At 67.2% G+C, this 55,167-nt stretch carries 60 protein-coding genes and 1 pseudogene (1 of these 61 only partly in view); 21 read left to right on the top strand and 40 right to left on the bottom strand.

Annotated elements, in window-relative coordinates; translation table 11 throughout:
* Positions 1-221: 221 nt before the first annotated feature.
* From FGL98_RS17095 to FGL98_RS17120, 6 genes are all read right to left on the bottom strand, one after another.
* Positions 222-1,436: an FAD-dependent oxidoreductase gene (locus tag FGL98_RS17095; protein ID WP_146318686.1), complete on the bottom strand. Its 1,215-nt coding sequence runs from the start codon at positions 1,434-1,436 to the stop codon at positions 222-224.
* 29 nt (positions 1,437-1,465) lie between these two features.
* The gene (locus tag FGL98_RS17100) at positions 1,466-2,377 is read right to left on the bottom strand and encodes an ABC transporter substrate-binding protein (protein ID WP_246136611.1); all 912 of its coding nucleotides are present in this window, start codon (positions 2,375-2,377) and stop codon (positions 1,466-1,468) included.
* Between the two features lie 70 nt (positions 2,378-2,447).
* Entirely contained in the window at positions 2,448-2,867 is a 420-nt protein-coding gene (locus FGL98_RS17105) for an OsmC family protein (RefSeq protein WP_186526225.1), read from the bottom strand.
* Entirely contained in the window at positions 2,864-3,895 is a 1,032-nt protein-coding gene (locus tag FGL98_RS17110; RefSeq protein WP_146318692.1) for an isopenicillin N synthase family dioxygenase, read from the bottom strand. Before FGL98_RS17110 ends, FGL98_RS17105 begins: the two co-directional genes overlap by 4 nt.
* 63 nt (positions 3,896-3,958) lie before the next feature.
* Positions 3,959-4,552 (bottom strand): carboxymuconolactone decarboxylase family protein, encoded by a 594-nt coding sequence (locus FGL98_RS17115; RefSeq protein ID WP_146318694.1) that lies wholly within the window; start codon positions 4,550-4,552, stop codon positions 3,959-3,961.
* A gap of 31 nt (positions 4,553-4,583) precedes the next feature.
* Positions 4,584-5,246 (bottom strand): phosphohydrolase, encoded by a 663-nt coding sequence (locus FGL98_RS17120; RefSeq protein ID WP_146318696.1) that lies wholly within the window; start codon positions 5,244-5,246, stop codon positions 4,584-4,586.
* 282 nt (positions 5,247-5,528) lie between these two features.
* Between FGL98_RS17120 and FGL98_RS25520 the strand changes: the two genes are divergently transcribed.
* Positions 5,529-5,747 (top strand): hypothetical protein, encoded by a 219-nt coding sequence (locus FGL98_RS25520; RefSeq protein WP_186526233.1) that lies wholly within the window; start codon positions 5,529-5,531, stop codon positions 5,745-5,747.
* Here FGL98_RS25520 and FGL98_RS27165 read toward each other — a convergent pair.
* Positions 5,676-6,209 (bottom strand): hypothetical protein, encoded by a 534-nt coding sequence (locus FGL98_RS27165; protein WP_146318698.1) that lies wholly within the window; start codon positions 6,207-6,209, stop codon positions 5,676-5,678. The two genes, FGL98_RS25520 and FGL98_RS27165, sit on opposite strands and share 72 nt — an antisense overlap.
* Before the next feature lie 119 nt (positions 6,210-6,328).
* Between FGL98_RS27165 and FGL98_RS27170 the strand changes: the two are divergent.
* The 4 genes and pseudogenes from FGL98_RS27170 to FGL98_RS17140 form a co-directional block, all read left to right on the top strand.
* A pseudogene (locus FGL98_RS27170) lies at positions 6,329-6,466 on the top strand (hypothetical protein); the annotation flags it as partial.
* Positions 6,466-6,711, top strand: a complete 246-nt coding sequence (locus FGL98_RS26390) for a hypothetical protein (protein WP_246136609.1) — start codon at positions 6,466-6,468, stop codon at positions 6,709-6,711. The pseudogene FGL98_RS27170 and the gene FGL98_RS26390, both read left to right, overlap by 1 nt.
* A gap of 155 nt (positions 6,712-6,866) precedes the next feature.
* Positions 6,867-7,784 carry an amino acid ABC transporter permease gene (locus FGL98_RS17135; protein ID WP_146318702.1) on the top strand — a complete coding sequence of 306 codons (918 nt, stop codon included), beginning with the start codon at positions 6,867-6,869 and terminating at the stop codon, positions 7,782-7,784.
* A gap of 71 nt (positions 7,785-7,855) precedes the next feature.
* The gene (locus FGL98_RS17140) at positions 7,856-8,602 is read left to right on the top strand and encodes an amino acid ABC transporter ATP-binding protein (RefSeq protein ID WP_146318800.1); all 747 of its coding nucleotides are present in this window, start codon (positions 7,856-7,858) and stop codon (positions 8,600-8,602) included.
* A gap of 30 nt (positions 8,603-8,632) precedes the next feature.
* On the opposite strand, the gene FGL98_RS17145 is transcribed toward FGL98_RS17140, so the two are convergent.
* From FGL98_RS17145 to FGL98_RS17175, 9 genes are all read right to left on the bottom strand, one after another.
* Entirely contained in the window at positions 8,633-9,367 is a 735-nt protein-coding gene (locus FGL98_RS17145; protein WP_186526226.1) for a GntR family transcriptional regulator, read from the bottom strand.
* A gap of 511 nt (positions 9,368-9,878) precedes the next feature.
* Positions 9,879-10,367, bottom strand: a complete 489-nt coding sequence (locus FGL98_RS26770) for a pyridoxal-dependent decarboxylase (protein WP_222432230.1) — start codon at positions 10,365-10,367, stop codon at positions 9,879-9,881.
* A gap of 55 nt (positions 10,368-10,422) precedes the next feature.
* The gene (locus tag FGL98_RS26775; protein WP_342779986.1) at positions 10,423-10,755 is read right to left on the bottom strand and encodes a pyridoxal-dependent decarboxylase; all 333 of its coding nucleotides are present in this window, start codon (positions 10,753-10,755) and stop codon (positions 10,423-10,425) included.
* 39 nt (positions 10,756-10,794) lie between these two features.
* Positions 10,795-11,256 carry a hypothetical protein gene (locus tag FGL98_RS25870; protein ID WP_222432232.1) on the bottom strand — a complete coding sequence of 154 codons (462 nt, stop codon included), beginning with the start codon at positions 11,254-11,256 and terminating at the stop codon, positions 10,795-10,797.
* A 503-nt stretch (positions 11,257-11,759) separates the two neighbouring features.
* Positions 11,760-12,770, bottom strand: coding sequence for a D-cysteate sulfo-lyase (gene cuyA, locus FGL98_RS17155; RefSeq protein ID WP_146318706.1), 1,011 nt, complete (start codon positions 12,768-12,770; stop codon positions 11,760-11,762).
* 212 nt (positions 12,771-12,982) lie between these two features.
* On the bottom strand, positions 12,983-14,035 hold the full coding sequence (locus FGL98_RS17160) for an ABC transporter substrate-binding protein (RefSeq protein WP_146318708.1): 1,053 nt from the start codon (positions 14,033-14,035) through the stop codon (positions 12,983-12,985).
* Positions 14,036-14,065: 30 nt separating this feature from the next.
* Entirely contained in the window at positions 14,066-14,935 is an 870-nt protein-coding gene (locus FGL98_RS17165) for an ABC transporter permease (protein ID WP_146318710.1), read from the bottom strand.
* On the bottom strand, positions 14,935-15,795 hold the full coding sequence (locus FGL98_RS17170) for an ABC transporter ATP-binding protein (RefSeq protein WP_222432233.1): 861 nt from the start codon (positions 15,793-15,795) through the stop codon (positions 14,935-14,937). Before FGL98_RS17170 ends, FGL98_RS17165 begins: the two co-directional genes overlap by 1 nt.
* A gap of 12 nt (positions 15,796-15,807) precedes the next feature.
* Positions 15,808-16,683: a FadR/GntR family transcriptional regulator gene (locus FGL98_RS17175; RefSeq protein ID WP_186526227.1), complete on the bottom strand. Its 876-nt coding sequence runs from the start codon at positions 16,681-16,683 to the stop codon at positions 15,808-15,810.
* A gap of 168 nt (positions 16,684-16,851) precedes the next feature.
* On the opposite strand from FGL98_RS17175, the gene FGL98_RS17180 reads away from it, so the two are divergent.
* Together FGL98_RS17180 and FGL98_RS17185 are read left to right on the top strand one after the other, a co-directional pair.
* Entirely contained in the window at positions 16,852-18,372 is a 1,521-nt protein-coding gene (locus tag FGL98_RS17180) for an amidase (protein WP_146318714.1), read from the top strand.
* Positions 18,369-19,094 carry an aspartate/glutamate racemase family protein gene (locus tag FGL98_RS17185; RefSeq protein WP_146318715.1) on the top strand — a complete coding sequence of 242 codons (726 nt, stop codon included), beginning with the start codon at positions 18,369-18,371 and terminating at the stop codon, positions 19,092-19,094. The genes FGL98_RS17180 and FGL98_RS17185 overlap by 4 nt, the downstream gene beginning before the upstream one ends.
* Positions 19,095-19,448: 354 nt before the next feature.
* On the opposite strand, the gene FGL98_RS17190 is transcribed toward FGL98_RS17185, so the two are convergent.
* The 12 genes from FGL98_RS17190 to FGL98_RS17245 form a co-directional block, all read right to left on the bottom strand.
* Complete coding sequence (locus FGL98_RS17190; RefSeq protein ID WP_146318717.1) at positions 19,449-20,174, bottom strand: hypothetical protein; 726 nt, start codon at positions 20,172-20,174, stop codon at positions 19,449-19,451.
* 236 nt (positions 20,175-20,410) lie between these two features.
* Complete coding sequence (locus FGL98_RS17195) at positions 20,411-21,037, bottom strand: hypothetical protein (RefSeq protein ID WP_146318719.1); 627 nt, start codon at positions 21,035-21,037, stop codon at positions 20,411-20,413.
* Positions 21,038-21,052: 15 nt separating this feature from the next.
* Complete coding sequence (locus tag FGL98_RS17200; RefSeq protein WP_146318721.1) at positions 21,053-24,382, bottom strand: LysM peptidoglycan-binding domain-containing protein; 3,330 nt, start codon at positions 24,380-24,382, stop codon at positions 21,053-21,055.
* Positions 24,379-24,846 carry a hypothetical protein gene (locus tag FGL98_RS17205; RefSeq protein ID WP_146318723.1) on the bottom strand — a complete coding sequence of 156 codons (468 nt, stop codon included), beginning with the start codon at positions 24,844-24,846 and terminating at the stop codon, positions 24,379-24,381. The genes FGL98_RS17200 and FGL98_RS17205 overlap by 4 nt, the downstream gene beginning before the upstream one ends.
* Positions 24,843-25,274 (bottom strand): TadE/TadG family type IV pilus assembly protein, encoded by a 432-nt coding sequence (locus FGL98_RS17210; protein ID WP_146318725.1) that lies wholly within the window; start codon positions 25,272-25,274, stop codon positions 24,843-24,845. The genes FGL98_RS17205 and FGL98_RS17210 overlap by 4 nt, the downstream gene beginning before the upstream one ends.
* Positions 25,271-25,666: a TadE family protein gene (locus FGL98_RS17215; protein ID WP_146318727.1), complete on the bottom strand. Its 396-nt coding sequence runs from the start codon at positions 25,664-25,666 to the stop codon at positions 25,271-25,273. Before FGL98_RS17215 ends, FGL98_RS17210 begins: the two co-directional genes overlap by 4 nt.
* Before the next feature lie 40 nt (positions 25,667-25,706).
* Positions 25,707-25,967, bottom strand: a complete 261-nt coding sequence (locus FGL98_RS17220) for a hypothetical protein (protein ID WP_146318729.1) — start codon at positions 25,965-25,967, stop codon at positions 25,707-25,709.
* 59 nt (positions 25,968-26,026) lie between these two features.
* Entirely contained in the window at positions 26,027-26,914 is an 888-nt protein-coding gene (locus FGL98_RS17225; RefSeq protein ID WP_146318731.1) for a type II secretion system F family protein, read from the bottom strand.
* The gene (locus tag FGL98_RS17230) at positions 26,911-27,813 is read right to left on the bottom strand and encodes a type II secretion system F family protein (protein ID WP_146318733.1); all 903 of its coding nucleotides are present in this window, start codon (positions 27,811-27,813) and stop codon (positions 26,911-26,913) included. The genes FGL98_RS17225 and FGL98_RS17230 overlap by 4 nt, the downstream gene beginning before the upstream one ends.
* Positions 27,765-29,480 (bottom strand): TadA family conjugal transfer-associated ATPase, encoded by a 1,716-nt coding sequence (locus tag FGL98_RS17235; RefSeq protein ID WP_146318735.1) that lies wholly within the window; start codon positions 29,478-29,480, stop codon positions 27,765-27,767. Before FGL98_RS17235 ends, FGL98_RS17230 begins: the two co-directional genes overlap by 49 nt.
* Positions 29,477-30,247 carry a MinD/ParA family ATP-binding protein gene (locus tag FGL98_RS17240; RefSeq protein ID WP_146318737.1) on the bottom strand — a complete coding sequence of 257 codons (771 nt, stop codon included), beginning with the start codon at positions 30,245-30,247 and terminating at the stop codon, positions 29,477-29,479. Before FGL98_RS17240 ends, FGL98_RS17235 begins: the two co-directional genes overlap by 4 nt.
* Positions 30,244-30,969, bottom strand: a complete 726-nt coding sequence (locus FGL98_RS17245; RefSeq protein WP_186526229.1) for an SAF domain-containing protein — start codon at positions 30,967-30,969, stop codon at positions 30,244-30,246. Before FGL98_RS17245 ends, FGL98_RS17240 begins: the two co-directional genes overlap by 4 nt.
* 307 nt (positions 30,970-31,276) lie before the next feature.
* On the opposite strand from FGL98_RS17245, the gene FGL98_RS17250 reads away from it, so the two are divergent.
* The 4 genes from FGL98_RS17250 to FGL98_RS17265 all read left to right on the top strand — a co-directional run bounded on the left by FGL98_RS17250 (position 31,277) and on the right by FGL98_RS17265 (position 33,701).
* A complete protein-coding gene (locus tag FGL98_RS17250; protein ID WP_146318741.1) occupies positions 31,277-31,702 on the top strand; it encodes a helix-turn-helix domain-containing protein in 426 nt (141 codons plus the stop codon).
* A 62-nt stretch (positions 31,703-31,764) separates the two neighbouring features.
* Positions 31,765-32,220, top strand: coding sequence for an ImmA/IrrE family metallo-endopeptidase (locus tag FGL98_RS17255; RefSeq protein ID WP_146318743.1), 456 nt, complete (start codon positions 31,765-31,767; stop codon positions 32,218-32,220).
* 6 nt (positions 32,221-32,226) lie between these two features.
* Positions 32,227-33,201 carry a hypothetical protein gene (locus FGL98_RS17260; protein WP_146318745.1) on the top strand — a complete coding sequence of 325 codons (975 nt, stop codon included), beginning with the start codon at positions 32,227-32,229 and terminating at the stop codon, positions 33,199-33,201.
* On the top strand, positions 33,198-33,701 hold the full coding sequence (locus tag FGL98_RS17265) for an SRPBCC family protein (RefSeq protein ID WP_146318747.1): 504 nt from the start codon (positions 33,198-33,200) through the stop codon (positions 33,699-33,701). Before FGL98_RS17260 ends, FGL98_RS17265 begins: the two co-directional genes overlap by 4 nt.
* Before the next feature lie 382 nt (positions 33,702-34,083).
* Here the strand turns inward: FGL98_RS17265 and FGL98_RS17270 are convergent, their stop codons facing one another.
* The 6 genes from FGL98_RS17270 to FGL98_RS17295 are packed head-to-tail and all read right to left on the bottom strand — an operon-like array spanning position 34,084 to position 40,935.
* Complete coding sequence (locus tag FGL98_RS17270; RefSeq protein WP_146318748.1) at positions 34,084-34,296, bottom strand: hypothetical protein; 213 nt, start codon at positions 34,294-34,296, stop codon at positions 34,084-34,086.
* Positions 34,297-34,345: 49 nt separating this feature from the next.
* Positions 34,346-36,094, bottom strand: coding sequence for an acetyl/propionyl/methylcrotonyl-CoA carboxylase subunit alpha (locus FGL98_RS17275; protein WP_146318750.1), 1,749 nt, complete (start codon positions 36,092-36,094; stop codon positions 34,346-34,348).
* Positions 36,095-36,131: 37 nt separating this feature from the next.
* Complete coding sequence (locus tag FGL98_RS17280) at positions 36,132-36,950, bottom strand: HpcH/HpaI aldolase/citrate lyase family protein (protein ID WP_222432234.1); 819 nt, start codon at positions 36,948-36,950, stop codon at positions 36,132-36,134.
* 31 nt (positions 36,951-36,981) lie between these two features.
* Positions 36,982-38,502: an acyl-CoA carboxylase subunit beta gene (locus tag FGL98_RS17285; RefSeq protein ID WP_146318752.1), complete on the bottom strand. Its 1,521-nt coding sequence runs from the start codon at positions 38,500-38,502 to the stop codon at positions 36,982-36,984.
* Positions 38,499-39,710 carry a CaiB/BaiF CoA transferase family protein gene (locus FGL98_RS17290; RefSeq protein ID WP_146318754.1) on the bottom strand — a complete coding sequence of 404 codons (1,212 nt, stop codon included), beginning with the start codon at positions 39,708-39,710 and terminating at the stop codon, positions 38,499-38,501. The genes FGL98_RS17285 and FGL98_RS17290 overlap by 4 nt, the downstream gene beginning before the upstream one ends.
* Positions 39,711-39,714: 4 nt before the next feature.
* The gene (locus FGL98_RS17295) at positions 39,715-40,935 is read right to left on the bottom strand and encodes an acyl-CoA dehydrogenase family protein (RefSeq protein ID WP_222432235.1); all 1,221 of its coding nucleotides are present in this window, start codon (positions 40,933-40,935) and stop codon (positions 39,715-39,717) included.
* A 111-nt stretch (positions 40,936-41,046) separates the two neighbouring features.
* On the opposite strand from FGL98_RS17295, the gene FGL98_RS17300 reads away from it, so the two are divergent.
* Complete coding sequence (locus tag FGL98_RS17300) at positions 41,047-41,523, top strand: MaoC family dehydratase (protein ID WP_146318756.1); 477 nt, start codon at positions 41,047-41,049, stop codon at positions 41,521-41,523.
* An 18-nt stretch (positions 41,524-41,541) separates the two neighbouring features.
* Here FGL98_RS17300 and FGL98_RS17305 read toward each other — a convergent pair whose 3' ends face one another.
* From FGL98_RS17305 to FGL98_RS17315, 3 genes are all read right to left on the bottom strand, one after another.
* Positions 41,542-42,069 (bottom strand): TetR/AcrR family transcriptional regulator, encoded by a 528-nt coding sequence (locus FGL98_RS17305; RefSeq protein ID WP_186526232.1) that lies wholly within the window; start codon positions 42,067-42,069, stop codon positions 41,542-41,544.
* Between the two features lie 221 nt (positions 42,070-42,290).
* Positions 42,291-43,904, bottom strand: coding sequence for a class I adenylate-forming enzyme family protein (locus FGL98_RS17310; RefSeq protein ID WP_146318760.1), 1,614 nt, complete (start codon positions 43,902-43,904; stop codon positions 42,291-42,293).
* Between the two features lie 2 nt (positions 43,905-43,906).
* Positions 43,907-44,779 (bottom strand): phenylacetate--CoA ligase family protein, encoded by an 873-nt coding sequence (locus FGL98_RS17315; protein ID WP_146318762.1) that lies wholly within the window; start codon positions 44,777-44,779, stop codon positions 43,907-43,909.
* A 975-nt stretch (positions 44,780-45,754) separates the two neighbouring features.
* Here FGL98_RS17315 and FGL98_RS25875 point away from each other — a divergent pair.
* Complete coding sequence (locus FGL98_RS25875; RefSeq protein ID WP_222432236.1) at positions 45,755-45,985, top strand: HAD family hydrolase; 231 nt, start codon at positions 45,755-45,757, stop codon at positions 45,983-45,985.
* 529 nt (positions 45,986-46,514) lie between these two features.
* Here FGL98_RS25875 and FGL98_RS17325 read toward each other — a convergent pair.
* Entirely contained in the window at positions 46,515-47,198 is a 684-nt protein-coding gene (locus FGL98_RS17325; protein ID WP_146318765.1) for a hypothetical protein, read from the bottom strand.
* Positions 47,199-47,319: 121 nt separating this feature from the next.
* Positions 47,320-48,435 carry a DUF4192 domain-containing protein gene (locus tag FGL98_RS17330; RefSeq protein ID WP_246136613.1) on the bottom strand — a complete coding sequence of 372 codons (1,116 nt, stop codon included), beginning with the start codon at positions 48,433-48,435 and terminating at the stop codon, positions 47,320-47,322.
* 264 nt (positions 48,436-48,699) lie between these two features.
* Between FGL98_RS17330 and FGL98_RS17335 the strand changes: the two genes are divergently transcribed.
* From FGL98_RS17335 to FGL98_RS17350, 4 genes are all read left to right on the top strand, one after another.
* On the top strand, positions 48,700-49,497 hold the full coding sequence (locus FGL98_RS17335; protein ID WP_146318769.1) for a hypothetical protein: 798 nt from the start codon (positions 48,700-48,702) through the stop codon (positions 49,495-49,497).
* A 184-nt stretch (positions 49,498-49,681) separates the two neighbouring features.
* Positions 49,682-50,263 carry a hypothetical protein gene (locus FGL98_RS17340; protein WP_146318771.1) on the top strand — a complete coding sequence of 194 codons (582 nt, stop codon included), beginning with the start codon at positions 49,682-49,684 and terminating at the stop codon, positions 50,261-50,263.
* A 93-nt stretch (positions 50,264-50,356) separates the two neighbouring features.
* Positions 50,357-50,587, top strand: coding sequence for a hypothetical protein (locus FGL98_RS17345; RefSeq protein ID WP_146318773.1), 231 nt, complete (start codon positions 50,357-50,359; stop codon positions 50,585-50,587).
* Between the two features lie 324 nt (positions 50,588-50,911).
* On the top strand, positions 50,912-51,280 hold the full coding sequence (locus tag FGL98_RS17350) for an OsmC family protein (RefSeq protein ID WP_246136610.1): 369 nt from the start codon (positions 50,912-50,914) through the stop codon (positions 51,278-51,280).
* 304 nt (positions 51,281-51,584) lie between these two features.
* Here FGL98_RS17350 and FGL98_RS17355 read toward each other — a convergent pair whose 3' ends face one another.
* On the bottom strand, positions 51,585-51,848 hold the full coding sequence (locus tag FGL98_RS17355) for a hypothetical protein (RefSeq protein ID WP_146318777.1): 264 nt from the start codon (positions 51,846-51,848) through the stop codon (positions 51,585-51,587).
* Here FGL98_RS17355 and FGL98_RS26780 point away from each other — a divergent pair.
* The 4 genes from FGL98_RS26780 to FGL98_RS17375 form a co-directional block, all read left to right on the top strand.
* Positions 51,847-52,452, top strand: a complete 606-nt coding sequence (locus FGL98_RS26780; protein ID WP_425461006.1) for an acyl-CoA dehydrogenase family protein — start codon at positions 51,847-51,849, stop codon at positions 52,450-52,452. The genes FGL98_RS17355 and FGL98_RS26780 overlap by 2 nt on opposite strands.
* A gap of 248 nt (positions 52,453-52,700) precedes the next feature.
* Entirely contained in the window at positions 52,701-53,549 is an 849-nt protein-coding gene (locus FGL98_RS17365; protein WP_146318779.1) for a polysaccharide deacetylase family protein, read from the top strand.
* A 73-nt stretch (positions 53,550-53,622) separates the two neighbouring features.
* Positions 53,623-54,705 (top strand): sugar ABC transporter substrate-binding protein, encoded by a 1,083-nt coding sequence (locus tag FGL98_RS17370; RefSeq protein ID WP_146318781.1) that lies wholly within the window; start codon positions 53,623-53,625, stop codon positions 54,703-54,705.
* 71 nt (positions 54,706-54,776) lie between these two features.
* Positions 54,777-55,167: the beginning of a sugar ABC transporter ATP-binding protein gene (locus FGL98_RS17375; protein ID WP_146318783.1), read on the top strand. It continues 1,118 nt past the right edge of the window; the window shows 391 of its 1,509 coding nt (coding positions 1-391); its start codon is at positions 54,777-54,779; the stop codon falls past the right edge of the window.

Here is a 55,167-nt window from a genome sequence, read left to right on the forward strand (position 1 = left end):
ACCTGGAAGGTGCTCCTCGAACTGGATCAGATAGGGACTTCGCAATCACTATCTTCCCAGGTCAGGGGCACTTTTCAGCTCACGCCACGCACTCCGCGACCCTCACCCGATGAAATCCCCGGGTTAGAACCTGGGTCGAGGCAACTCGTCGGGATGGGCGACCCGACACACAACAGCAGAGATTCGGTTCGGGTAATGCCTGGTCGCTGGATTGCCACCCGCTAAAAGGCCGCACTGCTCAGCCAGACACAGATCGAGCCGAAGCCGTGGCCGGGGGTGCGCAGTGACTCGCGTGCCAGCCCGAACCCGCTGATGTCGACTTGGGGGGTTTCGTCGTGGGCGAGGTTGGTTAGCAGGCGTCCCACCAATGAGGAGTATTTGAAGCCGACGCCGCCACCGATAGCCATGAGCGCGCCGGGGGCTCCGGGGACGTGGTCGATGATCAGATCGCGGTCCACTGGCCCGGCGTAGAGGCAGGTGCGCCCTGAGATCATGGGGCCGTCTACCCCTGGCAGGCGCTGGGATAAGAAGGCTTTGCAGGTCTGTACGACGCCCAAATCGAGCTGGTGCGATCGGGTCTCCGGGGCCACTGTGTGTTTCATGATTTCTTGGGTGATCTTGACGCCGAAACCGGCGTAGTCCGGACCGCCATAGAGCATCGGCTCGTCGCTGCGGAAGGTGAATGTGGGCATCCGGTCCAGAGCGAAGTCGCTGAGTGTTCGTGCACCGAAGTAGGTCACCTGTTCTTCGGTGACGGTGATGGCGAGCGGGTATCCGAGCTGGTCCAAGAGCCGCTGGGTCCATGCGCCCGCGGTGAGGATGATTCTGGGAGACCGGAACTCGCCCGCTGGTGTGGTGATCACCCACCGTCCGGAGTCGTGTTCGATCTTGGTGACGGGTGTTTCAGCGAGTATCGTCGCCCCGCGGTCGCGGGCTATCTCGGCGTGCGCGCGGATCGCGTGTCGGGGGTCGACAAATCCGGCGTCGCCCTGGTAGATGCACTGCTCGTCGCCGTACATCCGAAACTGTGGCCAGCGGGCGTGGACCTGCGCCGGCGACGGCGACTCGAACGGGATCGAGTCTCGCTCGAGTGCTGCGGCCAGGTCAGTGATCATCTGTTGCCCGGCGGCGCTGCCGTCGCCGATTTCCAGGCCGCCAATCGTGAACAGAATCGGTGCGGTCTGCCAGGTGCTTTGCACCGATCGCCACGCGTCGTACGCGGCGGGTAGTAGCTGGCTGTAGCGGCGGTCGCGGTGGTAGGGGCGGATGTAGCGCGAACTGTCGCCGGAGGAGCCGCGGCGGTGTCCGAGCTCGTACTGCTCGAGGCCGAGCACCCGCGACCCGGGGCGTGCGCTAAGCCAGTAGCAGGCCGCGCTACCGAATGCGCCGCCACCGATGACGATGTGGTCGTATTCCCGATAGGCCGGTGATGTCATGCGACGGGGCTCCTTGCCAGCAGATGGCTTCACTGCTTTGTTGCCAGGTTGATGCCGGGCGCGGGCAGGAGCATCTGCGGTACGCCCCACTTGGTGTAGATCTTTTTCATGGTGTCGTTGCTGTAGAGCGTCTTGAGGGCGTTGAGCAGCGCGTTCTGGAGTGCCGGGTTCTGCTTGGATGCGACGAACCCCAGTGGCGATGAAGGAGTTTTGGCGTCGACGAAGACGAACTGGTTGCTCAGCTGTTTGGCTTGATAGGCAACTGTGGCAAGGTCCGCGGAGGTCGCGTCCGCGCGTCCAGACTGAACTGCGAGCACTGCCGTCGGGTGGTCGGGATAGAGAAGAATATTGAGCTTGGCCTTGCCTTCCCGCGTACATTTTGCCGCTTGCGCTTGGATTATCGGCTCCGGCTGGCTGCCCTTCACCACGGCTACCGAGCGTCCGCACAGGTCAGCCAGTCCGTGGATGCTGGCCACGGACTTCTTTGCCACCAGCAGCGCCGGGTGGCTTTGTTCGTAGTCGATGAAGGCGTCTTGCTTCTCGCGCACGGCGGTATCGCCGATACCGGTGGTGGCGACGTCGAAGCGCTTCGATTCAACGCCGGGTATCAGGCTGGAGAACGCCACATTCGCGTAGCTTGGTTTGAGGCCGAGTTTGGCGGCGATGGCGTTGGTGACATCGATCTCGAATCCGGTCGGAGTCTTCGTCCCCGGCTTGAGGAACGTGTACGGCGGGTAGATTGCCGCGATTCCCACCGTCAACGTGCCGGGCGTGACCAGTTGCAGGGCGGCGGCGTTGCCTGAACCGGTGGAGTGGCCGGAACTCGCGGAGCCGCCAGAGCTGCCCGAGCTCGCCGCCGAGGTGCCGCATCCGCCGAGGGCCAGCGCGCCAACACTGATCGCCGCTGCTGTCATCAACCCGGCGCGCCGGCGGCGCGCCATCGTGGTCACGGCGACGGGGGAAGAGGATCGTTTCATTACTACCTCGGTCGTTAGTAGGGGGTCGGGTGATTCAGCTGTGGGCGATGCGGGCGGTGTTAGCCGTCGAGGTGTGCATGGTGATGGTTGGCGGCTGGTGCAGCGTGTTGTGGATCTTGCATCGGGACGGGCTACGCGTGTACCGGTCCTGCTGTTGTGGGGGTAGGCCGGCGGGCAGTTCCAGGTGGACATCGATCGATCCGATGCGCTGGGGCTTGGCTGCGGCCTCGGCCACCAGCTCGACCGCGACGCCTTCGAGCTGGGTGCCCTGGAGGGCCTCGGCTTCCACGAGTGTGCCGAGCATGCACGCCCCCAGCGCACCCAGCAGCAGCTCGCCAGAGCTGAAGCCTCCCGGTTGCCCTCCCTGCGCGGTCGGCACATCAACAGTGAGCGTGGCCCCGTCGGTGTGGACCTCGAATCGTTGTCCCGCGATCTGGGTCACCTGCACCTTCATAGGCGCCCTCCCTCGCATCCCAACGCGGCGGGAGCCGAGCCCGCGTGCGCTGCGCTCGTTGCGCCGTCACGGTATTTGAACGATTCGTTGAAGCGGTCCAGCACGTGGTGGCCGGCCAGGACCGGCTCGTAGCGGGGCTGCTCGTCAGCGGGCAGGTTGGCGTTCCTCGGATCGATCACGGTGTCGAAGTTGGGGTCGAAGAACAGCGGGATCGAGTACCGCTCTTTTCCGGTGCGATTGACGACGCGGTGCTGTGTGGAGGTGAACCGGTCGTTCGACCAGCGGGCGAGCAGGTCTCCCACGTTGACCACGAACGTGCCGGGAATGGGCGGGGCGGCGACCCAGTCGCCTTCACGGTTGAGCACCTCGAGACCGCCGACGGAGTCCTGCCACAGCAGGGTCAGGAAACCGTAGTCGGTGTGTGGGCCGACGCCGAACTGCTCGGCACCCAGGTCGGCCGGCTGCGGTGGGTAGTGGATGATGCTGCCGCGAGCCAGCGGCTTGGTGAAGTAGTCGTGGAAGAAGTCGGCCGGAAGGTCGAGGCCGACGGCCAGCGCGGCCAGCACGCTGCGTGCACATTTAGCCATCTGTTCGAACAGGCCGTACACCGACGCGGAAAAGGTCGGCATGTCACTCGGCCACTGGTTGGGGCCAGTCAGCCGGCCACCGGCGCGAACGTCGGGATCGTCTTCGGGGACCTCCAGCCCGTAGACGAAGCTTTCCTTCAGATCGCTGCGGGTCGCCGACTCCATCTTCGCGCCGCCGACACCGATGTAGCCGCGATGGCGGGCATTGACGGCCACATCACTCTTACGTTCGGGTGGCAGTGCGAAGAACTCCCGGGCGGCGCGAAGTGTGGCGTCGATGGATTCCTGCGGGATTCCATGCCCGGTGATGTAGAAGAACCCGGCGTCCGCGCTTGCCTCACACATTGCTTGGGCGACCTGCTGGACCCCGTTGGTCCGAAGTGGGCCGATGTCGATCACCGGGATCGTCGTGAATGAGCTCTTGGTCGGCGCGTATGCCATTGCTTCTGCCTCTTTCGTTTCGCGGTTTTGCCGAGTAGTTGGCGCAGCTCGCCCCGGGTTGGGTCAGCGCGCGGGGGTGGTCACATCGCTGGAGTAGTAGCCGATGGCGTCGCCGTCGGTGGTCACGCCGAGCCCGTTGAGCAGCCGGTTGGAGTAGTTGAAGTAGGCGCAGACCTGGTTGACTTCCAGAATGTCGCCGTCGCTTGCTCCAGCGTTGCGGCACGCCGTGACGTCGTCGACGGTCATCGTGCCGGGATGCCTGGTCAGTTTGCCGGTGTAGCGCAGCAGCGCGAGTTCCTTGCCGGCGAAGGCATCCTCGGGGTCCCTGTGTAGTGCCGCCAGGACGGCGTCGGCGCGGCGTGTCTCGCCGATCAGGTCGGCGGCGTTGGACCAGTGGTGGGCCAGACTGTACGGGCAGTCATTCAGGATGCTGGTGTAGCTGGCGACGCATTCGAGGAACCATTCCGGCAGCTGGTTCGCCTCGTGGTGCAGCACCGACCGGTACAGGGCGAGATGGCCCGCCATGGTGTGCGGGCGCAGGCTGTGCACGCGCATGACGTTGTCGACCGTGCCGTGCGGTGTGCGCACCCTGTCGAGCATCTCGCGCAGCTCACCGGTGGCCTCCTCGTCGGAGATCATCTTGATCCATGGGCTCATGGCGCAGCCAGTCTCTCGTTGCTGGGTTGGTCTAGTCGAGGGTCAGCGGTTGCGCCGGTCGGGCGAAGATCCGTTGCACCATCGGCCGGAAGAATTCCAGCGGCGCGTTCTCGTAGCGGGGATTGATGGCGCCCTGGTCGTATCGATACACGAACTCTTTGGTCCACTCGTAGTGTTCGTGGCCCCGCCAACGGTCGCTGGCCTGGCGGTCGACGGCCCCGTCGGAGTGGCTTCCCCCGTGGGTGTCCAGGAAACTCTGGTGGTGGCGCAGCATCCAGTAGTTCCGCTCGGAGACATAGCCACCCATCAGTTCGGCCGCGAACACGCCATGCCGCTCCGGACAGACCACGAACCCGACATCGTGGAGCAGCGCGACGACCACATCTTCCTCGTCCAGCCCGTCCAGGTAGGTCATCGTGGCCGCCTGCAGGCAGTGCTGGTAGTTGTTGATCTGGTACCCGAACGAGGGCTCGCTCTCGGACGCCGCGAGCATCGTCAGCACCGATTCCACCTGGACGTCCCGATTGAACTCGACCCGCTGGCTCGCCAGCCGATCCCAGTCCGCTTGGTCGAAGTCCACCATCGCCGGCTTGGCGACCACCTCAAAGGTGTCACGCGCCTGACGCGCCAGCGGCGTGGGATTCCGCGGCAACTCGACCGCCCGCCTCGACCGCTCCTTCTCACGATCCGACATCTGTCCACCTTCCGATCAACTCGACCAATCTCTGCGTGCAGTGTATCCACCACATTCAAAGGGGGTCAAGAGGTTCCGCAGGATTGTCTGCAACGAATGTACTGGATACAGTGAACATGTTGAATGTATTGGATGCGTTGTGGTTTCCCTGTTCTTTGGTGGGTCGATGTGGATGCGCGATCTCTGCGGATGGATCGCCTGACGTCTCGAGCCGGTCGAAAGGCCCGGAGGCGGACCGGGAACCTGGGCGATGATCTGCAGCGCAGGACGATGGTCACGCTGATGGCCAGTGCAGGGCTCGGCGGGGTCGGTGTCTCACTGGCCGTGACTGTCCTGCCGCTGCTCGGGGAACGGATCACCGGATCGGCCAACGCCGCGGGGTTGCCGCAGACCGGACAAGTGCTGGGAACGGCGTTCGCGTCGTTTGGGCTAGCCCTGCTCATGTTCCGCAGTGGCCGGCGGCCGGGTCTGGCTCTCGGCTACGGCGTTGGCAGCTGCTGAGCCGTGCTCGGTGTTGCGACTGGCTGTCTGCAGGGCGGCTTCGGCCTGCTGCTCCTGGGCGCGGCGTTGATGGGGTTTGCAGCGGCCTCGACGGCTCAGTCCAGGTATGCGGCTACTGACCTCGCGCGGCCCCAGGCCCGGGCCGCCGCGCTGTCCGCGACCGTGTGGGCGGGCGCGGTCGGCGCAGTTGCCGGGCCGAACCTGGTCGGTCCGGCAGGCGGGTTCGCCCGCGGCATCGCCCTGCCGAGCCTGACCGGCTCGCTCGTGCTCAGTGCCGCAACCATGGCCGGGGCGGCCGCGATAGTCCAGACCGGGTTGCGGCCCGATCCGTTGGTGGCCACGAAGCTCGTGGCCCACCGGCTCCACGCTGCGCTGCGCCGCGGTCGCTGGTGCGAGGTCGTAGCCGTGCTGCGAGGTTTCACCGGCGTCCGGACCGGTGTCCTCGCGCTCTGTCTCGGGCACGCCGTGATGATCGGCGTCATGGTGATGGCTCCGATCCTGCTGCGCCAAGATGGTGCCACCTTGAACGTCATCAGTGGCCACGTGGCGGCATGTACCTGCTCGCGCCGGTGGTTGGTTGGATGTGCGATCGGGTGGGCCGCCGGGCACTGCTTGCGGCAAGCTGCCCGGTGCTGCTGGTGGCCCTCGGGCTGGCCGGTGGCGCGGCACCGGGGGCATCCACCCGTCTTGCGGTCGGCCTGGTCCTACTCGGCCTCGGATGGTCGATGTGCACCATCGCGGCATCGACCTTGCTGACGGAGTCAGCGCCCCCGGCGCACGAGTCGCGGTCCAGGGTGTCGCCGATCTCGCGATGGGACTCGCCGCCGCCGGCTCGGGCGCCCTGTCCGGAGTGATCGTCGGACAAGCCGGCTACGGTGCCCTCGCCGCGGCCGCCGCCGTGCCCTCGTGCGGGATCTCCCTGGTCGCGGTCCTCGGCAAGGCGGCCCCGCCGGGCCAGACATAGTGACTAGCCGGACGCGACCGCGGGCTCTGGTTTCCGGAGGAATTGGGTATTGCACTCCAGGAACCCGTTGGATACATTGTGTGCAGTAGGTCACAGTGTTGCACCGTTGCGATCAATATGGTGCGGCACGCGGCCCTCCTTCCGGGAAGGTACGTATGACAATTCTCGCCCAGACTCCGGCCGTCGAAGAGCCGCTGCCGGTCGCCCGAAAAGCTCATCCGGGGCGCTGGCTCGCGGCGGTGGTACTCGCCCTCGCGGTCGCGCTGCTGGCCCGTTCCCTGGTGACGAACCCCAACATGCAGTGGGGGGTGGTCGCCCACTACACGTTCAACTCCATCATCCTTCAGGGCCTGCTGGTCACCATCGAGCTGTCGGTGATCTGCCAGGCCTTCGCGATGATCATCGGTGTGCTAGTCGCAGCGCTGGTCCAGTCGGCCAACCCGATCCTGCGCGGGATCAGCGCCGTCTACGTCTGGTTCTTTCGAGCAACCCCGCTGCTGGTTCAGCTCATCTTCTGGTACAACCTGGCCCTCCTGTTTCCCCACCTCTCACTGGGCATCCCCTTCACCGGCATGAGTGAGTCGTGGCCGATGAACGCGCTGATCAGCGGGTACACCGCCGCGGTCTTGGGACTGAGTCTGAATGACGGCGCCTACATGGCCGAGATCGTGCGCGGCGGGTTGCTGGCGGTACCGCCCGGACAGGTGGAGGCCGCCCAGAGCATCGGGATGCGGCGCCTGAAGATACTGACCCGGGTGACACTCCCCCAGGCCGTCAAGACGATGATCCCCCCGACGGGCAACCAGTTCATCAACCTGGTCAAGTCCACCTCACTGGTATCGGTCATCGGCGGAGGCGAACTGCTGACGAACGCTCAGAACATCTACTCGCAAAACTTCAAGGTCATCCCGCTACTCATGGTCGCCGCGATCTGGTACCTCGTCCTGATGGCCATCCTCAGCACCGCCCAGTACTACCTCGAACGGTGGGTCGCGAAAGATCAGCCAGCCGCCCACCGCCCATCCCTACGCACACGGCTCGCCACCATGATCCGACAGAAGGAGCGCGCATGAACACCGCCGAGCATCCAGCCGCCAGCGCGCAGACCGCGCAGACTCCAGCACCGCCCGATCGCCTCGAGCCGATGGTCCGGATCCGGGGCGTGCACAAGCGGTTCGACAAGGTCGAGGTGCTGCGCGGCGTCGACCTGGACGTCCAACCCAACACGACAACCTGCCTGCTCGGGCCGTCCGGGTCGGGAAAGACCACGCTGCTTCGCTGCATCAACCATCTCGAGCGAGTCGATGCCGGCCAGATCTTCGTCGACGGGCACCAAGTCGGCTACACCGCCCGCGGCGGCAAGCTGCACGAGCAGTCGGACAAGGAAATCGCGGCGGCGCGGCGGCGGACGGGCATGGTCTTCCAGCAGTTCAACCTCTTCCCGCACCGAACCGCGCTGGAAAATGTCATGGAGGGCCCCGTCAGAGTGCTCCGCCAGGACAAGCACGAGGCGCGGACGCGGGCAACCCAGCTACTCGAACAAGTAGGACTGGGCGAACGGATGCACCACTATCCGACGAACCTGTCCGGTGGACAACAACAGCGCGTGGGCATCGCACGCGCGCTGGCCATGGACCCGAAGGTGCTGCTGTTCGATGAACCCACCAGTGCGCTGGACCCAGAGCTGGTCGGCGAAGTCCTCGACGTCATCAGATGCCTGGACGGGCGAACCATGATCATCGTCACTCACGAGATCGGTTTCGCCCGTGAGTGCGCGGACACCATCGTGTTCATGGACGGCGGATCGGTGCTCGAGCAGGGCTCGCCGCAGGACGTTCTGAACAACCCCAAGTCGCCGCGCACGGAGAACTTCCTTCGCCGGGTTCTGTGACGCCAACGACCACCGCGTCGCTTATCACCGTCAACCGGTGATGCTCCCGCTGGATGCTCGCGCGGGCTGAGAGGTGATGGCCGCGGCGGCATACGTGTAGGAGCCATCGATGTGCTCGCCCAGGAGCCTGACCAGGCTGGCGCCATCATGCTGCTCAGCGGCGTCGATAAGCCTCGCATGCTCGGCGAACGACCTCCTCGTCCGCTCGGCACTGTCGATGTACCGGTTCGCGATGGTGCGCGCCGCGGGCAGCCGCCACAACTGATCCAGAAGACGAACCAGTAGCTGATTGTTGGCCGGCTGGATGAGCGCCAGATGGAAGTCACAATTCATCGCGAAATAGTCAGCGTGAGCCGGGTCCGCCGACGCCTCCTCCCGATACAGACTGCGCAGCAGGTGGATGTCGCGAGGCGAGTAGTTCGGGGCAGCTTCTTGCACCCCAAGACATTCCAACGCCCGACGCACGTGATGCACCTCCCGCACACCATCCGGCGTGACGTCCGGGACGACATAACCACCCCGCCCCGGCGTCCACATCACGGTGCCATCATTCGCAAGACGTGTCAGCGCGTCCCGCACGGGCGTACGCGAGACACTCAACTGTTCGGCGATCTGCTCCTGAGTGAGTCGCGTAAACGGCGCATACCCCCCGGTCTGTACAGCGTCGCGAAGCCGCCGATACACAAGTTCGGACGTCGGCTGCGATGCGAGCTCCTCGGGAAGCAGAGGGGCAAGGACAACTTCCTCAAACTCATCCGCTTCCATCATGACCTCCAGCGCAGCAAAATAGCGAATCCTACGTATGCAGTGTACACACCATTACGGAGCCTTCCCATGACCGACTAGCAAAACTGTCTGGCGGGGATAGCCTCAGCTGCGAAACGGTCTCGACTTCGGTCTAGGAGTTTCCCTACCCGGGTCGGTCTCGCTGACTATCGACGGATCCTCCTTAGTGCACGCGAACCACTGACCGGTGCGCCGCACGATGGTCCGGCGCACCTCCGCCCTCCGTGGTCCTCCCCGGCCGATGGGGCCACTGGGCGATGCCACGGCTGCGAGGGCAGAGGGGCTGCGGCGGGCCTACAGTCGATGCGTGGGTTCGCCCGCTCCATTCGCCGCGTCGTGCATACCGCTGATCGGCGGGTGGGGCAAGAAGCCCGCACCGCCGTGTCTGCATCGCTGCACCCACCCGAGGGGAGTGGGCAGTACGCCTGGACCCAGCCCTGGTTGCGGCATCGAAACGCTGGTCACGGCTGCTGGTGGCAGCACCCTTTGGTCATGCGACGAATCCGGCTAGGGCACGGACCACGCGGTCTACGTCGGCCTCGGTCGTCCGCCAGTTGCTGAAGGCGGCCCGTAGTGCGGGCGTCCCCGCGTAGACGGTGGGGCTCAAGAATGCTTCACCCGAGACGATCAGCTCGTTGACTAGCTCACCGACCCGCTCGGGATGGTCGGTCAGGGTGAAGCAGACCACGTTGAGCCGGACCCGGGCGAGCAGCCGGTAGCCGGGCAGCTGGGCGATCCTGGAGCCGAACCGTTCGGCGAGATCCAGGTCTCGTCGCACAATGTCCGCATGTCCCTCGTACCCGTATGCGGCAAGGGTGAACCAGGCAGGCAGAGCACGCAGTCGCCGGGAGTTCTCGGGGGTCAGATCCGCGAAGTCCACGTCCTCGCGGCGCGGTTGAAGGTATTCGGCAGCGTTTTGGAACACCCTGACCTGCAGGTCGACTCGCCGAGTGAACTGGACGGCGCTGTCATACGGCACGTCAACCACTTGTGCAGATCGACACAGATCGAGTCCGCCTGACCCATCGCGTCAGTCAGGTGCGCGTGCGCCGGTGACAAGGCGGCGAATCCTCCAAGGCCGCGTCGACGTGGAGCCAGAACGGGAACCGGTCCCGCAGGGCCACGATGCCACCAAGGTCGTCGAAGTCTCCGGTGTTGACGGTGCCCGCGTTGGCCACCACGATCGCCGGGCGGCCCTCAAGCGCGTGCAGCAGGTCCGCGAGTGCGGCAACGTCGACCGCTTCTCGGGACGCAAGGGTCGGAACGAGTCGCAATGCTCGGCGGCCTATGCCGAGCATGGACAGCGCCTTGCTCACGCTGGAGTGCGGGCACCCCGACAGGACGTGGATCGGGCCTATTGCCGACAGCCCGGAGTCGGCGACAGAGACCCCGTGCTGTTCGCCGAGTCACTCTCGGGCAATTGCCAGACCCACGTCGTTCGACATCGTGGCGCCGGAGACGAATGCGCCGGACTGACTGGCCGGCAGCGACAGGAGTTGACGAATCCAGTCAAGGGTCTCGCGTTCGAAGGCTGCTGCACCGGATCCGATTTCGGACATGGCGTTCTGGTCGAACACTGAGGTCAACCAGTCACCGGCGATGGCTGCCGGTGTAGCCCCGCCGACGACGAATCCGAGATAGCGCGGCCCCGGGCTCGTCGAGAAGGTGTGCTTCCAACGGTTCTGGAACTGCCGCAGGGCACCCTCTAGCCCGGCGCCATCCGCGGTCAGCACAGATCGTGCGGAGCCTGGTCGCTTGGTGGCTACTGCCTGCTCGCCCAGCTCGGCTAGGCTCCGCACGGCCAGGTCCCGTACCTCCTGCAGCAGCAGCGGGGTCCTCGTCGCATCTGCCTCGAGCCTCGAATACATGCGATCACTGTATGGCGACGGCTCGCGGCCTGGAGGTGAGCGTGGCTAGTCGCGCCCTAGCCGTCGACGCCCACGGGCCGTAGGCGCGGCCAGGTTGACCAGCCCGGCAGGACTGGCCAGCGCTGAGTGCCAAGTGCGGGCCTGACAATCACCAAGGGTGACGCCAGGCCCACCGGGATTTGCTGGCCACCCCTGAGCGAAGCGGGCTACCGCCTGCGGGAACTTGATGTCGCTCGTCTCCAGGGTCGCCGGGGAGTTGCTGATAGTGCCGGTGACCCGTCATGTGCGGGGTGGCTAACAGGCGAAAGCGGGCCGCGGTAGAACGGGTCGCGGGGGTCTTTGCTCGCGAAACACGGTCCAGCGACCGGCGCGCCGGCAGGCGCATGATCGAGGTGAGGTCTTCGTGGAGTCCTGGAATCTCGGGTGCTGGCTTGCCGGTCGCTGCTACTGGTGAGCTCTCCTCGTCGAGAGGTCGCCGGTTCGTCGGAGGGACGTTCTGGTCCTCAGCCCTGTGCTTCTGCGAGCACCGCGTCGGGGTAGGCGTAGAGCGCTGGCGAGCCGCCGGTGTGGATGAACAGCACGTTGGAGTCGGCCGGGAAGTATCCCTGCTGGGCCAGTCCGATCAGTCCTGCGGCGGTCTTACCGGTGTAGACCGGATCGAGCAGGATCCCCTCGAGTCGGGCGAAGGTCTGGATGGCCGCGGTCATCTCGGTGGTCGGCAGAGAGTACCCGGGCCCGACGTAGTCATCGATGACTGTGAACGCCCCGGTGGGGACCTCGCGCTCGGCTCCGGCGAGCCGAGAGGTCGCGTTGGCGAGCTCGTGCAGCTTGGCCTCCTGGGGGGCTTTCTTCGCGCGCACGCTGATGCCGGTCACGGGGATACCGCTCTGGTTGCCGTAGAAGCCTGCAACGAGCCCTGCGTGCGTGCCACCCGAGCCGCTGGCACAGACCACGTGGTCGACTCGCAGAGACATCTCGAACGACTGCGCCAGAATCTCCTGCGCGCACGACACGTAACCCAGCGCACCGAGCGGATTCGAGGCACCGCCGGGCACAATGTACGGTTTGCCACCGTCGGAGGTGACCTGGTTGGCCATCTTCTGCATCCCGGCCATCAGGTCGGTGCCGCCAGGAACAACCTGGAGCTGCTCAACACCGAGCAGCCGGAAGAGAAGGTTGTTCCCGCTGGCCTCCCGGTCGTACGAATCTTCTACCCGCTCCTCGATCAACAGGCGGCACTTCAAGCCCTCCCGCACCGCGGCGGACAGGGTCAGGCGGCAGTGGTTGGACTGCACCGCCCCGGTCGTGATGATCGTGTCGGCGCCCTGGGCCAGCGCGTCAGCCATCACGAACTCCAGCTTGCGGGTCTTATTACCCCCGGCGCTGAGGCCGAGCAGGTCGTCGCGCTTGATGTAGATGTTTGGGCCGGCCAGGTGCTCGGTCAGGTGCGGCAGGAACTCGATGGGAGTCGAGCCGGCGGTGTAGCGGCGGCGGGGAATTCGCGCCAAGTGCATGGTTCCTTCTTTCGATGGTAAGGACTAAGGGCCTGCGAAATGGTGCCGTGGGGAGCACCGGGGACTCGGTCTGAGGAGGTCGTCTCACGTGAGATGCGTGGTCGGTGCCCAGGCAGGTGCCGGACCGGAGCCGGGGCGGTGTGGTGTTAGGTGACTGGGCGGGGCGTCACGGCGCCTCCGTTCTGATCGAGGCTGGTGGGTGGGGTGGGAAGCTACTTGGAGCAGGCCCCGTTGGCGACCTTCTGGGCGAAGGAGGTGTCGACGTGAGCGGTGATGTCCGCAACGGTGGGGACCTTGTTGATGATGCCCTGTGACTTCAAGAACGTGCCGGTCTTGACCAGAGACTGCACCACGGCACCGTTTTTCACGTTCCCAGGTGCGCCGAGTCCCTTACTGGTCAGCTCGTCCTTGGGCGCGATCAGTGGGTAGGACAGGCCGGTGGGAACGCCGAGGGCTCGAGTCTGGCCGAGGAAGTCCGATGCCTTAGTGATGGCCTGCTTCTTGTTCGGCCCGGTCATCAGCTGGTACGCGCCGGCGTCAGCGCACAGGTAGCCCAGCACGAGTTTCGGGTTCGCTTTGGCGAAACTCTGGTCGACGGTGACCATGTTCAGGGCGGGGAATCCCATCTTGGCAATCTGTGTGGAGTCCACGACCTGGCGGCCACCGGAGGCGATCATGCTGCTGGTGAACGGGGCGTCGTTGTAACCGCCGGCGATCTTGCCGGTCTTGAATGCCGCGACCATCGCCTGGCGATCCAGGTTGACCAGGGTGACCTTGCCCGCCAGGTGGTTGAGCTTCAGCCAGCTCTGGAAACTGAAGTCTTCCGAGGAGCCTTCCAGGTAGCCCAGACTTTTGCCGACCAGGTCCGCCGGTGACTTGATGCTCTTCTGGACGACGAGGGCGGCGTTGTCGTAGGCCTCCACCCAGATGACCGACAGATTGGTGTTGAGGGCGATAGCCCCGAGGACCGGCGGGTTTCCGGTCTGAGTGGTCAGGTTGTAGCTGCCCGACTTCATCCCGGCCAGGGTGGCCGGGCCGCTTTGGACCTCCAAAAACTTCACCTTTCCCGGGATCTTCGCCTGCAGCGATGGTTGGGTCGCCACAACACCGGAGTAGTACCCATTGGAGAAGTAGCTGACAAGCAGGTTGCCTTGCTTTCCGCCACTGGAACTCGTCGCGCCGGTGCCGCTGCTACAGGCGCTGACTAGCAGGGCGCAGCAGGCGGTGGCGGCCGCCAACCGAGCGCTCTTCTGTGCTCTGAACATACTGAACTCCTTGAGGGTTGAGCAGCGGCTCTACTGGGCGGAACGCCCAGCAGGGTCAATACGGGACTTGAGAAGCCGGAGCAGCGCGTCGAGGGTAATCCCGAGGACGGCGATGATGAGCACTCCGGCGAAGATCAGGTCGGTGCGCAGGAACTGCCCGGCCTGCAGGATGACGTAGCCCAGCCCGGCGGTGGCGGCCACGAACTCGGCGGCCACGATGCTGGTCCAGGAAATGCCCATCGCCAGGCGCATGCCGGTGATGATCTGCGGAAGGGCCGCGCGGATCTGCACGTACACCGCGGTCTGGAACTCGGAAGCCCCCAAGCAGCGGGCGGCGTGCAACAGTTCGGCCGGCACGTCGGTGATGGCTGCGGCGGTGGACACCGTCACGATCGGGATGACCCCGATCGTGATCAGCACGATCTTGGGGGTCTCACCCAGACCGAACCACACCAGCAGCAACGGAATGAATGCCAGCGGCGGGAGCGGTCGGGTCAGCTCGATGAACGGGTCGATGATGGAGCGGATGGGGCGTACCGCGGCCATCAACCCGCCGATGATGATGCCGATGATGGTACCGATCGCGAAGCCAACGAGGATGCGGATCAGGCTGATGTAGGTGTCGTACCAGAGCGGCTTGCCCTGCGACGGGTACGGCCGGTCCCAGTAGTGGATGAGCGCACCGACTGTCGCGATCGGGGTGGGCAAGAAGACCGGGTCCCGCACGATCAGCACGGCGATCAGTTCCCAGATCACCAGGGCACCAACGATGCTCACCACCGACAGGTACCTCCGGCGCATCAGCTCGCTCAGGCGGCCGCCGAGGCTCGGTTTCGCATCTCCGGTGGCCAGCCTGGGGTCGAGAATGGCGGTGGGGGGGTTACTAAGCGTCCCACTCATCACTGCACCACTGCTTCCTGCTGCCCTAAGGTTTCTTCGAGGGTCGTGCGCAACGCCCGACGGTTTTCGATGAACACCTGGGACTCCACTGTTGCCTGGGTCCGTGGTCGGGGAATGTCCACGGTCGAGATGGCGTGGACCCGTCCCGGGCGGGCCGACATCACACAGACACGGTCGGCCAGCAGACAGGCCTCTTCGACGTCGTGGGTGACGAACAAGATGGTGGTCCTCTCCTGCTGCCACAGCTCGAGCAGGAAGTTTTGCATCGAGACTCGGGTGATCGCGTCCAACGCGGCGAATGGCTCGTCGAGCAGCAGGATGTTCGGCTTGTTGATCAGGGCCCGGGCATACGCGACACGGTGCCTCATCCCGCCGGACAGCTGATGCGGGTAGTGGTTCTGGAAGGCCCCCAGTCCAACAATGTCCAGCAGCTCGGCGGCTCGCTCAGATGCGGCCGTCTTGTCCATTCCGGTCATCTTGGGGCCGAACATGACGTTCTGTTTGGTGGTCATCCACGAATAGAGCGTCGGCTGCTGGAACAGCACGCACCGGTCGGCGCCAGGCTTCGTCACGGGTGTGCCCTGCGACAAGATGGTGCCCGAGTCAGCCTTCATGAATCCGGCGACAATATTCAGCAGCGTGGACTTCCCGCAGCCCGAGGGGCCAAGCAGACAAATGAACTCCCCCGGTTGCACGTGCAGGTCGACGTTGTCCAGTGCCAGGGTGTTCTTCCCCTTGTGGCGGAAGTGCTTGCTGACACCCCGGATGTCCAGGGCCAAGACCTGCCCCGAGGGTGAGGTGTCCGAGGCTGCCGGAACGGGATGCTCGGCGGGCTGGGTTTGGCGAGGTCGGTGACGCACGACGGGTGCCTTTCAGGAGGAGGGATGGGCAGGCGGGCCCGGGAGCGCATCTGGCTCCGCGACCGGTCGAGGAACGATGGGGAGGGCCGGGGTACCGGTGCCCGTCCCGGCCGGCTCCGCCGGCCCCACGGGATGGAGATTGACCCGTGCGCGGATGGGCAAATCCACAGTGGAGAACTGCGCATGGATCGCCGTCATCCGCGCGCGGTCGGTGGTTGACAGGCTCTCGTCAGTCGCGAAGCGGTGCACCACCGACAGAAGATGCTCACGGCTTGATCGCATCGCGCCGACCGCGTCGCCGGACGCGACGGCCTCCCACGTGCGGCGATGCTCACTAGCCCAGCTGTCGAGCAGGTCGACGTCCTGCCAGGCCTGGGTCCGCGCGTTGCGGTAGTAGTCGCCCGACGCGGCCTCCAACAGCCCTCGGCACTGACCCACCAGGTAGGAGTTACGGCACGTCTCCACCAGCGCGGTATGTACCTGCAGATCGGTGTTGACGTCGATATCGGGCGCGGACACCACCAGCGCCATCGCGTCGACGAGTTTGCGCGCGGCGCGCAACGCGACCGGGTCCGGATCGCACGCCCCCAAGGCGATGGTCTGCGGTTCCAGGACGAGTCTGGCCTCCAGCAGTTGCAAATGATCGGCCGGCAGCCGCCGCGCGAACCGGGCCGTGCTCTGATACCGCGGGGTAGCTGAGAGGACCGTCGTGCCACTTCCCCGGCGCGACTCAACGTAGCCAGCGAACTGCAGCGCACTCAGCGCCTCCCGGACCGACACCCTGCTCGCGCCGAACCGGCGGGCCAACTCCGTCTCGACGGGCAGCCGACTACGGACGGGGTACCTCCCCGCCTCGATCGCCTCGATCAACCGCCGCGCGATCGACATCGACACCGCCTCGGGCCGAGCCGACTCTTCGCCTGGTTGATTCACTGCCATACCCATCATGATGGGACCAGGCTTATTTGCCTGTCAATAGGGTCTGACATACTTGACAGACAACTTTGGGAAGAGGACGCTTCACGTGTTGACTCTCGACGGAAGAGGTTCGGGCGAATGGCATTGGACACGAACCTGCGCGAGGCGTTGACCGACTCGCTGGAGTCCTTCCGCGCGGACCTCTCTCCCGACGGCCCACGGACCCCACAGGCACCGCCGGACCGCGGGCTTCGTGCCGCGTCCCGTCTGAGCAGCGCGCACCTTAGAACCCCAGAAAACTCCACTCTGATGCGGCTTTGCAATGCGCTGACGCGGGGTGAGCTGACCGCTGAGGAGCTTGTCCGGGACCTGCTCACGAGAGCGGATGCGCTCGACCCGCAGTTGCACGCCTACGCCACCCGGTTCGACGCTCTGGCGCTGAGGGCTGCCCGGCGGTCCGACCAGCAGCGCCGCACCGGCCAGGTGACGAGAACCCTGCATGGCATCCCGGTGGCAGTCAAGGACGTCCTGTCCACCCAGGAGGGGCCAACGACCGCGAATTCGGGGGTGTCAGCCGTGCACCTGCCAGCGGGCGAGGCGACCGCGGTGCGGAGCCTACGAGCCGCCGGGGCAATCGTGCTCGGCAAGACCACCACAATGGAGCTGGCCAGCGGCATGCCCGACCTGCACCGCCCGGACCAGGTCCCCCGCAACCCGTGGGACACCAGCCGCTGGACCGGCGGCTCGAGCTCGGGCTCGGCGGGTGGAGTGGCCGCCCAGTTGTTCCCCGCCGCCCTGGGCTCCGACACGGCCGGCAGCATCCGCACCCCAGCTGCCCTCTGTGGAGTCACCGGCTTCAAACCCACCCACACCCCCCGGCTACTGACCGGCTGCCTGCCCCTGTCCTCAAGCATGGACAGTGTTGGGCCCATCGCCGGCTCCGCGATCGACTGTGACGTCCTGCTCGATGCCCTGATCCCCGCACGACCACCTGGCCACGAATCGGTCAGCCTTGACCTCAAAGGTACCCGCGTCGCGGTCGAGCGCAGCCGCTTCCACGCCCCGGGTATCGACGACGACATCCAGACGGCGTTCCAAAGCGCCCTACAGACCCTAACCGACCAAGGAGTCCAGGTCGACGAGATCGTCCTGCCTCACTACGAGTCGCTACAGGTCGCGGCCCGGGTCATCTGGACGGCCGATGCCGTCGCCCGCTACGGTCGCTACCGCGCCGGGCTCACCGAACCCACCCGCGACCTGCTGAGCGTCGGTGAGATGACCAGCGGCGCCGACTACGCGCTCGCGCAACAGTCCCGGCGCTGGGCCGAGCGAGTCTTCACCGACCTGCTCACGCCCTATGTCGCCCTGTTGAGCCCGACCAGGACCTGCCTGGCTCCGGAAGTGACCGACGCGACGATCGACTGGCAGATGAGCGCGCACAATCACACGGCCATCTGGAACCTGGTCGGCTTCCCCGCCGTCTCAGTACCGATGGGCCTGTCCGCTACCGGTCTGCCGATTGGACTACAGATCGTCGGCGTGCGCGGCGCCGACCGGCAGACGCTAGCAGTCGCCGCACACTTCCAGTCAATGACCAGCTGGCACCGGGCCCGGCCCCCGGTCAGCTACCATCCCAGCCCGGCCCGGGAACACGCATGACCGGCGCGCGCCTGGGCATCGTGGGCGGTCTCGGGCCGCTCGCCGGAGCCCACTTCTACCGCCGACTCATCGAGCTCACCCCGGCCGAAGTGGACGAAGACCACCTTGCCGTGGTCCTCATCTCCCAGCCGTCGATCCCCAGCCGCCGAAAATTTCTGGCCGACCAAGGGCCCTCCCCCGCCCCTGCGCTACAGCAGGTCGTGCGCGAACTGGAATCCCTGGGCTGTGACCTGATCGCGATACCCTCCTCCACCACCCATGCGTTCTACGACGATATGGCGGCGGCCGTGCACACACCCATCCTCCATCTGCTCGCCGAGGTCGCCGCAGCGCTACGCAGCGCCGGTGCGCACCGGCCGGCGATGCTCGCGACGCAAGCAACCATTGACACCGGCATCTACCAGCCCCACTTCAGGCCGGACCTACGACCCCTTTACCCCCCGCCCACGGTCCAGAACAAGATCGAGGCACTGATCAACGCCGTGAAACGCGGAGACGACGTGAAACCACTCAGCGCCGAGATCTCCAACGTGGTCTCGGGCCCATGGACCACCCCCGCAGACAGTGTCCTGCTGGCCTGCACCGAAACCCCCCTCATCACCCCAACAACCTGCTCCCTACCAATCTTCAGCGCCACCGACATTCTCGCGCGCGCGGTCCTGAAACGCCTCCGGCCCGAACACTCCCCGGCCACGCAATGCTCCTATGGTTGGTGGACGTAACTGCTGCGTGAAGACTGACGCCTGGTGTCGCGATGGCGACCGGGTCCGCCGCCGACCAAAGTGGCCGACTCAGACACTGCCTTTGGGGTCGCCCGCACGCTGAATCCGTAAGCGTGATGTTCTCGCAGCGGGCACGGCGTGAATGACATCGAAACCAACCACCAGCCCGCCACTCCGACCTTCCTGAAGGTTCCGAACTGGCAAACCACAAAACTCGCCACGTCCACCCCCAAACCAACTTGTTTGATGTCGGCCGGAGTTCTGGTCTGCAGCCATGATCGCCGTCCAGAAGCTCACGAAGCAGAAGGGACAGACACCGCTGCTGTGCGAGCGAGCGCCTCGTCGTGGCGTCGGTCATCCCGAGGACTGCAGGAGAGCCTCCCCTTGGACGATCTCGAAGGTCCACGGCGAGGACGTGGTGACGGTGCCCAGGTCGCCGTGAGTTCCGCCCGAACCGACCCAAGTCGCGTGCCACACGATTCCCATCGTTGCGGTGTTCGTCTGAGCGGCCTGGGTATACCTCACGTCGCAGCCTCCCGGGGCGTGTTGGTAGGACCCGACTGAGGACGTCCACGGGGTCCCCGGCCCGGCACACAAAGAGGCCCGCAATCCGTCACCGGGATCCAGTCGCAGGTTCTGTGGTTTGACGGTGACCTGTGCCCACACTGCCCCGGCCTGCGCCTTGACGCTGAGGTTGTGCCATATCGAGGGATCCGTCCAGTACCACGTGGTGCCCTGCACCGTGGTGTACGGGACACCGTCCAGATAGACACCCGCCGGTGACGTCGGCACCTTCGGTCCCGGGATGCTCATCGACGCGAAGGCCTGCTTCGCCAGCTGCCCGGGGGTGATTGTCGGGCCTTTGGGTGGCCCCGCCCGCCAGACCGGCTTCGGTGGAGACCAGGTCACGCCCTTGCCCGTCCGCTGTGGCGCGGTCCCGCACACGGCGAGGTAGATCGATCCTTGGCCCTTCGGGTGCCCTTGCCAGAGCGTCGGATTGTACGGCGGTTGCGGGCTCTCGATCCGCATGTAGCAGCCGGTCGCCTGGTCGAACGTCCCGTTGGGGCCTGAGCAGGGCACGGTCGCCGTTCCCACGCTGCACTGGCCCACCGCCGGCGAACCGCCTTTTGGAGGCTTGCCGCGCTTGGGGGGCGGGCCTCCCTTGGGAGGTTGAGTGACGGGTGGTCCGCCTGGATCATGCACACCGCATCGCGCGACACCTCTGATGATGATGCACCCGCTCGGTGTGCCCTGAGCTGCCGCACTCGTGGTGAAGCCGATGGCCATAGCCAGCGCCGCCGCCGACGCCCCAGCAGTCAGTGCTGCCCGGGTACGCATGTCTTGCTCGAGTCGGTGACCTGCGATACGCCCCAACGGTCGTTGACCTTAATGACTGTCACGCTCACCAAATAGGGCGGCTTCGGGAAGCTCGCGGGCGGGGGTGACCCATACGGCTTGCCCGTCTTGGCATACACCGGTTGCCATCCGGATCCGACGGTCGGGCAGTCCCACAGTCGCACACGGGTTGGGCTGACCTGGTTGACGGTGACGCGTGGGTGTCCGGGCGTTCCAACGAACTTCACCCCATTGCTGTGGTACTGGAGCAATGTGTACATCTCCTTGGACCGCCAGGGGTCAAAGGTATAGGGGAGGAAGTTAGCGGCGCCCGCGTAGACGCCCGCGACGCCAAGCGGGTGCTTCGCCGCTTCTGCGTCAGCGGCGTAGTACTTCGTGTATGCGGTGATCGCGGGTTCCGCGGCCGGGTCCACCGACGTCGTGGTCGGCGCCGGCGGCGCGGTCCTGGTGCTGGTCGTGGGGGTGCTGCTGACCGGTGTCGACGTGGGGCTGGTGCCGGTCTTGTCGCCGCCGCTGCTGCACGCGGTGACGACGGCCAGCAGCATGACGGCCGCCGCCCCGGTGGTGAGGGCTCGTCGAGTGTTCACGGGTGCCTCCATCGGTCAGCTGGCCTCACGTGTGTCGGTGAGCCACTTGTGGTTCGTCATGATCGTCTCGCTTCGGTCCGACAGGGGGGCTGGAACGGCGTCGATTTCTTCGGTGCGGTTGCACAGCTCGGTCAGCAGCTTCATTGCCTGTTCCCGGTTTCCGCCGGCTTCCAGGGCGCTGGCGATGTCCAGGTAGGGGATATCGGTGTGGGGTGCGGCCAGCGCGGCGATCTCGCCGGCTGCTCGGGCGCGGTGCGGGTCCCCGGCCTGCAGGGCGTCGGTGGCGACGACGTGCGCCACGTCGATGATCGCGCAGACCAGGTGCTGGTCGATCCGGTCGCCGGCGCCGATCCACGCGCCGCCGCCCTTGCGGATGCCGGTGAACGGCTCGCCGGTGACCAGCCGCAGGGCGGTGGCCAGGTCGCCGATGCCGTCGGCTCCGCGTGCCTGTCCGCGTAGCCGCAGCCGGCGGAGCAGGTCCGCGTCGTAGAGCACCCCGACGACCTGGTAGACCCCGGTCCCGCGCTGTTGCGCGGCGGGAGACCGACGCGCATCGGGCAGGTACGGTTCGCCGGTGCGCGGGTCGTCTGCGAGCCAGGTGCGCAGCACGTTGATGATCTTGCGGACCCGGTCCGGTCGGATGCGGAACGCGTCGGCGACCTCCTCGACCGTGGCTCCCCTGGCTCCTCGACTGGCGAGGTAGGCGAGCAGCTCGGTGAAGTAGGGCTTGCGCCCGGTGGCCTCGCAGCGGGGCCCGAAGGTGGTGGCGTGCACGGGGCCGAGGACGGCGACCCGGGCGATGGTGGAGTCGGGGTCGAACCAGGCGGTCACCTCGGCGTCCAGCTGCGGGTCGCTGTCCTGAATGGCCCGACTGACGGGTTCGGTGACGCGGGGAGCCAACACGGCCAGGTCCTCGGTGGTGGTGGCCGCTTCCTGGACGTAGGCCTGGTCGTCGGCCTCGAGCAGGCTGGTGGTCTCCCCCGCGTCATTCGCGGCGTCGGGGTGGGGGTCGTGGCGGGGTAGGACGTGCTCGGCGCGGATCGCGCCGGCATCGTCGGCGAAGGCCCGCCACCCGCCGGAGGCGTTCTGGTCGGCGGTCATGGGCCGGTCGTCCGGGTTGTCGCTGCAGGCCAGCAGGGCGGCGCAGCCACGCGCCTCGTCGCCGCTCAGTCCGACCGCGGTGACGGTCAGTCCGACGCTGGGCACGCTGAGCTGCCGGCGGCCATCGATGGTGAGCGTGGTGCCCTCGGCCCGGTCGGCGTCGCCGGACTGGTCGGTGCCGACGGCCAGCAGGCCGGCCCCGGTCCGCGACCGGTGCTCGTGCAGGTACGCGGCGAGCCGACCGATGGCCTCGGCGTCGGTGGGGTCGGCGATGACCGCTCGGGCCGGCCAGGCCTCGTCGCCGAGCTGCTGGGCGCGGCCGGTGGCCGCGTCGGTGTCCTCCTGCTCCGCCCGGGCGGCGATGACGTGGGCGGCGCGCAGCGCGGACGCCGCTGCCCGCGGGCCGTCCGCGGCGGTGTGCGACTGGATCCGGGGGCTGATCGCGGCGAGCTCCTCGCCGACCCCGACGCAGTCCACCTGCACCTGGTCCGACCAGGGATGGCAGGCCAGTCCGGCCGTGACGTGGCGCAGGAAGTCCCGGCCGAACTCGCGGTGGCCGGTCAGGTTCAGTACGCCGAAGTGTTCCAGGTTCAGCAGCCAGGCCGACTCGTCCTCGGCGGTCCCGATCACCACCAGTAGTGGCCAGGGCGCCGGCTGCCCCACCGGCACGTCCTGTTCATCCGGGCTTGAGAGGGTCCGGGCCCAGACCCGCCGGTGGTCGGCCCGGGTTGCCCACGGCTCCGGCAGATCAGCTGACTGGGCCAGGTGCAGGAGCAGGTCGGTGCCGTCGATCTGGGCGGCGGCGACCTGCGGAAGCGTGGCACCGGTGGTGCCGTAGTGGGCGGCCAGGTCCCGCAGCGTGTGGTCGATCGCGTCGACGTCCACGGGTGCCAGGGCCGCGGCATGGGTGATCGCGGACTCCACCGGGGTCAGGTCCGGTGGTGGTAGCGCGATCGCCCGACCGGGGCGCCGGTGGCGCAGCTGCTGACGGCGCCGGGTGCGCAGCAGCCGCAGCAGGCCGCCGACCAGCAGCACGCCCGCGCCGCCGAGGGCGACCTGTCCCCACGGGACGGCCTGCTGCGCGTGGGCGACGGCGGTCTGCTCGTCCCCCAGGGCTCGAGGGCGGCGCGCCATCGGGTCGGCATTCGTAACCGAGGGCGTGGGTGCCGGTGATGGGACCACGTGGCCGTGGCCGGTGTTTGGAAGGTCCGGGCGGTCACCGGGTGTCGCCCCGGGTGCGCGTCGCGTCGACCCCGGAGCGGGAGCAGTGCCGACCGTGGATCCCTCGGGCGTCGGGGGCTGCTGCGCGTGCGCGGCAACGTGCGTCGAGGCATGCGTCCTGGGGTGGGTGACGGTGTGTCCGCTGGGGACGGTCAGGGTCCACCCGGGGCGGATCAGGTTCGGGTTCGCCAGCCTCTGCCCGCCGGGTTCGTCCCGGTCGGCGTTGGCTGCCCAGAGGGCCTGCCAGGTGGCGCCTTGGGCGGCGGCGAGGGTAGACAGGCAGTCCCCCTCCCGCACGGTGACGACGGTGTCCGCCGGGCCGGACGTGCTGGTGGAGGTGGTGGCGGGCAGGGTGAGCCGCTGCCCCGGGCTGATCTCCAGCGAGGGGCCGATCTGCGGGTTGAGGGCGACGATCTGGGGGTAGCGCATCGGGTCGCCGAGCTGGGTCTGCGCGATGCGCCACAGCGTGTCGTGCCGGCGCACCACATACACCCGATCAGATGCGGTGGTGGGCTGCGGTGCCGGGGAGGAGGATTCAGCCCCACGGGCCGTTGCAGGTCTCGGGGCGGCGCCGGGCGTGGCGGGTGCGCCCGTCGCCACGGTGGGTTGGCCGGCTGCTGCGGGTAACGGTGCGGCGGACACCGTCGTGGTGGGCCCGACCGTGGTCAGGACCATCAGCATCACCGCGCCGACCAGGGCGGCTGCGGGGCGCGCCGACCATTCCAGGCCCCGCATCGGGTCGGCGGCGCGGGCGCCCCGGGTGCGCATCGCCGCGGCCAGCTCCCGGATCACCGCCACGGTGAAGCCCGCCCACGCCAGCGCGCCGACGAGCAGCAGGACACCGACCAGGACCCCGCCGGACTGGTCTCGGGTGGCCAGGTCCGCCCACATGCCCGCGGGACCGGGCACATGCCGCGGCAGCAGGCCGGCCCGGGTCACGGCCAGCGGTGCGCCGGCGATGATCCCGACCAGCACGGCCAGGGACAGCAGGCCGCGCACCAGGATGCCGATACGTCGCATCATTGTCCTTTCGTGACGCCGATCTCCAGGCGGGCGGTGGCGGTGCGGGTCACGCTGAACCGGCGAGCAAGGACCGGCGCGGTCCCCGACTCGGTGACGGTGACCTCGATGAGGCCGGGCCCAATCACGGCCACGGTGCCTGGTGTCCCGGCCTGGGCCAGGAACGCCTGGGCGGCGGCCATCGCGACCTGGTCCCCTGCGCCGGTGTCGCGTTGCCGGGGGTCGATGGATCCCGCTGCGGCCCGGGCCGCCTCGGCCGCGACCGTGTCGGCGTGGGTGGCCAGCCGGATCTGGGCGCCGACGTCGGCGACCAGGCCGACCGCGATCATCATGGCCGCGACGATCACCGCCATCCAGACGGCGGAGAACCCGGACTCGCCGTGGCCAGGAGTGCCGCCGTGCACGAGCCGGTGGAGGGCGCGTCGAACGAGTCTCGTCGCCGTGCCATGGGTGAGTGGCGTGGTCATGGCTGTGTTCTCCACGGGTCGACCGGGCTGATCGCGGTGGAGGTGATGGTCCGGGTCCCGGGGAGGCCGGGCGCACCCACGTCGGACAGCCGCACCTGGCACGTGATCGTCACGCGGACGACCCCGGGGTGCCCGGTCCACGCCGAGGTGTCCACGGATACCTGCGGCCCGCCCACGCAGATCAGGTGCTGGGCGGCCAGGGTCCTGGCCGCCCGGGCGGCGGCTGCGCCCTGCGCTGCCCCCGGGGTCAGGGCCAGGCTCGCGGACCGGGCCGCCGGGCCGCTGACGGCGCCGGCCGCGTTGGCGGCGACCATCACTCGCCCGGCCACGACGACCAGGGCGAACATCAGCAGCAGCGCCGGCGTCAGGATCGCCACCTCGATGGCGGCGAACCCGTCCTCATCGCGGCTCAGACGGTGAACGGTCATGGCACCCATCTCTCCACCGCCCCGGTCGAGCTCTGCGTGACGCTGGCCGGGACCCCGGGCAGTGGAAGGATCCGGGTGACCTCCGTGGTGCATGAGATCGTCACCGTCGCAGCGCCTCCCGATCCGGTCACTCGGGTGCCGGCCTGGGTGACCGAGCCGAGGAACGAGTACGCCTGGGCGACCCCGTCCGCGACGGTGGCATGCTGCACGGTCGCGGCGCGGACACCGGCCGCGGCCGCGCCCTGGCAGGTCTCGCGGGCGTTGTACCAGAACGCCGCCTGGAAGCAGCCGAACGTCAGCGCCAGCACGATCGGCATCATGACCGCCCACTCCACCGCGACCAGGCCGGACTCGCACGCCAAGCGGCGAACCAGGCCTGGCTGGATGGTCATGGCGATCACGGCATACCCCTTCGCGAGGTGGGTCGAGGTGCTACTTGATGCCCGCGGCGTGGGTGTTGTACGCCTTGGTGGCGACGACGACCAGCAGGGTGGCGATGACCAGTCCGCCGGCGACGATCAGTGCCGTCTCGATCGCGGTGAAGCCTCGTTCACGGGTCTTGCGAACCGCGACGGTGGCCGCGCGCCCGTGCAGGGCCGTGAGCAGCGTGACCGCGACGGCGGTCGTCCACAGCAGCCGAGTCGTGACAGCGCTGGCAGCGCCGGTCACCCTCGTGGTGATCTGGTTCTTCATGATCGTCGTGTCTCCTTGGGTGGGTGTGCTGCCGCCAGGCACGGCAGTGGTTCGGGTCGTCATACCAGGCCCGCCAAAGCGGGCAGGGCAAAGAGCAGCGCGAACGCGAAGACGCACAGGGTCACCGGGATGACCATGCGTTCGGAGGCGGCGCCGGCCTCCCGCTGGGCCTCGGCCAGGGCGTGGGCGCGCATCGCGGCCGACTCGGCGAGCAGGGTGTCGAAGATCGCGGCGCCGTTGGTGGCGGCCGAGTCGACTACCCTCGCCATGCTGCTCAGCGGGTCCGAGCCGATCCGGGCACCTAACCGGCCCAGGGCGTCCCAGGGTTGCTGCCCGGTCAGCTCGGCGCGGGCGATCTCCTGGTGCAGCAGGACGAACGGCCAGCAGGAGGAGACGCGTGCGGCCTCCTCCAGGGCTTCCACGGGTGACCCCCGGGAGACGCGCTCCAACGCGACCAGCCCGGTGTAGGTGGTCAGGGCCTGGTTGAACTGGTCGCGGGCCGTGCTGGCCCGGGCGGTGACCTTGTCGGCGGGCATCCGCCACCCGACCCAGGCCGCGAAAACGGTGACCGCGGCGGGCAGCTCGACCGGCACGCCGATCCCGGCCAGGGAGGCGGTCGCCGCGGCCAGCGGGACCGCCACGGCCCCCAGGACCAGTCCGGTCACCCGGCGGGCCGCGAGCTGGTCCCGGTCGATCGACAGGATCGCCAGGTCCTGCGCGGCGGCTCCCAAGTGCTGGCCCGCCCAAGCCATCACCGGGCCGGGGATCCACGCCGGCGCCGCAGACCCGGACCCGGCGGCGTCGCCGGTGGCTGTTCTCGTGCCGTCCAGCTGGGCCAGGGTGGCCTGCAGGTCCGGCGGAGCAGGACGGACCAGGTGGACCAGGGCCGCACCGGTGGCGGCGACCGCGATCATGGTGCCGGCCGCGAGCAGATACATCGGGTTCATGGCCGCACCTTCATCTGATCGCCCAGCAGGCGGGCCCCGCCGACGAAACGCACCTTCGCCCGGATCCACATCATCGACACCAGGAACAGCCCCAGCACCGCCGCGAGCTCGAGCTGCCCGGTGACCGTGTCGTAGTGAGCCATCAGGGTGCCCATGAAGAACTTCGCGCCGACCCACATCACCACGGTGAGCACGACCAGCACCCGCACGTTGACGACCAGCCGGTAGCGTTCGGCGTCGGTCTGCCGCTGCCCCTGGATGTCGACGTCGATCTCGGCGGCGAGCTGGGTCAGCACGTCCGGCAGTCCGCTGCCGCCCTGCCGGTGCCGGATCAGCAGGGCCATCACGATGCGGTCCCCGATGGGGTCGGCGACCTCGTCGGCGAACGCCAGCAGGGCCGTCTCGGGGCCCTGCGGGCCGATCCGGGCAGCAAGCCTGCGCACCGGCCCGGCGACGAGCTCGGGCGCGGTGTCGGCGCTGCGGACTAGGGCGTCCTGCAACGAGGTGACCGCCCCGGAGCGCATCAGGTCCGCCAGGCGGCGCACCCACCCGGCCAGCGCGCCCAGCAGCTCGTTGTGCACCTGGGTGCCGGACTTGCGGGCCAGCAGGTCCGGCATCAGCAGCACCAGCACCCCGGTCGCCAGGCCCATCACCGGCCAGGCACTGACCAGCCACATCACCACACCCACCCCGAGCGCGATCGCGTGCGTGCGGGTGGGGCGCCACCGGTCGGGCCGGCCCGCGGGCGTGCCACCGCCGAGCACATCCACCCCGCACAGCGTGGCGGCCAGCAGACCTGCCGCACCCAGCAGCAGGACCGTCCCGATGCCCACGATCAGCACGGCGCCGCTCATGATCGGTCCGCCCAGGGCGGCCAGTCCGCGGCCTGCGGGCGGCACCACCCCTCGTCCCATCCGACGTCCCGCAGCCGGTCCAGGGTCCGCAAGGCCGGCGGGCGGACCGGGCGGGCCCGCCCATCGGTGCCGGGCGCGTAGATCGTCTCGAACCTGGGGTACCCGTTGTCGCCCAGGGACCGGTTGACCCCGTCCATCGCGATCACCTCGGACACGAACCGGTGATGGTCCCGGTCCCGGGCCACCTGCACGACCAGGTCGACGTAGGCCGCTCCGCGCAGGGCGAAGTCGGTCGGCAGCGGCGGGTAGACCGACCGGATCATCTGCACGATCCGGTCGAAGACCCCGCGGGCCGACTCGGCGTGAATGGTGGCCATCACCCCGCGCGACCCGGAAGAGATCGCGCTCAGGATGTCGACCATGTCCGCCCCGCGGGACTCCCCGATCACGACCCGGTCCGGGCTGTCCCGCAGCGCCTGCCGCAGCAGGTCGGCCATCTCGATGGCCCCGACCCCCTCGGCGTTCGCCGGCCGGCCCTCATACGCCTTCAACAGGGCGGCCGGCCGCAACGGGACCGGGTCCCCCGCCTCGTCGCGCAGCACCCTCCCGCGGGTGTCCTTGCGGGTCAGCACGTGCAGGCCCAGCTCCCGGTTGTCCTCCACGGTGACGACCGCCTCGTTCAACGGGATCTGCCGGCACAGGGCCCGCAGCAGCACCGTCTTGCCGACGCCCTTGTCCCCGGTGACCAGGATGTTCATCCCGGCCAGCACGGCCGCGGTCAGCGTCGCGTGCAGGGAGGAGTCGATCATCCCCATGCGAGCCAGGTCGTCCAGGGTCACGTCGACGTGCCGGTGCACCCGGATGGTGCCGACCGGGTGCGGAGTCACGTCGATCGCCGCGGACAGCCTGGCCCCCATGATCCCGATCGCCGGCAGCCGCAGCGCCAAAAGGGGCTGCGCCTGGCTGAACTCACGACCGGACGCCTCGGCCTGCGCCCCGGCCAGCGCCGCGATCAAAGCCCGGACCCGCTCGTCGGTGTCCCCCAGCGGCACGCCGGGGACCTTTGACCCGTCCGCGAGGCGCAGCATCGTCGGGGCGGCGCCGTTGAAGAAGATGTCCTCGACGTCGTCCCGGGCCAGGATCGGCTCCAACGGGCCGAGACCGCGCAGCGCGGCCAGCACCGCGGCGACCAGCTGCGTCTCATCGGTAATGTCCAGCGACGGCAGGCCGCGCGCGGCACGGTGCTGGGTCCACGCCTCCAGCTCCTCGACGACCAGGGCCCGGGTGCGCATCCGGCGGGCCGCCTCACCCAGCAGGGCCAGCTCGCCCTGCAGCTCGGGTTGGGTCAGCCGGGTCGCGGCCCGGTCCCGCAGCTCGTCGACCGCCGCGCCCAGCGACACCCGTCCCACGCCCAGCGACGTCCGCCCCGCGCCCGCAGCGGGCTTCTGGGCAACCGGGCCACCATCCTCGGTGGCGTGACCGTGGTGGTCGGTGCCCGTCGGCTCGCCCGGACCCACGTCCGCCCCCACGTCCGGCTCCACGTCAGGCTGCAGGCCCGGAGCCTGAGCCTGAGCCGCGGGCGTGGGCGTGGGCGGCGCGCCGGCCCTGGCCGCGAAGGTGGGCGCCCTGACCTCGGCCGGTGCCGGCCGTTGAGGCAGGGTCGGCAGCTGAGGTAGCGCCGGCAGCGCGGCCGGGCCCCGTCCGCGGGTCATGACCCCTCCCGCGCAGCGACCGGCCCAGGCACCGGCTCCTGTCCAGGAGCCGTGGCCAGGACCCGGGCGGCGCGGACCAGGGCGCTGCGCACCAGCGTGCGAGGCACCCACGGTGCGCCCTCGGTCAGCGCCGCCGCGGCGCGCCGATCCGTGGGCACCCGGGTCACCCGGCCACCCATTCGCAGCGCCTCCGCCACGGCCGAGGTCGCGTACGGGCCGGGCCCGTTGACGACCAGCCACACCGCGTCCAGGTCACCGAGCCGCTCACGCAACATACTGGCCGCCGAGACCGCGGCGTGGATCGACCGGCTCGTCGGCGCCGTGACCAGGAGCACCCGGTCCGCGCCGGTGATGACCGGCCAGCACGAATCCGACCCCAGGCGACCGGTATCCACCACGATCTCCCGGCCGCCGGCCCGCTCCAGCGCGGTCGCCAACCGGTCCCAGCACGCAAGCACCTGCGGGGCCTGCACCACCGACTGGACCCCCGGTACCACCTGCAGATCGGCCGGCTCGTCGACCAGCAGACTGTGCTCGGCCATCCGGGCGCTGGTCTGCGTCGCCGAGCAGCGGCGGGTCGCGACCATCCACGACAACAGGCCCGTCGCGGTTCCCGCCCGTCCGGCCAGCATCCCCGGGACAACGTCGCCGCCGGCCGGGTCCGCGTCCACCACGGTCACCGCCCGCGCCGTCGCCCACGACAGAGCCAGGGCGATCGTGGTCGCCCCGGGGGACGCCTTACCGGCGGTGACCACGGTGACGCTCATCGCCCACCCCCAGCGGCCGGCAGCAGGACGATCGTCACCGTCTGCGTGGCACTCATCTGCGCCACGGCCGCTCCCGCGGCCCGCGGCACCGCGACATCGACCACCGTCAGTCCGGTGCCCGCCGCCGGCACACTCACGTCAACCACCAGCGCGGTCACCGGGGCCGGTAAGGGCGTCGGTGACGGGTTCCCGCTGCTGCCAATACCATTGGTGGTTCCATTGGTGATTCCAGTAGTCGCCACCAGTAGCACCCTCGCGCCGGGGTGCACCCGCGCGGGCAGCTGGCCCGTCTTGACCGGGACCGGCACCGTCACGTCTCCCGGGGGGACCGGCGAGCTGGCCGCGACCATCGCCGGGTTCAGCAGGGTGCCTGCCGGGATCGCGCCGACCGCGATCTTGCCGACCACCAGCGACGAGTCGGTCACCGTCGGCAACCCGGGCGCAGCGTTCGCCACCACCAGGTCCGCCCTCGTCAGCACCTGCCCCTGCTGCACGGTCCGCCGCAGCGCCCACGCCTGCGAGGTGGTCGACATCCGCTGCACCCCGACCATGGCCAGCAGCCCGCCCAGCACCGCGACCACGACCAGCCCCAGGATCACCCGGGTGCGCCGCTGCGCCGGAACCGCGGCCAGCACCGCGCCCCGCCGGCCCGGCGCCCCGGCGGGCGCCGCATCGGCGGCCAGCCCCCGCGGCGGCTGCGGGACCTTCCTCAACGTCGCCATCCTGCCTCCTTCGCGCCGGTGCCACATCACCGGCGACCGGCTCGTCGTCCTTGTCGCGTCGAACGGTCCTGCTCCCGGGACACCCAAGGAACAGCGGGTGCGCTCGGCGGACACCGACCGCACCCCGGGCCCGTCACGGGCCACCACCACACCGTGCTTCGCCTCATCCCATGCATTTTTCTCAGCAAAATTACTGCTGTTGCTGGTTCGCTGCAATAGAAGACGGTTAAATGGTGGATAACGAGCCGGCCCGCGAACCCCGCGGCAGACCCGGCAGCCCAGCACGGCGACGGGAGCGCGCAGCGCCATGGCGGAACAGCCCGACAGCCAGCCCCGCACGTTCGCGCAGCTGCTGGACCACCTGTGGCAAACCGTGCACCCGCTGGGCAAGCCGTACACCTACGAGCAGGTCGCCGCCGGAGTGGCCGCCGCCGGCGGGGAGATCTCCGTGGCCTACCTGTGGCAGCTGCGCAAGGGAGAACGCACCAACCCGACCCTGCAGCACATCCAGGCCCTGGCGACGTTCTTCGGCGTCCCCGCCGCCTACTTCCTGGACCCCGAGCAGGAGCGGCGCATCAACCAGCACCTGGACCTGCTCAGCGCGATGCGCGACACCAACGTGCGCAACATCGCGCTCCGCGCGCACGGCCTCGGCGAACGGGAGCTCGCCGCGCTCAACGCCATGGTCACCTCCCTGCGGGAGGCGAAAGGACTCGACGACCCAGACCCGTAACCCCCCGACCACGCCACAGGATCGCTAGGCTCCCACGGAAGGGACACGCAGAGGAGCCCGGCATGAGGCGACGCTACTCACGGACCGCACGACGCATCGCCCAGCACTGCCCCGTGCCCGAGCCCTGGGACATCGCAGCCTTCTGCACCGCGATCGCCGACAACAGACACCGCCCGCTGCAGGTGATCGCCCGCCCGGCGATGAGCGACACCATCACCGGGCTGCTCGTCCAGCTGCCCGACCGCGACGTGATCTTCTACCGCAACGACCTGGCCGGCATCCACCGCGACCACGTCATCTGCCACGAGATCGGCCACCTGCTCGCCGGACACCTCCACGACCTCACCGCGGACCACGGCGACCTCGCCGGCGCCGCCAACATCATGCTGCACCGACAATGCGACTACGGCGACCAGCGCGAGCACGAGGCCGAAGACATCGCCGAACTCATCCTCACCCACGTCCAGCACAAGGAACCCCCACCAGCAGCACCCGGGTTCGGTGCGGCCCTGGGCTGATCTCCGATGCTGCGGACCATCGCGTTCAGCACCACCAGCCTCCTGTTGACCTGGTGCGCCGCCCGACGCGCCCTCGCCTACCGTCAGACCCGCCGCCCCGAAACGGGCTACCTCGCCGCGGCACTGCTGGCGATGGGGCTCGCGATCGCCCTGAACATTCCTCCCCTGCTCGTCTGGCTCGACCAGCACGTATGGCGGCTGGCGAACCTGTCCATCCTGCTCAGCCATCTGCTGACCGTCACCACCGCCTGGGCCGCCATCGAGATGGTGTCCGCCGTCGCCGGCTGGAGCCGCCGCAGCCACCAGACCCGATCCGTCCTCTTCCTCGCCGGTGGGCTCGCCATGGCCGCCACCTTCCTGAGCGCACACCCATCTGCCGAGACACCGCTGTTCTTCGAGCAATACGCCCACGACGGGCAGCTCACCGGCTACTGGAACCTCTTCGCGGCCACACTCACCACCGCCACCGGCTACATCGCCACCGTCACCTGGCGCGACGCACGGGCCCAACACGGCCTCATGAGACACAGCCTTCTCCTCATCGCCGCCGGCGCAGCCCTCGAATGCGCCTTCATGACCAGCAGAATCATCTCGATCTGGACCACCCTCCCGCCATGGACCGACCCACTCGCCCTCGACGTGCTGGCCGCCGGTGCCTGCACGCTCGCGCTCGGAGCTCTCCTGCCCGGCCTCCGCGCCGCACAGCAACGACGGCACGATCGAGGCCAACTGCTCCAGGTATGGGAAGCCGCCACCAGCACCTACCCGAACGTCCGCGAAGCCCCGAAACCCCGCTCCACCTACCGCGCGGTCATCGAGATCCAGGACGCCCTGTCCGAAGCCCGCGCAGCCGGCGGACCCGAGACCGCGCTGACAAACCGTCTTCAAGCCGTGCCACCGCGCCCAGCAGGACAGGTCGACGCCCTGGCGGCCGACATCCTGAAGGCAGCCGCTCCCCCGGCTACACTGCGGTCCAGATGAGAACGCACCAGAGCGGAGTCGAACGACTCGCCCCACACCAGTACGTGTTTCGCAGCACCTGGCAGCTCCCCGCACCCCGAGCACAGGCCACCGCCGTCCTCGCCGACCTCGCGAACTACCCACGCTGGTGGCCCCAGTTCAAGACCGCGACACAACCCGACGCCGACAACGTCGAGATGGCCCTACGCAGCGTCCTGCCGATCACGCTGCGGTTCACACTCCACCGGGACGTCGAGGACCATCAGCAGGGTCTGCTGCGCGCGACAGCCACCGGAGACATCGACGGCACCGTCGAATGGGCCGTCACCGACCAACCCGGAAACCGCAGCACCGCAGCGTTCACCCAGGCCGCCACCCTGACCCACCCGATCGCCGTCAAGGTGGACCGGATCATCCGACCCGTTCTCGAATGGAACCACGCCGTCGCGATGCGCTCCGGAGCAGCCGGCATCGCAGAGTACCTGGACTCGGACACCTCAGGCCCGTCGCCAGCTGGATGAGCAGTCGCTCGGTGCATCGGACGCCGTCATGACGGTGTTCGTGTACGTCAGCATTCCTGCCAATACATATTCGTGTTGGCAGGCAAAGCGTCCTGGCTGACAGGTGGGCGCACGTCCTGGGATGGGCGGTCAGACTTGTCCATCGGACAGCCGCGTCCCGGGACGCTCAGGCGGAACAGCACACTCGGCGGGACAGCACGTTGGCCGAGCGGTAGCACGGCGGTGGAGACTCGCAGGGTAGGCCGGGTGCTGGGCGTCTCGACGGCGGAACAGAAGGTTCGCGTGCAGTCCGCGGCCCGCGCGACACCACCGCGCACCAAAAGATGTCCTTGGTGCAGACAGCCGAGGCAGCGGGATCACAGCACCTGCAGTGAGGGCGTCATCACCGCAGGCCGCGACTCCGCGCCCAGGCAGCGTCACGTTCGCGCTGGTATTCGAGCTTTGCCGCGTTCGAGGTGCATAGAGCTGTCGCAGCGGCGGTGAGGCCGGTGTCGTGGGTGGCCAGGGAGCCGAGGGGACGGTCGATGATCCCGGCGCCGGTGACGGAGTCGAGGTTTCTGGTGGGTCCAGCAGCCAGCAGGAGCGTCGGTCCCACCTTTCACACCGGCGACGACGTTCACCGAGCATTGATTTGGATAGCTCGGTCAGTCCTTGATCTCGCAGAGTGCACGGCCTTGCATCACAACGGATCCCACGCGCACCGTGAGTCCGGTGACAGTTCCCGTCTTGTGCGCTGTTACCCGGTTCTCCATCTTCATCGCCTCGAGCACTGCGATGAGTTCTCCGGCTTCCACGCGCTGATCCTCCTCGACGGTGAGTTGAGTGATGGTGCCCTGCATGGACGCAACCACTACGTCGCCGTGCACCGCGGGTGCGCCGTCGCTGATGCTGGACTCGAGCGCCTGTGCACGGAGCGCTGAGCCCGCTTCGCCCAAGGTGTCGAGGCCCGGAAGGCTGACCTCCATCGGCCGGCCACCAATCTCGATCGTGACGCCTCCGGGTTGAGGGGAGCCCCCAGCGCCTGTCGGGGTGAACGGCTCGATCGTGTTATTGAAGTCTGTCTCGATCCAGCGGGTGTGCACGGCAAAGCCGTGCTGATCTCCGACGAACGCTGGTTGCCGGACGACCGCGCGGTGAAATGGCAACACGGTGGCCAACCCCTCGATCGTGGTCTCTGCCAGTGCTCGCCGCGCCCGCTGCAATGCTTCTTGACGGTTCGCGCCGGTAACGATCAACTTGGCCAGCAGTGAGTCGAACTGCCCGCTGAGCACGCTGCCCTCCTGGATCCCGGAGTCGACTCGTATGCCCGGGCCGTTCGGGAGCACCAGGCGGGTCACGCGGCCTGGCTCGGGAAGGAAGTTGCGACCGGCGTCCTCACCGTTGATGCGGAACTCGATCGAGTGCCCGCGAGGCGTGGGGTCCGTACGCAGTGTCAGGTGCTCGCCTGCTGCGATTCGGAACTGCTCGCGGACCAGGTCAATGCCCGTCGTCTCCTCCGAGATCGGGTGCTCGACCTGCAACCTGGTGTTCACCTCGAGGAAGGAGATCGTCCCATCCATTCCAACCAGATACTCCACAGTCCCGGCACTGACATAACCACCTGCTGCGCAGATGTCCTTCGCGCTTGTGCGTATTGTGTGCTCCTGGACGGCGGAGAGATACGGCGCTGGGGCTTCCTCGACAAGCTTCTGGTGCCGGCGCTGCAATGAGCAGTCTCGGGTGCCAACGACGACGACAGCGCCGTGCGTGTCCGCGAGGATCTGTGCCTCGACGTGTCGCGGGCGGTCCAGGTACCGTTCCACGAAGCAATCCCCATTGCCGAACGCTGCCACCGCCTCTCGAGTTGCCGAGGCCAACAGCTCGGGGATCTCGTGTGTCTGCCATGCGACCTTCAACCCACGGCCGCCGCCCCCGAAGACCGCCTTGATAGCGATCGGCAGGCCGTGCAGCTTGGCGAACTCGATCACTTCCGCAGGGCCGGATACCGCTGCGGTTGTGCCGGGCACAAGGGGGGCGCCGACCCGTCTGGCGAACTGCCGAGCGGTTACCTTGTTCCCCAGGTTGCGGATCGCCTCAGGAGTGGGTCCGATCCACGTCAGGCCCGCGGCAACCACTGCCTCGGCGAACTCGGCGCTCTCAGAGAGGAACCCGTATCCGGGATGCACCGCATCCGCACCACTGCGGCGTGCCACTGCGAGCAGCTTGTCGATCGACAGATAGCTCTGCACGGCCGTGCTACCTCCCAGCGCATACTCCTCATCAGCCATGCGCGTGTGCAGAGCCCCGGCGTCTGGGTCTGCGAACACCGCAACACTCGACAAGCCCGCATCCGCGCATGCCCTGATGACCCGCACCGCGATCTCGCCACGGTTGGCGATCAAGACCTTACGCATCGAAACCCCGCCTGCTCACGTCGCACACGCTGGACACTCATCGCTGATCTCCTTGCTGCCAACGGGCGAGTGTCTGACCGGCCATCTTGCGGTGTACGTCGTCCACCATCTGTCCGTCAACCACGCCGACCCCGGTCTTCTGCGCCAGCACCGCACGTGCATGGGTGACCTCCTGCTCGGATGGGGTGAACACGCGGTGTGCCAGCGTGACCTGCACGGGGTGGAGGGTGATCTTGCCCTGGTAACCAAGTGCGCGTCCCTGCTCGGCATCTGCGGTGAACGCTGCTTCATCGTGAACAGACACCACGGCCTGATCGATGGCCGGCACACCGGCTAGTCGGGCTGCCAGGCATACCTCACTACGCGCGAACACGACCTCCAGGCCGCCCCGCGTGCGGCGCCCGCCCATGTCCGCGATGAAATCTTCGGCGCCGAAATACACTGCTACCACGTTGGGTTGCTCGCACATAGCTCGGGCGTTAGCTACACCCCTTGCGGTCTCCAAGCCCCCGATGATCGACAACCCGCTGCGCTGTGCGGCGTCCAGGTCCTCCGGTCGTTCCACCTTCGGCAAGGCGATGCCGGCAACTCCAGCACGAGCGGCGGCCGCCAGGTCCGCCAGGTGCCAGGGTGTCCCTGCCGCGTTGACGCGCAGGAAGACCAACGGATGCGAGACACGCGCGATGGCGGCGACGGCAACGCTTCGTGCCGAATCCTTGTCAGCGCCGGCGACGGCGTCTTCCAGATCTACCACGACGGCATCGGGCTTCCACCGGGGCACCTTGGCGATCATGTCGGCCCGGTCGCCGGGCACGAAGAGTAGGCTCCGCATGGCAGGGTTGGATGCGGCGTTCATTTCGGGCTCACCCCTGACTTGGGCATCGGTGTCAGACCGGGCTGATGAGGTGGTGGCGGTGTCCGGCCACTCGGCTCCAACCAGCCGCAGCAGCGAGGCGTCGGCACAGTTCCGAGCGCAGTTCGGTGGGCTCGACGACAGCGTCCACCACGAGTTCGCTGCCCATGTGCAGCAGGTTCTGATCGGCTTCTTGCTCCGCGGTCCGCGCAGCGACGAAGGCGGCTCGTTCGTCAGGATCGGCGATGGCGGCGATTTTGTTTGCGTAGACCGCGTTCACCGAGGCACTCGCCACCATCGGGCCGATCGACCCCGTGGGCAGCGCAAGTGTTGCGCGAGGCTCGAAGCCCGGGGCGCACATCGCGTAGAAGCCCGCCGCGTACGCCTTGCGCAGGATTACGGAGAACTTCGGCACGTCGGCGCTGGCCATCGCAGCGATCATCTTTGCCCCGTGCCGGATGATGCCCTGCTTTTCGACGGCGACCCCGACCATGAATCCCGGTACGTCCTGCAGGAACACCAGCGGGATGTTGAATGCATCGCACATCGAGATGAATCTGCTCGCCTTGTCGGCGGAGTCCACGAAGATGGCACCGCTGCGCACCGATGGCTGGTTGGCCACGATGCCGACCACCTGGCCCTGCAGCCGGGCCAGGCCGGTGACCATCTCGGTCGCCCAGCGGGCCTTGATCTCAAAGAAGCTGCCGGCGTCGACCAGCCGGGTGATCACCGTGAGGACGTCGTAGGCCCGGTTAGGGTCGGCAGGGATCAGGTCCTGGGGCCACTGCTCAACCTCGGGTGGCCGGGGTGGCGCTGCGGGTGGTGCAGAGCTCCAGGAGTTGGGCAGGTAGGAGATCAATAGCCTTGAGGCAGCGATGACCTCCCAATCCTGGTTGAAGACTTCGTCCGCGCAGCCCGACACCGTGGCATGCATCACCGCCCCGCCCATCTCCTCCAGCGTGGTGCGCTCGCCGGTGACTTTTTCCGCGACTCTGGGGGATGCAAGGTACATGGACGCGTTGCCCTTGACCATTCCGACCCAGTCGCAGAATGCCGGCATGTACGCTCCACCGGCCGCGGACGGGCCGTGTAGGGAGCAGATCTGCGGGACCCGACCGGACAGCATCACCTGCAGTTGGAAGATCTTTGAGGCACCGCGCCGGCCGGGAAAGAAGCCCATCTGGTCGGTGAGGCGGCCACCCGCGGAGTCGACAAGATAGAAGACCGGGAGCAGGTCCCTGTCCGCGCGCTCCAGGATACGGATCTGCTTCTCGCAGGTGAGTTCACCCCACGAGCCGGCCTTGACGGCGAAGTCGTGCGCGATGACCGCTACCTGTCGACCGTCAATGGTGCCGACCCCGGTGAGCACTCCGTCGGCGGGGAACCCGGGTACCTCGGCGTTGGCGAGCAACCCGTCTTCGACCCAGCTCCCGGGGTCGAGGAGCAGGGTGATCCGGTCTCGCACCGGGAGCTTGTTGGCCCATTTCGAGGGGTCATTGCCGGTCACGACCCGGGTCCGTGCAGCGGCGACGTCGGCCATCTGGTCGCTGGTCATCCTGTCCTCCCACCGTGAGGGGCGGGGTGTCCGCCCGTGTCCGCCTTGGCCTGGTCGGTGGCCTGCAGTTCCGCGGCCTGTTGCGCCATCTCCTCCACGAGCTCCGGTGCGCAACCGATCTCGGTGAGCACTTCGGCGGTGTGTGCGCCCATACCAGGTACGCCACCACGTGGTCCCGGGGTGCGGCCGTCAATACGCAGAGGCTGGCTCACGTGCCATATTGTGCTGCCGTCGTCCGTCGGCGCTTTGGAGAACAGCGCCCGCGCGGCGGCCTGCGGCGACTGGGGCAGCTCGGCGAGTGTCCGGACCTGGCCGAACGGCACGTCGGCCGCCTGGAAGGTTGTGGCCCATTCCGCCGCGGTCCTGGTGCTCAACACCGCACCGATCCGATCTCGCAGCCGTTCCTGCTGTTCAAACCGCTGTGGCGCCGCGAGGTCTCGATCTGCCGGCATGTCGATGGCGTCACAGAGGGCCCGCCAGAAGTGATCCTCGTGTGCCACTCCCAGGGACAGGTATTTTCCGTCGCTGGTGCGGAACACCCCGTAGCCAGGTTCGTACGGAAACCCGGGTGGGCCAGACTTGTTGATCACCGGTCCGAGGTGAGCGCTCAGCAGCGTGACCAGCGCGTCGAACATTGAAACATCCACCACGCAACCGTGGCCCGTCCTGCTGCGCTGCACCAGCCCGACGAGCACCGCTTGGGCGGCGAAGAGTCCCGCCGCGAGGTCCCCGACCGCAACGGCGGGGGCAGTTGGCGGATCACCCGGTGAGAGCCGTGGGTCGAGCATCCCCGCCTCGGCCTGGTAGGTCAGATCGTGTCCCGACCGGTGGGCGTACGGGCCGGTCTGGCCGTATCCGGAGACCGACACATAGATCAGTGCCGGGTTCTGCTCTCGCAGATCCTTCTGCCCGAGACCCAGACGGTCCAATGTTCCGGGCCGATAACCGTCCAAGAAGGCGTCCGCCCAGCGGGCCAGCGCGATGCAGGCCTGGCGCCCGCTGCCGGTTTTCAAGTCCAGTGCCACCGAGCGCTTACCGCGCGCCATCGAGGAATGAAATCCGGGAAAGGCACGGGCTGGGTCACCCACCGGCGGCCGCTCCACGAGTACGACATCGGCGCCAAGATCCGCCAGCAGCATGGTGGCGAAGGGCCCAGGGTACTGGTGCGCCAGGCTGACCACGCGCAGGCCATCCAATGGAAGATCCATCGGACTAGACCCCGAGGCCCAGGCCCCGCGCGATCAGCATGCGCTGTACCTCTGAGGTACCTTCGCCGATGGTCAGGATTCTGGCGTCCTGGTAATGGCGGGTTGCCGCCGTCTCCTGCATAAAGCCGTACCCACCCTGGATCTGGGTTGCAAGGTAGGCCGCCTTGTTGGCCGCTTCGGACGCCACCAGTTTGGCAACGGCCGCTTCTCGTCTGATCGGCAACCCTTGGTCATACTTCCACGCCCCGTCGTAGGTCATCACCTGGGCCGTGGACGCCAGTGCGGCGATGTCCGCGACCTGGAAGGCCACGCCTTGATGGGCGCCCAGCGGCTGGCCGAAGGACTGGCGTTCAGACACGAACCGCAGCGTGTCTGTCAGGCATCCTCTGGCCAGACCGGCGCTCATCGCTGCGATGGGCAGCCGTGCCCAGGTGAGGAACTCCAGCGCGTCGCGGTAGCCCCGTCCGGCCGTGCCGAGCACCGCCGTGCCGGGCACGCGCACATCGTCGAAGAACAGGGGGCGGGTATCCGATGCGCGCCAGCCGAGCTTCACATACGGCGCACCGACGGTGACCCCGGGCGCATCCAGGGGCACGAGGAAGGCCGACACCGGCGGACGACCATTCTCACCAGGACCCACCGCCGCCATCAGGATGACATAGCGGGAGAACGGGGTCCCAGAGTTGGTGATGAACTGCTTGGCACCGTTGATGATCCAGTCCGACCCGTCCCGTCGGGCGACCGTCTTGATATTGCCTGCATCAGATCCGCCAGAAGGTTCGGTGAGGCCTATAGAAATGAACGACTCACCGGTGCACGCCGCAGGAAGAATCTCTCGCTGCAACTCCGGTCGGCCCACCGAAAGATGCGCGAACAACGCCACGCAGATGCTCTGCACATGCACCGTGACCGCGAGTGACGAATCCACTGTGGCAACCTCTTCAACGCCGAGGCACAAGGTGCGCAAGTCTGCGCCCTCTCCGCCGAGATCCTTCGAGGCAAGCAGCCCGTACATCCCCAGTTTGCCTGCCTCACGCGCCAGATCCGCGTCGAATCGACCCGCGATGCTCCGCTCGGTAGCCCGGGGCGCGACGACGTCGTTGCAGAAGCTGTGCACCGTGCCCTGCCAATCACGGTGCTCCTTCTCAAAGGCCCAGGGTGCACCGTAGCCGGCGGCCTGAAACTCCGCAGCCCCCTGGCGTACCTGGTCGGACATCACGTCCATCGATCTTCGCCAGCTCTCTTCGCAGTGTGACCTCTACGCGACACAACAACTGTCCCGTACCTCAAGCATAGACTAGATTATCTTGTTGGTGATCTATCTTCAGGAGGCGCCATGCCACGCAATCGCTCGGGCATGTGGTTCGAGGACTTCGAGATTGGGCAGGTCGTCGAGCACGCTGTCACGCGGACCGTGACCGAGGCGGATAACGTTCTATTCACGTGCTTGACGATGAACCCACAACCGATGCACCTGGACGCAGAGTTCTCGGCACAGCAGGAGTTCGGCAAACCGTTAGTCAACAGCCTGTACACGCTGGGCCTCGTGGTCGGGATCGCAGTGCCCGAGTTGACGCTCGGCACCACCATCGCCAACCTGGGTTTTGAGAGCGTCACGTTCCCGAGTCCGGTCTTCGCCGGCGACACCGTCTGGGTGTGCTCCGAGATTGTCGCGGCCAGGGCCTCCCGGTCGCGCCCGGAGGCTGGGATCGTGACGTTTGAGCACTGCGGATTCGTGCGTGACGACACGCTCATCTGTCGATGCCGCCGCACCGCGCTGATGCGGCGGCGGCCGGGATCACGCGAGGAGTGAGCGGTGGCCGACGGGTCCTCAGCGGCCGAGGAAAGGAGCCATCAGAGTGTCGGCCACGTCGGCGGCCAGTTCTTCTAGACGAAGAGGCCCGCGCCGGTCATACCATTCCGGCATGTAGGCGAGACTGCCGAACGCCATCATCAACGAGATCTTCGCAGCCTCAGGATCAAGCCCATGGGCCATGACGACCTCATTGACCACGTGCCGGAAAACATCACCGTGCTGTCGGCGGATAGCGGCCAACCGCCGTCGCAGGGACGGCACCGGCACATAGACCTTGAGGAACAGCGGCACGAAGTCGGGAAAGTCACGAAGCTCGATCAGAACCTGCTCGAAGAACAGCCGTCGCAGTCGCTCCTCGGCCGCACCCTCCGAGCCCGCGATCTCCTCGAGGCGCGTCACCACCTGCGCGAACGAGTGCTCCACACACTGTGAGAAGAGATCTTCCTTCGAGGAAAAGTAGTGGTACAGGGTCGGCCCGCGCAGATCTACCTGCGCGGCGATCTCCTCGAAGTTTGTTCCGTCGTAGCCCTTCTCGGCGAACATTCGGGCTGCCGTCCGCTCCACCACGCGGATGCGTTGCGCGCGTTTGCGTGCTACCCGGCCCTCGCCGGTAGCGCCCGGAGCCTTGGCGTCATCCCGGCCGGCGGATGGCTGCTCCTGTTGGCGTCGGGCTGCACCCATCCAGACCCACCCCTTTCGACCTCCAGGAAGGTATCCCGTCATCCGGGCCGAACGGCCCGTGTCGTTACCCACCCGACGAGAGACTACTTGGCCGCCTCGTCAGCTGCTCCCTTTGCTACCGTCTCGAGCCGGGCACCGTAACGCCGACGCATCGCCTCGCGACTCGGGGCTTCCGGCAGGTCGCCACCGTCGGCGACAATCACGATGCTGTCGGCGCGCGGGCACTTGAAACCTGCGATCTTGGTGGCGCAGAAGGCGGCCAACGCCGCCGCATCGGTGCCGCCGAACTCTGCCGAGGGGAGCACCACCGCGCAGACCCGCTCACGCCACGCCGGATCGGGAACTCCGAACACGAACGCCCGAGACACTGCCGGGTGGGCCTGCAGCGCGAGCTCGACCTCGGCAGGGTAGACATTCAGACCGCCAGGCTTGATCAGGTCCTTGTCGGACGTGCGCCCGATGAACCACATGTTCTGGTCGGCCCCCACCCGCAGCACATCGCCGGTGCGCAGCCACCCATCTTGAGTCAGTCGGGTGGGCTCGTCGGGCCAGTATCGTTGCACCACCGCGTCGCTGCGCACCCATGCCTCGCCCGGCTCGCCCGGTTCTACGGGCGATCCCTTGGAGTCCCGCACCGACATCCGCACAAGCGGCAGCGGGCGGCCCACATAGTTCGACTCGATCGGGCCGTCACCGACCCGGCCCATCGCGACCAATCCCGCGGTCTCCGTCTGACCGTAGAAACCCCACCACTGCACACCCGCATCCCGGTAACGAGCGATCGTCACCGGTGCGTCCAGGCCCATCACCAGGCGCAGCCCCCCAGGAAAGGCGCTCTTGGCCGCATCGGCCGCGTCCGCAATCCGTGCGGCCATCGGTGCGAACTCGGCGAAGAAGCTGACCTCACCTGCCGCTATCCGGCGAGCCGCCTCGTTCGGGTCAAACGAGGTGAGCATCGTGTTGGCTGCTCCTCGGCATACCGCGACGAACATCAGGTAGGCACCGAAGGTGTGCGAAAGCGGGAGGAACACACCGTGTGCGTCCTGCTCGCCGATGTCCAACGGTTCCCCCGTGGTGGTGACCTGAGTGATCAGGTTGCGGTGGGTCAGCGCTGCACCTCGTGGGCGGCCAGCCACAGCCGCGGTGTAGAAGAGCGCCACTGGCGCATCCGCACCGATCACCCCGTCCCGCACCGGCCGCGTAGGCCCGCTCGTCAATGACTCGTATGCAACCACTCCCTCGCCGGACGGTGTCGACCCGTCGCCGAGTAGGACTGAGGCCTCGGCGCCGCTGTACAGCCGGTGCATCCACTCCAGACGCTCTACCTGGTCGGCGACGAGCAGCGTCGGTGCAGTCTCCGCGAGAATTGCGCGTACCTCCTCCTCCGCAAGTCGAACGTCGAGTGGCACCACGATGGCTCCCAGTCCGGCACAAGCGAGGTACAGCTCCATGTAACGGTGACAGTTGTCCGACCGCACCACGACCCGGTCACCCGGACGCAACCAGCGCTCACGAAGCGCTGTGCACACCGCGGACACCCGTGAGTGAAGCTGCTGGAAAGACCAAGTGTTCGAGCCGCAACGGACAGCGGGCCTTTGCGCGTGCAGTGCTGCGGACCGTTCGAACGCGTCGAACAACGTGAACCCACAACTCGACGCGCCAGACGACTCATCCATCCGTCGGCCCTGCTCGCTCATGGTCAGTCCCTCACAGTGACACGTGCGAACTTCACGGTCCCGATGCCGATATCGCTCGCGTCAACGAGCTCCACAACCGCGGGTACCCCGAGTCGGTCGTGCAGGTCGTTGCCAAGGCGTGTCCGGAGTTCATCGGTGTTGGATACCTCGCTGACCGTCGTGCGAACGATCAGCTCATCCTGTGGCTGGTGCCTCAGCTTCACCAGCTGGTACGCGGCGAACTCGGTTTCCGGATGCGTCCAGAGAACGTTCTCGACGTCGTCGCTGAACACCCTGTTCGTTCCCACCAGCACGGACCACGCATAGCGTCCTCGGTAGTTCACCCTGGCATGCGTACTACCGCACTCGCAGGTGCTCTCGTCGATCTGCACCACGTCTTCCATCCGGTACCGAAGGAAGGGCGTGGCCTCGGCCCAGAGGTTGGTCACGATCAGCTCGCCCTCCGCGCCTTGCTCGACCGACTCAAGGGTGTCGGAGTCAACCACCTCGAGGAGGAACTGATCTTCCAGGAAGTGCAGGGCGGGCGCAGAGAACTCGCACTCGGATGCCGGTATGTACTGATCACCGGAACTGCCCATGTTTCGATACGGGACCCCCCAGGCCCTCTCCAGGATTGTTCGTCTGGCGTCCGTGCACAGGAACGCCGAGTAGATGAACTTCAAGTTCGGGTGCACCTGCGTTGGCACAATATCGTGTTCGCGCATGTACTTGATCTCGATCTCCGGGTGGTAGATGAAGATCGAGTCGAAGTCGACTCCAGCGAGGAGCTCAAGGTTTGTGGGCACGACCTGACGGTTGTCGAACTCCAGCGCAAACACTGTCGCGCCCAACCGTCGGGCGCCCTCCGCGGTCATCGAGTACCCGTGCCAGGTCATCGCGGCTTCCAACCAGTTGTTTGTCCGGTGCCCTGGCCGAAGTCCTACCCGCCAAAGCATCCTCGCGAAGTTGTCGGCGATCTGATCGAAATCCGCTCGAGTGGCACCGAACACATCCGGCGACCCGCTGGTACCGGTGCTCTTGTTCACACGGTAGAGCTGGTTGCGCGGGACGCAAAGAGTGCCACAGAACGGGTCCCCGCTCGCGACACGGAACTCCCGCAGGTCATCTTTGCTCATGATCGGGAGCTTGTGCAGGTCCTGCACGCCCCGTACATCGGCCGGTTTGACCCCCGCCCGGTCGTAGAACTGCTTGAAGAAGGCGCTGTTCTCGTACACCCTGCGGACCTGCCGCACCAGCCGATCGCTCTGCAGCGCCCTCAGATCAGCGCGCGGGAGCGTCTCCATCTGAGGGTCCCAGTGCACTCGGCTCTCGGCGTCACTCACCTTGACCGCCCCTCTCCGGGACTCAGATTCGCCGCGGTTCGGCTTCGCAAACTAAGCAAACACCCTGCTCAAGTATCAAGTCAATGATAGATTTTCTTGTCTAACGAGTCGGGTTTGTGGCGACGTCGGCCAGGTCGTTGTCGCCGAGTTTGAAGGTGTGTCTCACGGATTTGCGGCTCTTCGCGATGGATACACGAGCGACCTGCCCGGGTGTACACCAATGGCAATCGCCTCGGCAGTGAGCGAGTACCTCGAACGGAACAGTCACTGTGCAAGAGCGTCCTGGCGCATACGGGCCTCGTGGGCGGCCGCGGCAATGACGCCGACATCGATGCCGGCGCCCAGGAGTATGCAAGTCGTGAGTCGCTCGCTGCCGAGTTCTGATCATCGCGTGAGTTTCGACGGCCCGCGGCACGCCTGTCTGCTGATCTTCGTCGTCAACGAGACACTGTCGGACCTGGGCCGCTGGGCGCCCGGCGCGCGCACCTCGGGGAAGCGGAGCACCTGGCCAGCCCCTGATTCGCCAGCATGTTGCGCGACGGGATCGCCCTGGCCGCGGCCGGAACAACCGCCCCGTTCGCCCGGATCGCCGCGGAGTCGCTGCGCGACCTGCTGGATGCCCACCTGCCCAGCCGCGGAATGGAGAACGCCGGCCAGCACGTCCTGGACAGTTTCGCCGGCCTGCCGGTCCACCCCGACGTCAGCGCCGGACTGGAGGCGCTGGCGGAGCTGGGCCTTCGGGTCGTGACACTGAGCTAGGGATCGGCGGACGTAGCCCTACGCGCTGCTGGCGTCGCGGGGCGTTCGGCACCACTTCGAGCGGCTGCTGTCCGTGCAGGACGCAGGCTTGTGGAAGCCCGCCCCCGCGCCTACGCTTACGCGCTGCAGCAGTGCCAGGTCGCCCCGAGGGACGCCATGCTCGTGGCCGTGCACCCCTGGGACACTGACGGAGCCAGCCGTGCCGGCCTGTCCAGCGCCTGGATCAACCGCAGCTCCGCCCGATACCCCCCACCTACTTCTTGACCCCGACCTGCAGGCCGACTCTCTGCTAGGCATGGCCGAGCAACTTCAGTGATCTGGACGTCAAGGGATGCAGCTAACCCCGACGCCCGCTCGTACGTTCCTCGGCGGCGTGCCCCTGGCAGCGACCGTCATCTACATCAAGTCCCCTAATGAGACGGCGAGCAGTCTCACTTGAGGACGGCGAGCTCAATCGGGCCTGCGCTGCAGCGTCGCATAGACCCATTCTCACGTTCAGAAAGTACGGTGCCCTTCAGCGGGCCGCTCGTCAGCGCTCTCGGCCGAAGCCGACGATCCGGCTGGTGGGTGGTGGGTCCATCCGTTCCCGGGTTGCGCCGACGGAACGGGTCTCGCCTTGGTTGCTGAGTGGTGGACCGAAGCCGGCCGGCTGGCCACCGTTGCCGCCGTCGAGACGGGGCTGTTCCCACCCTCGGGCCCTGACGACGGAGTGCCAGTGGTAACCCGGCAGTGTCGGTCCGAGGTTCGCGTTGTCGGCGGACAGCCTCGCGGCGATGTCGGCCTGTGACAGATCGTCCGATGGGCTGTCTTGGGGACGGTGTACCCGGATGAAGTGAGAGGGTTCGAGATCCTCCAGCCGGATCTTGACGTAACGCTCGCCGCTATGGAACGACTCGTCGACCTGCGTGATGCCGACCGGGACACGCACCTGGACCGCCGCTGCACCGTAGTGAAATACACCGGATGCGTTGCCATCTGGCCGTGTTGAGAAGAATGCGTAGGGCATATCGACCGGCGACGATGAGATCATCCGCCTCTCGCGCATGATGCTGAGCGCGGCCTCCGGGCTGGTGTGGTGATAGAGCGTGATCCAGTCCTCCGGGCCGGGCCCGGCGGCGTATGCCGAGGTCGGGCTACCCATGAGCCCCGCCGTCAGGTCGACGCGCGAGATCGGGTTGCGTGAGGCGGATCCAATCGACAACAGTGCTGTCACATCGGATGATGCCCGTCTCGGATGGCCGCCCCACCACACCCAGGTGCCACAGCAGTTGATTGAAGTACTGCTCGCGTGGGCTGGCCGGAAAGGCGATACTCGGGTCGGTCATCACGATCTCCTACGGTGTTGGCCCGACCCCGGGCTGCGGTCCACCTGCCGGCGGCTGCCGGTGCTCAGGTCGCCGGCTGCGCGGCGCCGTGAGTGGTTGCCGGGAAGCTTCGTCGCGATCGACGTTCGCGGACGGTGAGACCGCGTGCCCGTGGGCGGCGACCTCGGCCGCCCACGCGTGGGATTCCTGACGTGTGGGAGCGGGCTGCTCGGGCAGCCGGGTCCAGCAGTTCGGCGGGACGGCGTGGTGCAGGGCGGTCTGCACTAGCCGCGCCATCGTGTAGGTGTCCAGCGCGGGGGCATGATCGAGGGCGACTCTGGCCTGCATGCCGTCGCCGGTCAGCCAGTAGGAGAAGGCGGCCAGGGTCGCGGCCGGTGTCCGCAATCGCTCGGGAGCGCGCCGGGTCAGGTCCTTCCACAATGCGGCCTGACCGGCCGCGCAGTCGACAGTCAGGGTGGACCATGCGGTGTCACGCAGTCCGATATCGGCAAGGTCCTGCAGCAGCCGGGCGGCATCCGGGTCACCCAGCTTGGTCTGGGTGCGTACCGCCGTCTCCACCGTGCGCTTGACCCAGTCGCGTTCCCCCGCCAGGGACGGGTCACGACTGCCGGCAGCCGCGGCCAGCACCCGATCACTGAGCACGTGATCGGGTCCGAACGACTGCGCCAGCTCGTCCTGACTGGACCAGGGAGTGCGTCTGCCACGCAGCACCAGCTCGGCCGCGACCTGGCTGGACACCGCCGAGTCGATCGGTCCCGTGCGTTCGCTGATCGTCTCGCGCCACTGCTCGGCGGAGACCTGCAGTTGCGCGGTGATCGTGACGTTCTCGGGCAGTGCGCGCGCGGTGATGCCCAACGCCTTCTCGGCCCGGTCCTGGTCCTCGGTGTAGGCCAGCACGGCCATTTCGAGGTGCTCGTAGCGGGAGTACACGCGCCGGAGCCGGTCGGCCGACAGGTCCGAATTCTCCAAGGCCGCGTCGATGTCCTGGCGCGCCGCGGGCACCTCGGTGTTGAACCCGACCGGGATCACCACCACGGCATCCTCGGGGTGAAACCCCACCGCATACGGGGCATACGCGACCAACCCGTCAAGTCCACTGATCACCAGCGGTGGGTCGACGCTCATGATCGCCACGCATCCGAGGTTGCCGCTCCCGCCGTACAGGCCTGTGCTCGCACTGGATTCGACATCACGAGGTCCTTCACTCGGGAACAACTGGTCACCGACCAAGGAACACACGGCCGTGGTCGGCGGACACAGTGACCGGACCGGGCAGTCCTCGCTCGAACCGAGGCAGACGCGTGCCCCGTTGTCCGGCGACCGCTTGCTGACGTCCTTGGTCAATGAAGGAGCCACACAGCCCTCTTCATCACCGGCGGGAAGGCCATGATGGGTTACAACAAGGCGTGGGAGGTGCAGTACAGCCGCGACCGGGCTCGCGGCATCCGGCGCTACGTGCCCGCCGAGCGAACTCGAGCACGGCTGGAGATGCTGGTCACCCACGGTGCGTCGCTGCGGACGCTGGCAAAAATCACCGAGCTGAGCGGCACCGCAATCGGCCAGATCATCGCGGGACGTCGCGCGCAGGTGCAGTCACGCACCGCCCGCCGCGTCAAACAGCTGCGACTTCGGGACGTCTACGGAGACCAGGCCGACGGCCTGGTCCCCAGCCTGGGCGCACTTCGACGTGTCCGCGCGCTGCGCGCCCTCGGCTGGGACGGCCCCTCCCTGACGGCGGCCGGTGCTGCTCATACCAACCAACTGCTCGCCGCACGGCGGGACCACATCACCATCGGCCGATGGCGACAGATCGACCAGGTGTATGAACGACTATCGATGACACCCGGCCCCTCCCCCGCCGCCCGCCGGAGAGCCCGCCACAAAGGGTGGCCGCCTCCCCTGGCCTGGGACGAGGACACGATCGACGATCCGGGAGCCAAACCGTGCGAACTGGCTCAATCCAACGAACTTCTTGTGGACGAGGTCGCCATCCGCAGAGCAGTATTCGGCGACCGAGCCACACTTCACCCGGCCGAGCAGGCCACGGTCATCACCACGATGGCGGCACAGGCGCTGTCCGACCGGCAGATCGCCTCGGCGACCAACCGTTCGCCACGCACCGCGCTGCGCATCAGGAAACGACTGGGCACACCAAGCCAGTGGCGACCATGCTCGCCGGCCCGATAGATCAGTCCCATATGCCGCACAGCCGAGCCGCGCACGAAACCGCACCTCCGCTCGAGGTACAAATCCCCGGCGCACCGGCCGGCCCGCCGCGACCCTCGCCAACCCGTTGTGTCCGCCGAGGCCGACCTCTGCCCCTTTGGTCAGCCGAAGAGCATGATTCACGGGTCCACGGCGGGAGCAACTCATGACTGACCGAAGACTTCGGGGCGGCCGGGCGTTGCCACAGGACCACGAGCCTACGACCGCGTCATCCGCGGCCCCGAGCGATGCGGACCCCGCCGTCGTGTTCCTCCAGGCGATGCGCGGTCGTCACGCCCTGCAGGTGGTGCCCGGACTTCACCTCGACGAGTCCTCGGCACAGGTAGACCCCGACGGGGTGACAGTTGACGTCGGACTGACCGGCCACCCCTACACCGCGGTCACGATGCGCTGGTCCGCCAACACCCGCACCACGACAGCCGACATCGAACTCCCCACGCAAGGCCCATTTACCCTCTCCAACCGGGACATCGGGATCCTCTGGGACACCGCCCCGGTGACCGCTGCGATGATCCGGTCGGCCGTCACCAACGCCGCCACTCAGGTCTGGACCCCGGAGCACGCCGACCCGGAGAGAGGACGCCGCCGACGAACCGTGACCCGCGCCCCGACGCAGACCCGCTGGCGGTCGGCGTCACCCGCGACCGCCAGACTCCTCGGGCGCAGACTCCCCTACCCGGAAGCGACGTATCGCGATGAGTCACTCCCCCGGACCCAATTGCGATAGGGACCAGCCACCGCGAGACATCAACTGCACTCACCCAGCCCGGTCCGCAGCTGCGGGCGACAACGGTGATCGTCCGACGGACGAGGGCAACGCATGAGTGCCGACGAGTTTGAAGCATGGCGAAGCGAGCAGCAGGAAGATGAGCTGGAGATCCGTGAGGACCGTCAGCAGCAACGGATCGGCACATGTGAAGACGCGGTGGCGGCCCGATCCGACATCGTCGGCACGACCGAGGCGCAGTGGGTCCTCGACGAGGGCTGGCCCACCGGCGCCGACGCGCCCAACCATGACCTCGGAGCCAGATGGACCGGGCGAAGCCGCTGATCGTTCACTTCATCAATGTCCGCAGCATCACTGGCTGAGGCTGAACATCGCTCGGTGTGGCGAGGTCCAGTTGGTTTGACAGTTCCGGCTCCTCAACCGCGCGAGAGACACCCCACACGAGATGTGCGGACGATCGAAGCTTGGACGCCCTCATCCCGACAGACGCGGGCATCCTGCGGTGGGTCCGACCACCGCATGGAGGCTGGACACCGCGTCAATCGCGGCTACCAGAGGCCAGGTCCGGCGAAGCCGGAGATTTAGAGTTACGCAGCACCGCTCCAGTGGGCTCGGCAGATGTCCGTATGGAGTTGTCGCCATTTTGGCGTGCCTGCCGGGGCAGGCACCCTTCGAGCCTCGGCGGGGGTGATCTTTCATCACTCCTGGACTGAAGCGGGTGTCGTCGCCGTGCCGGCTGTGAACGGCGGGCAGTTGTTGCACCTGCCTGTGGCCATGTGCGTCTTGAACGACTCCTACCGTGAGGCCAAGCGACTCGGCATTGCGCTTGACAACGTCGCGGTCGAGGCGGATGGCAGCTTCGACAACGAATGGCACTCGACTGGGATCCAGTACTCGGTCACGCTTCACTCGTGCGCTTCGGCCGAAGCACTGGTACGCCTCGGAGCTGTGGTGGATCAGGTGGCGGAGATTCCACGCGCCATCCGTGCCGGCGCGCACGTCGCTAGGCGCGCGTGAGGATCGTTCTATCGTCGGCCGCCCATGAAGATGGCTTCTACCTCACACAAGTGGAGCACGACAGGCGCAGCCTTGCCGTGCTGCATTCGCGGCGGAGTGACGCACATCGCGCGTGTGCCGATCATGCGACCGATCTCTGGGCTTCCTTCTAGTCAGGAGGCTGGCTTGTCGTGAGGTCGAGCGGTGGTGGTGGTGGTGGTGGTCCGATCGTGTTCGCAAGATGGCTCGTTGGATCGTCTGGGTCGTGGTCGGCCAGGATCTGGGTGAGGGAGTCCATGAGCCAGCGGAACCGGCAGCGAGGAGTTCAACCTGCCCGGAATTGGACCGAGCGGACAGCCCACTTCTCTTCCTTGCGGACCGGTTTGTGGAGTTGCGCGCGCTGACCGGTCCAGTACGGCAGGACGTGGGAATGCACGAGCCCGTTGCGCGGATCGATAGCGTCCATCGCGGCGTCGCACATCTCGATGATGCGTGTCTCCATGTGCGGCCAGCGGTAGGCGTTCTCACGCCAATTCTCGACGACCTGCGATACCGGCACGCCGTGATAGGTCGTCTGGGGTTTGTCCATGAAGTCCGCCAGAACGCCGAAGGACCAGATCCCGAAGACGATGCAGCCCGACCTCAAGGCCGCATTCGCGTTCGCCGTTCCTGCTCCTCTGGGTCGAGCGCCAGCAGTCGATGGTCCTGGTGCCACGGCATACGCCGGGCATGAACGGCAGTCAGGGGTTGTGCGGGACTGGATCGCCGAGTCGCGGGTGCGTGTCGAGCAGCTGCGGCTGCTGGTGCTCAAGACCGCGTGGCTGATGGACACCGTCGGCAACAAGGGCGCGCACACCGAGATCCAGGCGATCAAGATCGCGACCCCGCAGACCGTGCAGTGGATCCTCGACAAGGCAATCCAAGTGCACGGTGCCGGTTGCCTGTCGGTCGACTTCCCTCTGGCGCAGGCGTATGCCGGGATCCGCACCCTACGCTTCGCGAACGGACCGGACGAGGCGCACACGGGCTACCTCCTGCGCCGCCGACGCACTGCCGATCTGCCTGGCCCTCGCAGGCAGTTCGACGGATTCTGGAGAATGTCGGCGCAGGCGCTCTACGCGGCCTGCGACCGTCGACCGGCCGGAGACGAAACTTCGGGCAGCCAGGGTAATCAACTTGCCGGTAGTACGTAATTTGCCCGATGCGCGGGCGGCTTCACACACATAGAGTGACATCACCACGCGGGGAAGAGGCCACACCCCGGGCCTCCGATCTGTGCGTCTCCGGAGAACGACTTCAGCACGGACCGCTCACCCGCGCGCGGCTATTCCGCGTCTTCTTGGCTTTGGCGTTCCGCGACGCCAAGGTCAGACGACCTGTCGTTTCCGGCATGCCCGGTGCCACGTGACGGCGACCGTGCCCAACTGAGAAAGGGAGTTTCATGGCTCTGCATCTTCCCAAGGGCAAGACCCTGGCAGTCAGTATCGGCGCGGACTTCGACGCGCACAGCGTATGGATGGGAACGTTCGGCTTGCGCAGCCCCAGCGTCCTCTCACGGGGCGAGTTCGGCGCCGAGGTTGCCGTGCCGAGGCTGATCGCACTCTTCGAACGCTATGGCGTCAAGGCGACGTGGTGCACGCCTGCCCACACGATGATGACATTCACCGACCAGTTCAACGAGATCCTGCAGGCCGGGGGTCATGAGATCGCCGCCCACGGTTGCTGGCACGAACCGGTGCCGACGCTGGACGTGGACAAGGAACGGCATCTCATGGAGCGTACGCTTGAGGTACATCAAAAGTACGTAGGCAAGAAGCCACGCGGGTACCGTTCACCAGCCTGGGATTTCACAAACAGCACGCTCGGCCTACTCGAGGAGTTCGGCTTCGAGTGGGACTCCTCCTTGATGGGCCGTGACTTCGAGCCCTACCACCCGAGGCCAGTGGATGTCGGTTGGGAGGAGGGCAGCGTGCTCGGGCCGCCTAGCCCGCTTCTCGAGTTTCCGGTGACCTGGTACCTCGATGACTTCCCTCACCAAGAGTATGTTCCGGGCAGCAACCCGGGACTCGGCTCGACCGAGGTCATGTTCCAGCGCTTCAGGGACAGCTTCGACTACGCGTACAAGAACGCGCTCGGTGGGGTGCTGGCCATCACTGTCCACCCGCAGACCATCGGTCGGGCGCACAACATTATCGGCTTCGAGAGGCTGATCGACTACATGGCCTCCTTCCCTGGCACCTGGTTCGCGACGCTGAGCGACATCTACGACACGTGGAGTGAGTCCGAATGACGTTCCGTTCGAGGCCTCGCACAACTGCGGAGCTACCCATGGCGCCGGCTCCCGACCACCACAGGAGACACGTATGAAGAGGCATATGACGACCGCCGCAGTCGGCGGCATAGGACTGCTGACGGCGCTTGCCGTCGCGGGCTGCAGCACGCCGAGCGGCACCAGCACTTCCAGCAGCGTCAGCACGACCGGCGGACCGACGGCGACCCACTCCGCGTCGGCCTTGACCGGCCAGCCCACGCCGAAGGCCAAGTCGGTCAAGGAAATCAAGATGGCGTTCTTCTCGTCGGCGACCAGCAACCAGTATCTTCAGGCCGGGATCAACTCCCTGAAGGCCTATGCCAAGAAGGAGGGCTTCTCGCTCAGTGTCTTCGACGGCAAGTTCAACGCCCAGACGCAGTACGACCAGATACAGAACGCCATCACCAGTGGCAAGTACAACGCCTTCGTCGTCGAGGCGAACGACGGCAACCTCGTGTGCAACATTCTCACCAAGAACGCACCCGCCGCTGGAATTGTGGTCAGCGTCATGAATATCCCGATCTGTGGACGTGACACCAACCTCGGCGCGGCGACGTGGGAACCCGGCACCATCACGTATGTCGGCGGTCAGACGCTGGATGTTTATCAGCAGTGGGTCGACCAGGTGAAGAAGGATTACCCGAACGGCGCCAAGATCGCGATGATCGAGGGTCCTCAGCTTGGTGCCAACTCGAAGAACTTCGACAAGGCGACCAAGGCAGGGTTCACGGGCAAGTGGCAGGTTGTTGCCAAGCAGTACACCGATTACACCACTGCACAGGGATTCTCGGCCGCCCAGACAATCGTGCAGTCACATCCCGACCTTAACGTTATGATGTCGAACTACTCGGGCATGTCGCAGGGTGTCGTGCAGGCGACGGGCGGCAAGAACATCGCGGTGTACGACTTCGGCGGCGACAAGTGGTCCTTCGGTGCGGTCAAGAGCGGCAAACTTAAGAGCACCATCATCATGCTCCCCCGGGAGGAGACGGTCGACTCGGCGAAGGCAGTCGTGAACCTCGTCGAGGGTAAGCCAGTCAAGAAGTTCTACAACCTCACCAAGGACCCGAAGCTGGGCGGAAAGTCTCCGTTCGTCTACAAGCGTACGCTCGACCAGTACACTCCGGAGTACTAACCCGTGCGGTCGATGCGGTCCCGACCCCTCCGGCGGCGGTACTTCGTCACCATTGGCGCGAGGCCGCTGACATGACGGTGACAGTCACAGCCCCGGCGATCTCGTGTCGGGGAGTCTCGAAGAAGTTCTCCGGCAAGTATGCCGTTCACGACGTGACCGTCGATGTCGCCGCTGGCCGCGTGCACGCCATCGTCGGCGAGAACGGAGCCGGGAAGTCGACGCTGCTCGGCATGATCAGCGGTCGGCTCGCCACCGACGAGGGCGCAATCACCATCTTCGCAGAGGACCTACGCGCGGGCGACCCCCGTGAGTCCCGGAGGCACGGCCTGGCAGTCGTGTACCAAGAGCTGACCATGGTGCCGAGCTTGACCGCCGTCGAGAACGTGTTTCTCGGACAACTGGACGCACACAATGGATTTGTGCGCCAGCGGGATATGCGCCGTCGTTTCCTCGAGCTGACAA

It is taken from the genome of Leekyejoonella antrihumi (assembly GCF_007845645.1).
In the GTDB taxonomy this organism is placed as follows: Bacteria; Actinomycetota; Actinomycetes; order Actinomycetales; family Dermatophilaceae; genus Leekyejoonella; species Leekyejoonella antrihumi.

Bases quoted from the DNA above. Each gene is read 5' to 3' on its own strand.
- FGL98_RS17095 (WP_146318686.1), bottom strand. From the start codon at position 1,436: ATGACATCACCGGCCTATCGGGAATACGACCACATCGTCATCGGTGGC.
- FGL98_RS17100 (WP_246136611.1), bottom strand. From the start codon at position 2,377: ATGGCGCGCCGCCGGCGCGCCGGGTTGATGACAGCAGCGGCGATCAGT.
- FGL98_RS17105 (WP_186526225.1), bottom strand. From the start codon at position 2,867: ATGAAGGTGCAGGTGACCCAGATCGCGGGACAACGATTCGAGGTCCAC.
- FGL98_RS17110 (WP_146318692.1), bottom strand. From the start codon at position 3,895: ATGGCATACGCGCCGACCAAGAGCTCATTCACGACGATCCCGGTGATC.
- FGL98_RS17115 (WP_146318694.1), bottom strand. From the start codon at position 4,552: ATGAGCCCATGGATCAAGATGATCTCCGACGAGGAGGCCACCGGTGAG.
- FGL98_RS17120 (WP_146318696.1), bottom strand. From the start codon at position 5,246: ATGTCGGATCGTGAGAAGGAGCGGTCGAGGCGGGCGGTCGAGTTGCCG.
- FGL98_RS25520 (WP_186526233.1), top strand. From the start codon at position 5,529: ATGGCCAGTGCAGGGCTCGGCGGGGTCGGTGTCTCACTGGCCGTGACT.
- FGL98_RS26390 (WP_246136609.1), top strand. From the start codon at position 6,466: ATGGTCGATGTGCACCATCGCGGCATCGACCTTGCTGACGGAGTCAGC.
- FGL98_RS17135 (WP_146318702.1), top strand. From the start codon at position 6,867: ATGACAATTCTCGCCCAGACTCCGGCCGTCGAAGAGCCGCTGCCGGTC.
- FGL98_RS17140 (WP_146318800.1), top strand. From the start codon at position 7,856: ATGGTCCGGATCCGGGGCGTGCACAAGCGGTTCGACAAGGTCGAGGTG.
- FGL98_RS17145 (WP_186526226.1), bottom strand. From the start codon at position 9,367: ATGGAAGCGGATGAGTTTGAGGAAGTTGTCCTTGCCCCTCTGCTTCCC.
- FGL98_RS25870 (WP_222432232.1), bottom strand. From the start codon at position 11,256: ATGTATTCGAGGCTCGAGGCAGATGCGACGAGGACCCCGCTGCTGCTG.
- cuyA (WP_146318706.1), bottom strand. From the start codon at position 12,770: ATGCACTTGGCGCGAATTCCCCGCCGCCGCTACACCGCCGGCTCGACT.
- FGL98_RS17160 (WP_146318708.1), bottom strand. From the start codon at position 14,035: ATGTTCAGAGCACAGAAGAGCGCTCGGTTGGCGGCCGCCACCGCCTGC.
- FGL98_RS17165 (WP_146318710.1), bottom strand. From the start codon at position 14,935: ATGAGTGGGACGCTTAGTAACCCCCCCACCGCCATTCTCGACCCCAGG.
- FGL98_RS17175 (WP_186526227.1), bottom strand. From the start codon at position 16,683: ATGTCGATCGCGCGGCGGTTGATCGAGGCGATCGAGGCGGGGAGGTAC.
- FGL98_RS17180 (WP_146318714.1), top strand. From the start codon at position 16,852: ATGGCATTGGACACGAACCTGCGCGAGGCGTTGACCGACTCGCTGGAG.
- FGL98_RS17185 (WP_146318715.1), top strand. From the start codon at position 18,369: ATGACCGGCGCGCGCCTGGGCATCGTGGGCGGTCTCGGGCCGCTCGCC.
- FGL98_RS17200 (WP_146318721.1), bottom strand. From the start codon at position 24,382: ATGATGCGACGTATCGGCATCCTGGTGCGCGGCCTGCTGTCCCTGGCC.
- FGL98_RS17205 (WP_146318723.1), bottom strand. From the start codon at position 24,846: ATGACCACGCCACTCACCCATGGCACGGCGACGAGACTCGTTCGACGC.
- FGL98_RS17210 (WP_146318725.1), bottom strand. From the start codon at position 25,274: ATGACCGTTCACCGTCTGAGCCGCGATGAGGACGGGTTCGCCGCCATC.
- FGL98_RS17215 (WP_146318727.1), bottom strand. From the start codon at position 25,666: ATGACCATCCAGCCAGGCCTGGTTCGCCGCTTGGCGTGCGAGTCCGGC.
- FGL98_RS17220 (WP_146318729.1), bottom strand. From the start codon at position 25,967: ATGAAGAACCAGATCACCACGAGGGTGACCGGCGCTGCCAGCGCTGTC.
- FGL98_RS17225 (WP_146318731.1), bottom strand. From the start codon at position 26,914: ATGAACCCGATGTATCTGCTCGCGGCCGGCACCATGATCGCGGTCGCC.
- FGL98_RS17235 (WP_146318735.1), bottom strand. From the start codon at position 29,480: ATGACCCGCGGACGGGGCCCGGCCGCGCTGCCGGCGCTACCTCAGCTG.
- FGL98_RS17240 (WP_146318737.1), bottom strand. From the start codon at position 30,247: ATGAGCGTCACCGTGGTCACCGCCGGTAAGGCGTCCCCCGGGGCGACC.
- FGL98_RS17245 (WP_186526229.1), bottom strand. From the start codon at position 30,969: ATGGCGACGTTGAGGAAGGTCCCGCAGCCGCCGCGGGGGCTGGCCGCC.
- FGL98_RS17250 (WP_146318741.1), top strand. From the start codon at position 31,277: ATGGCGGAACAGCCCGACAGCCAGCCCCGCACGTTCGCGCAGCTGCTG.
- FGL98_RS17255 (WP_146318743.1), top strand. From the start codon at position 31,765: ATGAGGCGACGCTACTCACGGACCGCACGACGCATCGCCCAGCACTGC.
- FGL98_RS17260 (WP_146318745.1), top strand. From the start codon at position 32,227: ATGCTGCGGACCATCGCGTTCAGCACCACCAGCCTCCTGTTGACCTGG.
- FGL98_RS17265 (WP_146318747.1), top strand. From the start codon at position 33,198: ATGAGAACGCACCAGAGCGGAGTCGAACGACTCGCCCCACACCAGTAC.
- FGL98_RS17275 (WP_146318750.1), bottom strand. From the start codon at position 36,094: ATGCGTAAGGTCTTGATCGCCAACCGTGGCGAGATCGCGGTGCGGGTC.
- FGL98_RS17280 (WP_222432234.1), bottom strand. From the start codon at position 36,950: ATGAACGCCGCATCCAACCCTGCCATGCGGAGCCTACTCTTCGTGCCC.
- FGL98_RS17285 (WP_146318752.1), bottom strand. From the start codon at position 38,502: ATGACCAGCGACCAGATGGCCGACGTCGCCGCTGCACGGACCCGGGTC.
- FGL98_RS17290 (WP_146318754.1), bottom strand. From the start codon at position 39,710: ATGGATCTTCCATTGGATGGCCTGCGCGTGGTCAGCCTGGCGCACCAG.
- FGL98_RS17295 (WP_222432235.1), bottom strand. From the start codon at position 40,935: ATGGACGTGATGTCCGACCAGGTACGCCAGGGGGCTGCGGAGTTTCAG.
- FGL98_RS17300 (WP_146318756.1), top strand. From the start codon at position 41,047: ATGCCACGCAATCGCTCGGGCATGTGGTTCGAGGACTTCGAGATTGGG.
- FGL98_RS17305 (WP_186526232.1), bottom strand. From the start codon at position 42,069: ATGTTCGCCGAGAAGGGCTACGACGGAACAAACTTCGAGGAGATCGCC.
- FGL98_RS17310 (WP_146318760.1), bottom strand. From the start codon at position 43,904: ATGAGCGAGCAGGGCCGACGGATGGATGAGTCGTCTGGCGCGTCGAGT.
- FGL98_RS17315 (WP_146318762.1), bottom strand. From the start codon at position 44,779: ATGACCTGGCACGGGTACTCGATGACCGCGGAGGGCGCCCGACGGTTG.
- FGL98_RS25875 (WP_222432236.1), top strand. From the start codon at position 45,755: ATGTTGCGCGACGGGATCGCCCTGGCCGCGGCCGGAACAACCGCCCCG.
- FGL98_RS17330 (WP_246136613.1), bottom strand. From the start codon at position 48,435: ATGAGCGTCGACCCACCGCTGGTGATCAGTGGACTTGACGGGTTGGTC.
- FGL98_RS17335 (WP_146318769.1), top strand. From the start codon at position 48,700: ATGGGTTACAACAAGGCGTGGGAGGTGCAGTACAGCCGCGACCGGGCT.
- FGL98_RS17340 (WP_146318771.1), top strand. From the start codon at position 49,682: ATGACTGACCGAAGACTTCGGGGCGGCCGGGCGTTGCCACAGGACCAC.
- FGL98_RS17345 (WP_146318773.1), top strand. From the start codon at position 50,357: ATGAGTGCCGACGAGTTTGAAGCATGGCGAAGCGAGCAGCAGGAAGAT.
- FGL98_RS26780 (WP_425461006.1), top strand. From the start codon at position 51,847: ATGAAGTCCGCCAGAACGCCGAAGGACCAGATCCCGAAGACGATGCAG.
- FGL98_RS17355 (WP_146318777.1), bottom strand. From the start codon at position 51,848: ATGGACAAACCCCAGACGACCTATCACGGCGTGCCGGTATCGCAGGTC.
- FGL98_RS17365 (WP_146318779.1), top strand. From the start codon at position 52,701: ATGGCTCTGCATCTTCCCAAGGGCAAGACCCTGGCAGTCAGTATCGGC.
- FGL98_RS17370 (WP_146318781.1), top strand. From the start codon at position 53,623: ATGAAGAGGCATATGACGACCGCCGCAGTCGGCGGCATAGGACTGCTG.